The organism is Streptomyces microflavus (assembly GCF_014650075.1).
In the GTDB taxonomy this organism is placed as follows: Bacteria; Actinomycetota; Actinomycetes; order Streptomycetales; family Streptomycetaceae; genus Streptomyces; species Streptomyces microflavus.
In genome coordinates this window covers 1-56,662 of sequence record NZ_BMUG01000002.1, presented here as the reverse complement: position 1 = coordinate 56,662, position 56,662 = coordinate 1, and the positions used below count along the sequence as shown (strand labels likewise).

At 72.4% G+C, this 56,662-nt stretch carries 52 protein-coding genes (1 of these 52 cut by a window edge); 31 read left to right on the top strand and 21 right to left on the bottom strand.

Translation table 11 applies throughout. The features are described from left to right. The 4 genes from folB to IE264_RS05280 form a co-directional block, all read right to left on the bottom strand. Positions 1-55, bottom strand: partial view of a dihydroneopterin aldolase gene (folB, locus tag IE264_RS05295; RefSeq protein WP_003968268.1) — the 5' end (the start) only. Its footprint begins 305 nt before the window's first position; only the first 55 of its 360 coding nucleotides appear in the window; the start codon lies at positions 53-55; the stop codon falls past the left edge of the window. Between the two features lie 212 nt (positions 56-267). Then, positions 268-741, bottom strand: a complete 474-nt coding sequence (locus tag IE264_RS05290) for a nuclear transport factor 2 family protein (RefSeq protein WP_015609357.1) — start codon at positions 739-741, stop codon at positions 268-270. Then, positions 738-1,598, bottom strand: coding sequence for a dihydropteroate synthase (folP, locus tag IE264_RS05285; protein WP_435808383.1), 861 nt, complete (start codon positions 1,596-1,598; stop codon positions 738-740). Before folP ends, IE264_RS05290 begins: the two co-directional genes overlap by 4 nt. Positions 1,599-1,628: 30 nt before the next feature. After that, positions 1,629-3,452: a phosphatidylglycerol lysyltransferase domain-containing protein gene (locus tag IE264_RS05280; protein WP_051821911.1), complete on the bottom strand. Its 1,824-nt coding sequence runs from the start codon at positions 3,450-3,452 to the stop codon at positions 1,629-1,631. A 152-nt stretch (positions 3,453-3,604) separates the two neighbouring features. Here IE264_RS05280 and IE264_RS05275 point away from each other — a divergent pair, with 152 nt between their 5' ends. Then, positions 3,605-4,726 carry an alpha/beta hydrolase gene (locus IE264_RS05275; RefSeq protein ID WP_032758672.1) on the top strand — a complete coding sequence of 374 codons (1,122 nt, stop codon included), beginning with the start codon at positions 3,605-3,607 and terminating at the stop codon, positions 4,724-4,726. Between the two features lie 105 nt (positions 4,727-4,831). On the opposite strand, the gene IE264_RS05270 is transcribed toward IE264_RS05275, so the two are convergent. Then, on the bottom strand, positions 4,832-6,004 hold the full coding sequence (locus IE264_RS05270) for an ABC transporter ATP-binding protein (RefSeq protein WP_032758671.1): 1,173 nt from the start codon (positions 6,002-6,004) through the stop codon (positions 4,832-4,834). A 140-nt stretch (positions 6,005-6,144) separates the two neighbouring features. Here IE264_RS05270 and IE264_RS05265 point away from each other — a divergent pair, with 140 nt between their 5' ends. The 4 genes from IE264_RS05265 to IE264_RS05250 all read left to right on the top strand — a co-directional run bounded on the left by IE264_RS05265 (position 6,145) and on the right by IE264_RS05250 (position 10,013). After that, complete coding sequence (locus IE264_RS05265; protein ID WP_031124009.1) at positions 6,145-6,945, top strand: ABC transporter permease; 801 nt, start codon at positions 6,145-6,147, stop codon at positions 6,943-6,945. 3 nt (positions 6,946-6,948) lie between these two features. Then, on the top strand, positions 6,949-7,623 hold the full coding sequence (locus IE264_RS05260) for an ABC transporter permease (protein WP_015609351.1): 675 nt from the start codon (positions 6,949-6,951) through the stop codon (positions 7,621-7,623). A gap of 61 nt (positions 7,624-7,684) precedes the next feature. Next, the gene (locus tag IE264_RS05255; RefSeq protein WP_032758670.1) at positions 7,685-8,653 is read left to right on the top strand and encodes an ABC transporter substrate-binding protein; all 969 of its coding nucleotides are present in this window, start codon (positions 7,685-7,687) and stop codon (positions 8,651-8,653) included. 100 nt (positions 8,654-8,753) lie between these two features. After that, a complete protein-coding gene (locus IE264_RS05250) occupies positions 8,754-10,013 on the top strand; it encodes a hypothetical protein (protein ID WP_434099275.1) in 1,260 nt (419 codons plus the stop codon). 27 nt (positions 10,014-10,040) lie between these two features. Here IE264_RS05250 and IE264_RS05245 read toward each other — a convergent pair whose 3' ends face one another. Next, entirely contained in the window at positions 10,041-11,183 is a 1,143-nt protein-coding gene (locus IE264_RS05245; RefSeq protein ID WP_031124013.1) for an NADH-quinone oxidoreductase subunit D, read from the bottom strand. A gap of 41 nt (positions 11,184-11,224) precedes the next feature. Continuing rightward, complete coding sequence (locus IE264_RS05240) at positions 11,225-12,211, bottom strand: SAM-dependent methyltransferase (RefSeq protein ID WP_032758668.1); 987 nt, start codon at positions 12,209-12,211, stop codon at positions 11,225-11,227. A 96-nt stretch (positions 12,212-12,307) separates the two neighbouring features. On the opposite strand from IE264_RS05240, the gene IE264_RS05235 reads away from it, so the two are divergent. Beyond that, positions 12,308-13,510, top strand: a complete 1,203-nt coding sequence (locus IE264_RS05235; protein ID WP_032758667.1) for a sensor histidine kinase — start codon at positions 12,308-12,310, stop codon at positions 13,508-13,510. A gap of 54 nt (positions 13,511-13,564) precedes the next feature. Next, on the top strand, positions 13,565-14,239 hold the full coding sequence (locus tag IE264_RS05230) for a response regulator transcription factor (RefSeq protein ID WP_015609345.1): 675 nt from the start codon (positions 13,565-13,567) through the stop codon (positions 14,237-14,239). A 20-nt stretch (positions 14,240-14,259) separates the two neighbouring features. On the opposite strand, the gene IE264_RS05225 is transcribed toward IE264_RS05230, so the two are convergent. Beyond that, a complete protein-coding gene (locus IE264_RS05225) occupies positions 14,260-15,372 on the bottom strand; it encodes a DUF5937 family protein (protein ID WP_015609344.1) in 1,113 nt (370 codons plus the stop codon). 103 nt (positions 15,373-15,475) lie between these two features. Here IE264_RS05225 and IE264_RS05220 point away from each other — a divergent pair, with 103 nt between their 5' ends. Next, on the top strand, positions 15,476-15,658 hold the full coding sequence (locus IE264_RS05220) for a hypothetical protein (RefSeq protein ID WP_031124017.1): 183 nt from the start codon (positions 15,476-15,478) through the stop codon (positions 15,656-15,658). 43 nt (positions 15,659-15,701) lie between these two features. Here IE264_RS05220 and IE264_RS05215 read toward each other — a convergent pair whose 3' ends face one another. Continuing rightward, the gene (locus tag IE264_RS05215) at positions 15,702-16,856 is read right to left on the bottom strand and encodes a threonine aldolase family protein (RefSeq protein WP_032758666.1); all 1,155 of its coding nucleotides are present in this window, start codon (positions 16,854-16,856) and stop codon (positions 15,702-15,704) included. 169 nt (positions 16,857-17,025) lie between these two features. On the opposite strand from IE264_RS05215, the gene IE264_RS05210 reads away from it, so the two are divergent. The 10 genes from IE264_RS05210 to IE264_RS05165 all read left to right on the top strand — a co-directional run bounded on the left by IE264_RS05210 (position 17,026) and on the right by IE264_RS05165 (position 25,322). Next, on the top strand, positions 17,026-17,967 hold the full coding sequence (locus IE264_RS05210; RefSeq protein WP_015609341.1) for a Rossmann-like and DUF2520 domain-containing protein: 942 nt from the start codon (positions 17,026-17,028) through the stop codon (positions 17,965-17,967). Further along, complete coding sequence (panC, locus tag IE264_RS05205; RefSeq protein WP_229887401.1) at positions 17,964-19,046, top strand: pantoate--beta-alanine ligase; 1,083 nt, start codon at positions 17,964-17,966, stop codon at positions 19,044-19,046. Before IE264_RS05210 ends, panC begins: the two co-directional genes overlap by 4 nt. Beyond that, positions 19,043-20,737 (top strand): L-aspartate oxidase, encoded by a 1,695-nt coding sequence (locus IE264_RS05200; RefSeq protein ID WP_032758665.1) that lies wholly within the window; start codon positions 19,043-19,045, stop codon positions 20,735-20,737. Before panC ends, IE264_RS05200 begins: the two co-directional genes overlap by 4 nt. A gap of 105 nt (positions 20,738-20,842) precedes the next feature. Beyond that, positions 20,843-21,865, top strand: coding sequence for a carboxylating nicotinate-nucleotide diphosphorylase (gene nadC, locus IE264_RS05195; protein ID WP_032758664.1), 1,023 nt, complete (start codon positions 20,843-20,845; stop codon positions 21,863-21,865). Continuing rightward, positions 21,865-22,662, top strand: a complete 798-nt coding sequence (locus IE264_RS05190) for a type III pantothenate kinase (RefSeq protein WP_015609337.1) — start codon at positions 21,865-21,867, stop codon at positions 22,660-22,662. Before nadC ends, IE264_RS05190 begins: the two co-directional genes overlap by 1 nt. Before the next feature lie 162 nt (positions 22,663-22,824). Beyond that, entirely contained in the window at positions 22,825-23,424 is a 600-nt protein-coding gene (locus IE264_RS05185; protein ID WP_099127521.1) for a hypothetical protein, read from the top strand. Positions 23,425-23,505: 81 nt separating this feature from the next. Next, entirely contained in the window at positions 23,506-23,685 is a 180-nt protein-coding gene (locus IE264_RS05180; RefSeq protein WP_015609335.1) for a hypothetical protein, read from the top strand. A gap of 132 nt (positions 23,686-23,817) precedes the next feature. Then, positions 23,818-24,252 carry a BlaI/MecI/CopY family transcriptional regulator gene (locus IE264_RS05175; RefSeq protein ID WP_078657678.1) on the top strand — a complete coding sequence of 145 codons (435 nt, stop codon included), beginning with the start codon at positions 23,818-23,820 and terminating at the stop codon, positions 24,250-24,252. Positions 24,253-24,262: 10 nt separating this feature from the next. After that, positions 24,263-24,832: an amino-acid N-acetyltransferase gene (locus IE264_RS05170; RefSeq protein WP_203680862.1), complete on the top strand. Its 570-nt coding sequence runs from the start codon at positions 24,263-24,265 to the stop codon at positions 24,830-24,832. Positions 24,833-24,986: 154 nt separating this feature from the next. After that, positions 24,987-25,322 carry a histone-like nucleoid-structuring protein Lsr2 gene (locus IE264_RS05165; RefSeq protein WP_003968298.1) on the top strand — a complete coding sequence of 112 codons (336 nt, stop codon included), beginning with the start codon at positions 24,987-24,989 and terminating at the stop codon, positions 25,320-25,322. Here IE264_RS05165 and IE264_RS05160 read toward each other — a convergent pair. Beyond that, positions 25,301-25,891 carry an SCO3374 family protein gene (locus tag IE264_RS05160; RefSeq protein WP_015609332.1) on the bottom strand — a complete coding sequence of 197 codons (591 nt, stop codon included), beginning with the start codon at positions 25,889-25,891 and terminating at the stop codon, positions 25,301-25,303. The two genes, IE264_RS05165 and IE264_RS05160, sit on opposite strands and share 22 nt — an antisense overlap. Positions 25,892-26,340: 449 nt before the next feature. Here IE264_RS05160 and IE264_RS05155 point away from each other — a divergent pair, with 449 nt between their 5' ends. Further along, positions 26,341-28,869 carry an ATP-dependent Clp protease ATP-binding subunit gene (locus IE264_RS05155; RefSeq protein WP_015609331.1) on the top strand — a complete coding sequence of 843 codons (2,529 nt, stop codon included), beginning with the start codon at positions 26,341-26,343 and terminating at the stop codon, positions 28,867-28,869. A 92-nt stretch (positions 28,870-28,961) separates the two neighbouring features. On the opposite strand, the gene IE264_RS05150 is transcribed toward IE264_RS05155, so the two are convergent. Both IE264_RS05150 and IE264_RS05145 read right to left on the bottom strand, forming a co-directional pair. Beyond that, positions 28,962-32,240 carry a serine protease gene (locus IE264_RS05150; RefSeq protein ID WP_032760854.1) on the bottom strand — a complete coding sequence of 1,093 codons (3,279 nt, stop codon included), beginning with the start codon at positions 32,238-32,240 and terminating at the stop codon, positions 28,962-28,964. After that, positions 32,237-32,632 carry a trypco2 family protein gene (locus tag IE264_RS05145; RefSeq protein WP_032760853.1) on the bottom strand — a complete coding sequence of 132 codons (396 nt, stop codon included), beginning with the start codon at positions 32,630-32,632 and terminating at the stop codon, positions 32,237-32,239. Before IE264_RS05145 ends, IE264_RS05150 begins: the two co-directional genes overlap by 4 nt. Positions 32,633-33,090: 458 nt before the next feature. Between IE264_RS05145 and IE264_RS05140 the strand changes: the two genes are divergently transcribed. After that, complete coding sequence (locus tag IE264_RS05140; protein ID WP_015609328.1) at positions 33,091-33,804, top strand: M23 family metallopeptidase; 714 nt, start codon at positions 33,091-33,093, stop codon at positions 33,802-33,804. 200 nt (positions 33,805-34,004) lie between these two features. On the opposite strand, the gene cseC is transcribed toward IE264_RS05140, so the two are convergent. From cseC to IE264_RS05115, 5 genes are all read right to left on the bottom strand, one after another. Further along, entirely contained in the window at positions 34,005-35,342 is a 1,338-nt protein-coding gene (gene cseC / locus IE264_RS05135; protein WP_032760852.1) for a two-component system sensor histidine kinase CseC, read from the bottom strand. Then, positions 35,339-36,052, bottom strand: coding sequence for a two-component system response regulator CseB (gene cseB, locus IE264_RS05130; RefSeq protein WP_015609326.1), 714 nt, complete (start codon positions 36,050-36,052; stop codon positions 35,339-35,341). The genes cseC and cseB overlap by 4 nt, the downstream gene beginning before the upstream one ends. A gap of 124 nt (positions 36,053-36,176) precedes the next feature. After that, positions 36,177-36,836, bottom strand: coding sequence for a hypothetical protein (locus IE264_RS05125; protein ID WP_032760856.1), 660 nt, complete (start codon positions 36,834-36,836; stop codon positions 36,177-36,179). Between the two features lie 110 nt (positions 36,837-36,946). Next, the gene (locus IE264_RS05120; RefSeq protein ID WP_032760851.1) at positions 36,947-37,708 is read right to left on the bottom strand and encodes a SigE family RNA polymerase sigma factor; all 762 of its coding nucleotides are present in this window, start codon (positions 37,706-37,708) and stop codon (positions 36,947-36,949) included. A 155-nt stretch (positions 37,709-37,863) separates the two neighbouring features. Then, entirely contained in the window at positions 37,864-38,775 is a 912-nt protein-coding gene (locus tag IE264_RS05115; RefSeq protein WP_032760849.1) for an iron-sulfur binding domain-containing protein, read from the bottom strand. A gap of 326 nt (positions 38,776-39,101) precedes the next feature. Between IE264_RS05115 and IE264_RS05110 the strand changes: the two genes are divergently transcribed. Then, positions 39,102-39,851: a hypothetical protein gene (locus IE264_RS05110; protein WP_032760848.1), complete on the top strand. Its 750-nt coding sequence runs from the start codon at positions 39,102-39,104 to the stop codon at positions 39,849-39,851. Between the two features lie 313 nt (positions 39,852-40,164). Here IE264_RS05110 and disA read toward each other — a convergent pair whose 3' ends face one another. Both disA and radA read right to left on the bottom strand, forming a co-directional pair. Beyond that, positions 40,165-41,289 (bottom strand): DNA integrity scanning diadenylate cyclase DisA, encoded by a 1,125-nt coding sequence (gene disA, locus IE264_RS05105; RefSeq protein ID WP_015609320.1) that lies wholly within the window; start codon positions 41,287-41,289, stop codon positions 40,165-40,167. Positions 41,290-41,370: 81 nt separating this feature from the next. Beyond that, positions 41,371-42,792: a DNA repair protein RadA gene (radA, locus tag IE264_RS05100; RefSeq protein ID WP_015609319.1), complete on the bottom strand. Its 1,422-nt coding sequence runs from the start codon at positions 42,790-42,792 to the stop codon at positions 41,371-41,373. A gap of 208 nt (positions 42,793-43,000) precedes the next feature. Between radA and IE264_RS05095 the strand changes: the two genes are divergently transcribed. After that, positions 43,001-44,827, top strand: coding sequence for an RNA polymerase sigma factor (locus tag IE264_RS05095; RefSeq protein ID WP_078657677.1), 1,827 nt, complete (start codon positions 43,001-43,003; stop codon positions 44,825-44,827). Between the two features lie 105 nt (positions 44,828-44,932). Here the strand turns inward: IE264_RS05095 and IE264_RS05090 are convergent, their stop codons facing one another. Beyond that, positions 44,933-45,775: a DUF3109 family protein gene (locus IE264_RS05090; protein ID WP_032760845.1), complete on the bottom strand. Its 843-nt coding sequence runs from the start codon at positions 45,773-45,775 to the stop codon at positions 44,933-44,935. A gap of 39 nt (positions 45,776-45,814) precedes the next feature. On the opposite strand from IE264_RS05090, the gene IE264_RS05085 reads away from it, so the two are divergent. The 4 genes from IE264_RS05085 (at position 45,815) to ilvD (ending at position 50,319) form a co-directional block, all read left to right on the top strand. Continuing rightward, positions 45,815-46,765 (top strand): Ppx/GppA family phosphatase, encoded by a 951-nt coding sequence (locus IE264_RS05085; protein WP_015609316.1) that lies wholly within the window; start codon positions 45,815-45,817, stop codon positions 46,763-46,765. A gap of 108 nt (positions 46,766-46,873) precedes the next feature. Further along, positions 46,874-47,707 carry a sugar phosphate isomerase/epimerase family protein gene (locus IE264_RS05080; protein ID WP_180288875.1) on the top strand — a complete coding sequence of 278 codons (834 nt, stop codon included), beginning with the start codon at positions 46,874-46,876 and terminating at the stop codon, positions 47,705-47,707. Next, positions 47,704-48,321 (top strand): TetR/AcrR family transcriptional regulator, encoded by a 618-nt coding sequence (locus IE264_RS05075; protein ID WP_015609314.1) that lies wholly within the window; start codon positions 47,704-47,706, stop codon positions 48,319-48,321. The genes IE264_RS05080 and IE264_RS05075 overlap by 4 nt, the downstream gene beginning before the upstream one ends. Before the next feature lie 147 nt (positions 48,322-48,468). Then, the gene (ilvD, locus tag IE264_RS05070; protein ID WP_032760844.1) at positions 48,469-50,319 is read left to right on the top strand and encodes a dihydroxy-acid dehydratase; all 1,851 of its coding nucleotides are present in this window, start codon (positions 48,469-48,471) and stop codon (positions 50,317-50,319) included. 174 nt (positions 50,320-50,493) lie between these two features. Here ilvD and IE264_RS05065 read toward each other — a convergent pair whose 3' ends face one another. Further along, the gene (locus IE264_RS05065) at positions 50,494-52,653 is read right to left on the bottom strand and encodes a serine/threonine-protein kinase (protein ID WP_032760841.1); all 2,160 of its coding nucleotides are present in this window, start codon (positions 52,651-52,653) and stop codon (positions 50,494-50,496) included. A gap of 134 nt (positions 52,654-52,787) precedes the next feature. Here IE264_RS05065 and IE264_RS05060 point away from each other — a divergent pair, with 134 nt between their 5' ends. From IE264_RS05060 to proC, 5 genes are all read left to right on the top strand, one after another. Further along, on the top strand, positions 52,788-53,129 hold the full coding sequence (locus IE264_RS05060; RefSeq protein WP_032760839.1) for an SH3 domain-containing protein: 342 nt from the start codon (positions 52,788-52,790) through the stop codon (positions 53,127-53,129). Positions 53,130-53,185: 56 nt separating this feature from the next. After that, positions 53,186-53,740 carry a hypothetical protein gene (locus tag IE264_RS05055; RefSeq protein ID WP_032760836.1) on the top strand — a complete coding sequence of 185 codons (555 nt, stop codon included), beginning with the start codon at positions 53,186-53,188 and terminating at the stop codon, positions 53,738-53,740. Positions 53,741-53,818: 78 nt separating this feature from the next. Then, positions 53,819-54,616, top strand: coding sequence for an ABC transporter ATP-binding protein (locus IE264_RS05050; protein ID WP_032760834.1), 798 nt, complete (start codon positions 53,819-53,821; stop codon positions 54,614-54,616). Then, positions 54,613-55,392 (top strand): ABC transporter permease, encoded by a 780-nt coding sequence (locus IE264_RS05045; RefSeq protein WP_015609308.1) that lies wholly within the window; start codon positions 54,613-54,615, stop codon positions 55,390-55,392. Before IE264_RS05050 ends, IE264_RS05045 begins: the two co-directional genes overlap by 4 nt. A gap of 103 nt (positions 55,393-55,495) precedes the next feature. Further along, positions 55,496-56,305: a pyrroline-5-carboxylate reductase gene (gene proC, locus IE264_RS05040; protein WP_015609307.1), complete on the top strand. Its 810-nt coding sequence runs from the start codon at positions 55,496-55,498 to the stop codon at positions 56,303-56,305. Positions 56,306-56,662 lie beyond the last annotated feature (357 nt).

Here is a 56,662-nt window from a genome sequence, read left to right as displayed (position 1 = left end):
GGAAGACACCGTGGTGCCCACGGGCCTTGAGGCCGCGCAGCGCGACACGATCCACGCGAATCACTCCTGCTGTTGTTGGTCCAAGAGGCATCCGGCCGCGTGCGGGCGGCAAGGTGCCTTCTTTCGAATCTACCTGCGAGCACCGACAGTGCTCGCCCGTGGGGGCTATGGACAGCGCCTCACGGGGCTGGTAGCCGCCCATACCCCGCGGCCGTGGATTCCAACCCATCCGGAGGGGTCGCCACCCGGGAGAGTGGCTCCGCGTCCTCAGGAAGGGGACTCCTCGTCGTCGTCCTCGTCGGTCTCCGCCAGGACGGGCGAGCCGTGGTGGGACCAGAGCTTCCAGCCCTCGGGCGTGCGCCGGAACACGTTCGTGGCGACGACCAGCTGGCCCACCAGCGGACCCAGCGCGTCGCCGTCCTCGGCCGGGCCGCCGCTGAGGATGTTCTCGGTGCAGGTGACCAGGGCGGTGTCTCCGGTCATCGCCACGTTGACGTCGGTGAGGAAGAACTGGATGTACTCGGTGTTCGCCATGATCAGCGCGTAGCTGCGCAGCACGTCGCCCCGGCCCGTGAGCACCGGCCACCCCGGGTGGACGCAGGAGACGGTGAGGTCCTCGCCCGGCAGCCAGAGGCCGGAGAGGGCTTCGTGGTCGCCGCGTTCCAGTGCTTCGTAGAAGGCGGTGTTGGCCGTCTCGACCTCCGCGATGTCGGCGGCGGCCGACGCGTGGTCCTCGTTCACGCGGCTCCCTCGACGGCACGGGCGACCCGTACCGCGTCGGCGGTGGCCCCCACCTCGTGGACGCGGACCGCCCAGGCCCCGGCCCGGGCGGCGAGGGCGGAGACCGCCGCGGTCGCCGCGTCGCGTTCGCGGGCGGGCGGCAGGGAGGCGCCGGGGCCGGCCAGGACGTGGCCGAGGAAGCGTTTGCGGGAGGCGGCCACCAGCAGCGGGCGGCCCAGCGCGTGCAGCTCGTCCAGGTGTGCGACGAGTGCCAGGTCGTGGGGGGCGTTCTTCGCGAAGCCGAGGCCGGGGTCGATCACGACGCGTTCCGGGTCGAGGCCGCCCGCGATCACGGCGTCCATCCGCTGCCGCAGCTCCGCGAGGACCTCGGCGACCACGTCCTCGTACACCGCGCGGCTGTTCATGGACTCGCTGAAGCCGCGCCAGTGCATCACGACGAACGGGACCTCGGCGGCGGCGACGGCCGGGATCATGTCCGGGTCCGCGAGACCGCCGCTCACGTCGTTGACCAGGACGGCCCCGGCGGTGACGGCCTTCTCGGCGACGCGGGCGCGCATGGTGTCCACGGAGACCGTGACGCCCTCGGAGGCCAGCCCCTTCACCACAGGGATGACCCGCCGCAGCTCCTCCGACTCGTCCACCCGGCTGGCGCCGGGGCGGGTCGACTCACCGCCGACGTCGACCAGGTCGGCACCCTCGGACACCAGGTCGAGGCCGTGCTTCACCGCGGCCGTGGTGTCGAACCAGCGGCCCCCGTCGGAGAAGGAGTCGGGCGTCACGTTGACGACCCCCATGACCGCACAGCGGTCCCACTCCGGCAGCCCTCGTACCGTGCCCCGCGTGCGTGACGTACTCATACCACCAGCCTAGGCCCGCGCCGCCGCCCGTCATGCCGCGCGTACCTCGTGCTCCGGGGCGCTGCGCAGCGTGTGGCCGCAGGGGCGGGGGGAGCGGGAGCGGAACGGGCGGGGCAGCGAGAGGTTCACGAACCCCTCGGCCTGCATCGCCGCGATCCCGATCCGCGGCAGGTCCCGGCTGGTGCGGAAGACCACGAAGCGGGGCTCCCAGCGGGGCCGGAACTTGGCGTTGAACTTGTACAGCGACTCGATCTGGAACCAGCGGGAGAGGAAGATCAGCAGTCCGCGCCAGCAGCGCAGCACCGGCCCGGCGCCCAGCCGCTCGCCGCGGGCCAGGGCGGAGCGGAACATCGCGAAGTTCAGCGAGACCCGGGCGACGCCGAGCTTCCCGGCGGCCTGCAGCGAGGCGACGATCAGGAGCTCGTTCATGCCGGGGTCGGCCGAGCGGTCGCGGCGCATCAGCTCCAGGGACATCCCGTCGCGCCCCCAGGGGACGAAGTGGAGGACGGCCTTCAGGTCGCCGTGCGGTCCGTCCCCGGAGCCGGGCAGATGGGCGGTGGCGATCACGCAGTCCCCGTCGGCGGGGTCGCCGATCCGGCCGAGCGCCATGGAGAAGCCGCGCTCGGTGTCGGTGCCGCGCCAGTCGGCGGCGGCCCGGCGGATGCGCTCCAGCTCGGTGGCGCCGATGTCACGTGCCCGCCGGACCCGGGTCTCGTAGCCGTTGCGTTCGATGCGCCCCACCATCTGGCGTACGTTCCGCATGGCCCGCCCGGCGAGGGAGAAATCCGCGACATCGACCACCGCCTCGTCGCCCAGCTCCAGGGCGGTCAGCCCGGTCTCGCGGGTCCAGACCTCGCCGCCGCGCTCGCTGCACCCCATCACGGCGGGGGTCCAGGAGTGCGCCTTCGCCTCGTCCATGAACCGTTCGATGGCGCCCGGCCAGGCCTCCACGTCACCGATGGGGTCGCCCCCGGCCAGCATCACCCCGGAGACGACCCGGTAGCAGACGGCGGCCTTGCCGCTGGGGGAGAAGACGACGGCCTTGTCGCGGCGGAGCGCGAAGTGGCCGAGCGAGTCGCGGCCGCCGTGCGTCTCCAGCAGCGCCCGCAGCCGGCTCTCGTCGTCCTCGGTGAGGCGGGCTGCCGGGTGTTCGGGGCGGAAGGCGAGGTAGATGGTGGTGACGGCGGTCAGCAGGCCGAGCGCGCCGAGCGAGTAGGCGACGGTCCAGCTGGTCCGCCCGGCGTAGTCGACCGGGCCTTCGACGCCGAAGAGGCCGTACAGCACGTGCTGGAGCCGGTCCGCGATGGACGGGTCACCGACGACCCGGCCGGGGTGGACGGAGACGATGACCAGCCCGAGGGCCAGCGAACCGGCGCCGAGCAGAACGAAGTTGGCCAGCGCCCGCCAGCGGCTGCGCGGGTCGGGCAGGGCGCGGAACTGGTCCCGGTGGCGGACGAGCAGGTAGCAGAGCGTCAGGGAGACCAGGACGCCGACGACCGAGTGACGGTACGCGAACTGCGCCGCGGCCCCCGCCGGCAGCAGCACCACCGCCGCCCGCCAGGCCCGCCGCTTGTGCCGCTTCAGCCCGTGCGCGAGCAGGAGCAGCAGCATGCCCGCGCTCAGCGAGAGCGCGGCGGCGAACGGGCCGAGCGCCCCGGGGAGCACTTCGGCGAGGGTGTGCATCCGGCTGTGCCGGAAGCGGGGGAAGACCCCGGCCGCCACGTCGATCAGCCCGACGACGGTGCAGGCGGTGCCGACGACGACCGGTACGGATTCGGGGCGGGGGCCGCGCAGAAGCCGCCTCATGCGCTGCGGAACCGACACCGATTTATCCCCATCTACCGTGACAGACATCGCTTCCGTGGCTCCAGTCGGGATCGGGATTCCTTCAGTCCGTCGGCCGTGGCCCTGCGGACGATGTGCGCCCTCTAGGACGGGGGTTGCGCTGTGAAGGTTCATTCACATTCCGGAAATTTCGCACGCCGAATCGCAGAGAGAGCTCGCTCATGGGTCTCACCAGCAAGGTAGTTCTGGCGGTCGTGGCGGCCGCCGCCGTGGCGCTGTTCGCCGCCACGGTCCGGCTCTGGCCGCGCCTGGCCCGGCGGAGCGCCGCAGCGGTGACCGGCCGGGTCGGGCTGCTGCTGGCGACCCAGCTGACGCTGTTCGCCTCGGTCGGCCTGGCGGCCAACAACGCGTTCCTCTTCTACGGTTCCTGGGCCGACCTCTTCGGCCAGGAACAGGACCTGGGCGTGGTCACCGACCACACGGACGGGGAGCCCGGCCCGCGGAGCATGACGCGGATCGGCACCCAGCGGCCGGACGTGCCGGGCGGCGCGGTGCCGGCGGCGGGCGGGCGGATCGACAAGGTGGTGATCTCCGGGCGGCGATCGGGCATCGAGTCCCCGGCGTACGTCTATCTGCCGCCGGAGTACTTCCGGAGCGGCCGGGCCGGGCGGACGTTCCCGGCGGTGGTGGTGCTGACCGGCTACCCGGGGACGGCGGAGAACCTTCTCAAGGGCCTGCGTTACCCCCAGACGGCACACGAGCGCGTGAAGGCGGGCAGGGCGCAGCCGATGATCCTGGTGATGCTGCGGCCGACGGTGGCCCCGCCGCGGGACACCGAGTGCGTGGACATCCCGAAGGGGCCGCAGACGGAGACGTTCTTCGCGAAGGACCTCCCGGAGGCGATCGCGCAGTCCTACCGGGTCGGGAAGCAGGCCCGTAACTGGGGCATCATCGGCAACTCCACGGGCGGCTACTGCGCGTTGAAGATCGGGCTGCACCACCCGGACCGGTACGCGGCGAGCGCCGGGCTCTCCGCGTACTACAAGGCCGCCGAGGACCCGACGACCGGGGACCTGTTCCACGGGAACCAGGCACTGCGGAAGCGGGCCGACCTGCTGTGGACGCTGGAGAACCGGCCTCCGTCCGGCGGCTCCTTCCTGGTGACGACGTCACGGCAGGGCGAGGGGAACCGGGACAGCACGATGAAGTTCATCGGGAAGGTGAAGAAGCCCGCCGCGGTGTCGTCGATCGTGCTGGACAGCGGCGGGCACAACTTCACGACCTGGCGGCGGGAGATCCCGCCCGCCCTGGAGTGGCTGAGCGGGCGGCTCAAGGCGGAGTGAGGCGTTCCGAGCGGGCCCAGGGCCGGCCGGGCGGCCCCGGGGGCGGAGGCGTTCCGGGCGGGCCCGGGCCGGGCCGGGCGGCTCAGCGCGCGGTGTGTGCCCCGTTCATGCCGTGGCGACCGTCTCCACGGCGACCTCCGCGCGCGGCAGCGCCTGGGCGTCCGCGTCGATCGAGCGGCGCAGCGCCTCGTGCAGCCGGGCGGGGGTCAGCACACCGAGGAAGTGGCCCTCGCTCTCCTTGTCGATGACCGCGATCCACCCCGCGTCGTGCTGGAGCATGGTGGCGAACGCCTGCTTGAGCGGGGCGCCGAGCGGGAGCCAGGCCTCCATCCGGCGGGCGTGCTCGCGGACGGTTCCCTTCGCCGTCGGGGAGGCCGCGCTGTCGGCGGGGATCCAGCCGTGCAGGTTGTCCCGGCCGTCCAGGACGACGGCCCACCGCGCGCCCTCGGACCGGAGCCGTGCGGTGGCCTCGGCGAGGGAGTCGTCGAGGTGGACGACCGGGGGCTGGTCGAGGTCGCTCTCCTCGATCGGGGTCACCGACAGGCGCTTGAGCCCGCGGTCGGCGCCGACGAAGTCGGCCACGTACGGGGTCGCGGGGGCGCCGAGGACGGTGGCGGGGGAGTCGAACTGCTCGATGCGGCCCTGCCCGTATACGGCGATCCGGTCGCCGAGGCGGACGGCTTCCTCGATGTCGTGGGTGACGAACAGCACGGTCTTACGGACCCGGGCCTGGAGTTTCAGGAATTCGTTCTGGAGCCGTTCGCGGACCACCGGGTCGACCGCTCCGAAAGGCTCGTCCATCAGCAGGACGGGTGGATCGGCGGCCAGGGCGCGGGCGACGCCGACACGTTGGCGCTGACCGCCGGAGAGCTGTTCCGGATAGCGGTCGCCGTAGACGGAAGGGTCGAGTCCGACGAGGTCGAGCAGTTCGGCGGCGCGTTCGCGTCCCTTTCCGCGTTTCCAGCCGAGGAGATGGGGGACGGTCGCGGTGTTCTCCAGCACCGTCTTGTGCGGGAAGAGGCCCACCTGCTGGATCACATAGCCGATGCGGCGGCGGAGTTCGACGGGGTCGATGGCCGATATGTCGTCCCCGTCGAGGAATATCGTGCCCTCGGTCGGTTCGATCAGCCGGTTCACCATCTTCATGGTGGTCGTCTTGCCACAGCCGGAAGGTCCGACGAGCGTGACCAGTTCACCCTCGGCGACCTCGAAGGAAAGGTCGTCGACGGCGGTGGTGCCGTCCGCGTACCGCTTGGTGACGTGCTCGAAACGGATCATGATTCCCCATTGTGGAGGGCGTTCTGTGAAGGGCATGTTGCTGGAATGCGACAGCCTCCGCGATTGTCAGTGGTCGAGGATAGGCTCGCCAGACATCAGTTCGACACGGGCGCGACAGGGAAACGGGAGGTGGGGGCCGGATGGCCGGACAGAACTGCCTGGCGACGAACGACTGGATCTGCGGCGAGTATCTGCGCTCCCGCAGCCAGGAGTTGACGGACGCCACCGTGCAGCACATCGGGATCACGGTGGTCTCGGTCCTCATCGGGCTCGCCGTCGCCTTTCCGCTGGCGCTGCTCGCCCGCCGGGGCCGTGGCTTCGCCGGGCCGGTGCTCGGGCTGACGACGATCCTCTACACCGTGCCCTCGCTGGCGATGTTCTCGCTGCTGCTGCCCCTGTTCGGGCTCTCCGCGGCGCTGGTCGTCACGGGCCTGGTGCTCTATTCGCTCACCATCCTGGTGCGGAACATCCTGGCCGGCCTCGAAGCGGTCCCGCAGGAGGCCAAGGAGGCCGCCCGGGGCATGGGATACGGGCCGTGGCGGCTGCTGTGGGAGGTGGAGCTCCCGCTCGCGCTGCCCGCGCTGATGGCGGGGCTGCGCATAGCCACCGTGTCGACGGTCGCGCTGACCACGGTCGGCTCGCTCGTCGGCAAGGGCGGCCTCGGCAATCTCATCGAGGACGCGCTGCCGAGCTTCTTCAAGGCCCAGGTGCTCGCCGCCTCCGTCCTGTGCGTGCTGCTCGCGGTCACCGCCGACCTGCTGCTCCTCGGCCTCCAGCGGCTGCTGACGCCCTGGACGCGTATACCGGCGGCGACGGGGGATACGCGTACGGGTGCGGGCGGCGCGGACGGTTCCGGCGGCCCGGGCGGTGCCACGGACGGTTCAGGTGGCCCCGGCGGTCCGGCGGGCATACCCGCCCCGGCGAAGGTGGAGGCGGGCTGACCCGTGGGAGTCATCGGCGAAGCCTGGACCTGGCTGGCCACCGGGGCCAACTGGTCGGGGGACGGCGGAGCCGCACACCGGCTCGGCGAGCATCTGTACGTGAGCGGGGTCGCCCTCGCGGTGGCCTGCGCCATCGCCCTGCCGCTCGCCCTGTACCTGGGGCACATCGGCAGGGGCGGCGCGCTCGCGGTCAACATCTCCAACGTCGGGCGGGCCATTCCGGTCTTCGCGGTGCTGGCCCTCTTCATGGTCACGCCCCTGCGCAACTCCGGCTACTGGCCCACGATCATCGCGCTGGTGCTGTTCGCCGTGCCGCCGCTGCTGACCAACGCCTATGTCGGGATGCGGGAGGTGGACCGGTCCGTGGTGGAGGCCGCCCGGGGCATGGGGATGTCCGGCGGGCAGCTCTTCGTCCGGGTCGAGCTGCCGCTCGCCTACCCGATGATCATGACCGGGCTGCGCTCCGCCGCCGTCCAGGTCGTGGCCACCGCCTCGATCGCCGCCATGGTCGGTCTCGGCGGCCTCGGCCGGATCATCACCGCCGGCTTCAACACCTACGACACCGCGCAGGTCTTCGCGGGCGCGATCCTGGTCGCCGCCCTGGCCCTGCTGGTGGAGGGGGTGCTGGTGGCGCTGGACCGGGTGCTCTCACCGCTGCGCCGCCGCCGCACCGCCTGACGGGCCCGGCGGCCCCCAACTTCCTTTTGGTCACCTTTTTCAGTTCGGACGGAGAACAGACATGAGCAGAACCTCGCGGATAGCCGGAGCGGTCATCGGCATGGTGGCGCTGGCAGGGTCGCTGGCGGCCTGCGGCGGCGACAGCCTGGAGAAGGAGAAGGGCTCCGGCTCCTCGGGCGGCGACAGCAAGAAGGGCTCCCTCGTCGTCGGCTCGGCCTCCTTCACCGAGTCCAAGGTGCTGGCCGAGCTGTACGCGCAGATCCTGGGCGACGCCGGGTACGACACCTCGATCACCACGGTGAAGAACCGCGAGCTGTACGAGCCCTCGCTGGAGAAGGGCGAGATCGACGTCGTCCCCGAATACGCCGCGACGATCACCGAATTCCTCAACGCCAAGGTGAACGGGGCGGAGAAGGCGCAGTCCACCCCCCTCGCCTCCGGAGACGCCGACGCCACGGTCGCCGCTCTGGAGAAGCTCGCGGGCCCGCTGGGCCTCAAGGTGCTCCCGGCCGGTAAGGCCGTCGACCAGAACGCTTTCGCGGTCTCGAAGGAATTCGCCGAGAAGAACAAGCTCACGACCCTTTCCGATCTTGGGAAGTCGAAGCTCAAGGTGAAGATCGCGGCGGGCGACGAGTGCGAGGTGCGGCCCTTCTGCGCACCCGGTCTGAAGAAGACGTACGGCATCGACGTCACCGGTATCGACCCCAAGGGCGTCGGCACCCCGCAGTCCAAGCAGGCCGTCCGCGACGGCAAGGTCGAGCTGGTCCTGACGACCACCACGGACGCGGTGATCGACGGGCTGGTCTTCCTGGAGGACGACAAGAAGCTCCAGAACGCCGACAACGTCCTGCCGGTCCTCAATGCCAAGGACGCGGGCGCCCCGGAGGTCGCCGACGCGCTCGGAAAGCTCACCGACACGCTCACCACGGAGGATCTCGCGGAGCTGAACCGCAAGATCGACGCCGAGCGCGCGAAGCCCGCCGACGTGGCCAAGGAGTATCTGGAGTCGAAGGGTCTGATCAAGAAGTAGGGCTCGGGCGGAGGACATTTCGGGGGCCGTGAGGTAACCGGCGGGGAACAGATTGCCGAGCGGCCCCCAAGTGGCGCGTACACACGGTAAATTTCAGGCCATGCCACGTGGACGCCACCGCCATTCGCCACCCCTTCACAGAATCCTGCCGCCCTCCGTGGTGGCGGGAGTGTCGGTCGTCGGTGCTTCCGGCGCCTGGTTCCTCGCCGAACCCCTCGCCCTGCGCGGCCTGGTGGCCGCCGTGGCCGCCGCCGCCCTGACCGGCGCGTATCTGATGCGCAGCTGGGACCGGGCCGCGGGGCTGCAGGTCGCCGAGCTGACGCGGGCCCGCACCCGTGACGAGTGGCGGGCCGAGGAGCGGATAGCCGAGCTGGAGCAGGACCTGGAGGAGTCGCGCGAGCTGCGCACCCGTCTGGAGACCAAGCTCCGCCGCAAGCGCGTGGAGCTCGCCGGGCTGCGCGGGGAGCACGCGGGACTGCTGCGCCGGTACGCCAACGCCGAGACCGAGCGGGCCAGTGCGCTGGAGGGCCGCAGGCAGCTCGCCATCGAGGCGGCCGCCCCGGCCCCCGAGCTGCCCACGGGACGCTCGACGCCGACCCCGGCCGCCTACCGCCGCGCGGACGAGGCCCTGCTGAACCTCACCCGCAACGCCGCACTCCAGGAAGCCCGCCGCACCGCGGAGCAGGGCGCGGAGGAGGAAGGCCCGCAGGGGAAGGGCGCGGCGGCCACCGGGGCGGGCGAGCACCACCAGCACCGCCGCCCGTCCACCACCCCGCCCGCCCCGGCAGCGCAGACTCCGACTCCGAACGCCCCGGCCGCGAAGACCCCGGATGCGAACGCCCCGGCTGCGCAGCCCCCGGCCGTGAACGCCTCAGGTCCCGACGCCCCGAAAGCCGGCCCCGGCGCCCCGGCGGCCGCCCCCGACGCCACCGGCGTACCGCCCATGAAGGCCCCGGCCCCCGCCGCTCCGGCGCCGATCACGCCGGCCTCCCAGGCCAAGCCGCAGGCCCTCGGTGCCCGGCCCCAGCCCCAGGCGCTCGGCGCCAGGACCCCGGCCTCCAACGTGCCCGTGCACGTACCGCGTTCGGTCCCCACCGCCTCGGCCGTCGTGCCGTACGCGGCGGCCCGCCGCCACCTGGTCCCGCAGGGCACCTTCGACTTCTTCGGCACGCAGAAGACGAACGCCGCCATCGAGGCCGTACAGAACGAGGACCTCGCGGACGTCGTCGGCGAGGAGGCGCTCGCCGACCACCGGACCGGAGCCGCGCAGAACCGGGCCGTCGGCAAGGTCATCGACCTCACCGCGCACGACGAGACCGAGCAGATCGACGTGGCGGAGCTGCGCGGCGCGGTCTCCTAGGAGTCCACGCGCGCTCCTGCTTGTCGACTACTTGTCGATGTCCCCGACGACGAAGAAGAGCGAGCCCAGGATCGCCACCATGTCGGCGACCAGCGTCCCCGGCAGCAGTTCGGTGAGCGCCTGGATGTTGTTGAAGGAGGCGGAGCGCAGCTTCAGCCGGTACGGGGTCTTCTCGCCCTTGGAGACCAGGTAGTAGCCGTTGATGCCGAGCGGGTTCTCCGTCCAGGCGTACGTGTGCCCCTCGGGCGCCTTCAGCACCTTGGGCAGCCGCTGGTTGATGGGGCCCGGCTCCAGGCCTGCCATCCGGTCCAGGCAGGCGTCCGCCAGGTCCAGGGAGTTGAGGGTCTGCTCCAGCAGGCACTCGAAGCGGGCCAGGCAGTCGCCCTCGGTCCGGGTGACGACCTTGAGGGTGTCCTGGAGCTCCCCGTACGCGAGGTACGGCTCGTCGCGCCGCAGGTCGAAGTCGACGCCCGAGGCACGCGCGATCGGCCCCGACACCCCGTACGCGTGCACCGCTTCGGCGGAGAACACGCCCACACCGCGCGTACGGCCCCGGAAGATCTCGTTGCCGAGGACCAGGTTCTCGTACACGTCCATGCGGGAGCGGACCGAGGCGACGGCGTCGCGTACCCGCCCCGACCAGCCCGCCGGGACGTCCTCCTTGAGCCCGCCGACCCGGTTGAACATGTAGTGCATCCGGCCGCCGGAGACCTCCTCCATCACCGCCTGGAGCTCCTCGCGCTCCCGGAAGGCGTGGAAGACCGGGGTGATCCCGCCGAGTTCGAGCGGGTAGGAGCCGAGGAACATCAGGTGGTTGAGGACCCGGTTCAGCTCGGCGAGCAGCGTCCGCGTCCAGACCGCGCGCTCGGGGACCTCCATGCCGAGCATCCGCTCGACGGCCATCACGACACCCAGCTCGTTCGAGAACGCGGAGAGCCAGTCGTGGCGGTTGGCGAGCATGATGATCTGCCGGTAGTCGCGGGCCTCGAAGAGCTTCTCCGCGCCCCGGTGCATATAGCCGATGACCGGCTCGGCGTGCTGGATGCGTTCACCGTCCAGGACGATCCGCAGCCGGAGCACCCCGTGAGTCGAGGGGTGTTGCGGGCCGATGTTCAGCACCATGTCGGTGCTCTCCGCCGCGCCGCCGATGCCGATGGTCGTCTCCGTCATGGGCGCCAGTATCCCCCGACCGGGCCCCGCCGCACCGGCGGTCACCTCAGGCCCGCCCCCACGTGGTGCAGCAGCCAGCCGAAGTCGCCGAGCCCGCCGCGCGCGGTCAGCTCCGCCGCCTCGCCCGCCGCCGACAGCGCCCGCAGATACCCCGCCGGATCGGATGCGGCCAGGCCCAGCGGCGGCCGGTCGCCAAAGACCCCCAGCCGGCCGAGCGCCGCCCGCTGGTCGGTGAGTTCGGCGACTCCGCGCGTGACGGCCGCCGCACACGCGTCCAGCGCCACATGCGCGGTCAGGTCGCAGGAGCCGTCCGGCACCGGGTGCACCTCCCGCCCGCCCCGGAACCCGGTCAGCGTCCCGAAGGGCGGCCGCCGGCCCCGTACATGCGCGTAGTCCACCGCCACCGCGAGCCCGGCCTCCAGCGAACCCACCGCCCGCGCCCAGGCGAGGTCCCGGGGCAGCCCGATCTCCGCCCGCTCACCGGGCGCCGACAGCGGCCACCACCGCTCCAGCCACTCCGCGTCCGCCCCGGTCACCGGCGGACCCGGCCGCTCGGCCCCGTCCGGGCTCCGCACCTGTACGTACCGGGCGACGCCGTCCCCGTCCGCCTCCGCCACCTCCACCGGCACGTTGTCCAGCCACTCGTTGGCGAACAGCAGCCCGGTGACGCCCCGGGGCGGCTCGGCGCACCAGACGATCCGGGGGTCCAGCCCCGGGGGACGGGCGGTGACCTCCACCCCGTACGGGATCACCTCCAGCCCCTCCGGGACGGCGGCGAGCACCCCCGTCAGCAGCTCACCGCGCCCGGCCCCGACATCGACCAGGTCCACCGTGCCGACACCCAGCTCCGCCGCCGTCCGGGCCAGCAGCGCGGCCACCGCCCGCGCGAACAGGGGCGACGCGTGGACCGACGTACGGAAGTGGCCCGCCGGCCCGTCCGGGCTCCGGACCGGACTCCGGTAGAAGCCCTCGTCCCCGTACAAAGCGGTCTGTGCCGCCTCCCGCCACCCCTGCCACTCCTCCGTCATGTGGGCAAGTCTCCACCTTGGGGAGTACGGTCCCAGGATCTGGATCGACCCTCCGGTTGACCCGGGCACCTATCCGTTGTCCCTACGCTGGGCTACGTGCAGCGCCTCTACGATTTTCTCCGCAGACACCCGACGGGCGTCGACGTCTTCTGGGCGGTCGTCCTCCTCGGGCTCTCCGGCATGTCGATGGTGTCGGGCATGTACGACGCCGGCCGGGAGGAGATCCTCGCGATTCCGGTTGCGCTCGGCCTCTCCACGGTCGTGGCGCTGCGCCGACGCCTCCCCGAGAAGATGCTGCTGCTCGCCATCGCGGTGGGGGTGCTCCAGCTGGTCGGCGACGTCCGGCCGAACATCGGCAACTTCGCGATGCTGGTGATCACCTTCACGGTGGCCACGATCGGGGAGCGCTGGGCCTCCCGGCTCGCCCTGATCTGCAGCCTGACCGCCGCGGGCCTGTCCCAGCTGCGCTGGGAGGCCGAGCCGGGCGGCTCCTGGCCCCAGCAGATCTTCGTGACGGTCATCATGACGGTGCCGTTCGTGCTGGCCTGGGTGATGGGCGACTCGCTGCGGACCCGGCGGGCCTACTTCAACCAGCTGGAGGAGCGCGCCGCCCGGCTGGAGCGGGAGCGCGAGGCGCAGTCCAAGGTCGCCGTGGCCGCCGAGCGGGCCCGGATCGCCCGCGAACTGCACGACGTCGTCGCGCACAACGTCTCCGTGATGGTGGTTCAGGCCGACGGCGCCGCGTACGTCATGGACGCGGCGCCCGACCAGGCCCGGCAGGCGCTGGAGACCATCTCCTCGACCGGCCGGCAGGCGCTGGCCGAGATGCGCCGACTGCTGGGGGTGCTGCGGACCGGCGACACCCGGGAGGGCGGGGAGTACGTCCCGCAGCCCGACGTGGAGCAGATCGAGGACCTGGTCGACCAGGTCCGCCGGACCGGTCTGGCGGTGGACTTCAAGGTGGAGGGCACCGCCCGCCCGCTGCCGAGCGGCGTGGAGCTGACCGCGTACCGCATCGTGCAGGAAGCCCTCACCAACACCCGCAAGCACGGCGGCCCCGACGCCGGGGCCAGTGTCCGGCTGGTCTACTTCGACGACGGCCTCGGGCTGCTGGTCGAGGACGACGGCCGGGGCGCGGCGCACGAGCTGTACGAGGACGGCGGCGCGGACGGCGCCGGGCACGGGATGATCGGGATGCGGGAGCGGGTCGGCATGGTCGGCGGCACCCTGGACGCGGGGCCACGGCCCGGCGGCGGGTTCCGGATCAGCGCGCTGCTGCCGCTCAAGCCCGCCGACTGACGCCGACGCCCCCAGAGCAACCCCCTACCACCCATACAGGACAGGACAGACCCCATGGCCATCCGCGTGATGCTCGTCGACGACCAGGTGCTGCTGCGTACGGGCTTCCGGATGGTCCTGGCCGCCCAGCCCGACATGGAGGTGGTGGCCGAGGCCGGGGACGGCGCGGAGGCGATCGAGATCCTGCGCGCCACGGCGGTCGACGTGGTCCTGATGGACGTCCGCATGCCCCGCCTGGACGGCGTCGAGGCGACCCGCCGGATCTGCGCGCAGCCGAATCCGCCGAAGGTGCTGATCCTGACGACGTTCGACCTGGACGAGTACGCCTTCTCCGGGCTGAAGGCCGGGGCCAGTGGCTTCATGCTCAAGGACGTGCCGCCGGCCGAGCTGCTCTCCGCGATCCGCTCGGTGCACAGCGGTGACGCCGTGGTCGCCCCCTCCACCACCCGCCGCCTGCTCGACCGCTTCTCGCCGATGCTGCCCAGCAGCGAGAAGGAGCCCAAGAACAAGCACATCGAGAAGCTCACCGAACGCGAACGCGAAGTGATGCTCCTGGTCGCGCAGGGCCTCTCGAACGGGGAGATCGCGGCCCACCTCGTGCTCTCCGAGGCGACGGTCAAGACCCACGTCGGCCGCATCCTCACCAAGCTGAACCTGCGCGACCGGGTCCAGGTCGTCGTCCTCGCCTACGAGACGGGCCTGGTGCGCGCGGGCGGCGGAGCGGGCTGAGGCCCGCCCGACGGCGAGCCCTACCGCAGCACGCCCTCCAGGAAGTCGCTGCCGATGCGGGCGACGACCGTCAGGTCCAGCTGGTGCAGTACGTAGCGCCCGCGGCGCCGGGTCGTGATCAGGCCGGCCTTCTTCAGGACCGACAGGTGCCGGGAGACCTCCGGCGCGGTGATGCTGTGCGAGTCGGCGAGTTCGCCGGTGGTGTACGCCGAGCGGGCCAGGTTGCGGCACAGGCGCATCCGCATCGGGTGGGCCAGGGCCTCCATCCGGAGCTGGAGCAGCTCCACGGACGCGGGGGTCGGCAGGTCGGGCATCCGGACCGGGTAGTGGATCACCGGCCGCCAGCCGGGGGCGTGCAGCACCATCAGGTGCGGCCAGCCGAAGCTGCTGGGCATCAGGGTGAGCCCGGTGCCGACGGCGGGGTCGACGGCGGTGGTCCGGCCCTCGGCCAGCTTGTCGACGGAGAGCCTGCCCGCCTCCTCGTCGAGGGTCATCGCGGCGGAGACCGCCCCCATCGCCTCCCCGACGCCCTTGCGCCGCATCAGCTCCGTCTTGTGCCGGGCGTCGGCGACCAGCTGGACCGAGACCCGGCGCCAGGTGTCCGCGAAGAACGCCTGGTCGAGGTCCTCGAAGAGCCGCCGGATCCAGCGGCGTACGGGGGCGGGGTCGGCCAGCAGCCGATGGGTGAACTCCACCTGCCGGGGGCCGCGTGCCGCCGCCATCTCCAGGGCGCGGGCCCGCATCCCCGGGTCCGACAGCGGTGACGCGGAGCCCGCCCCGTAGAGGCTCGCGCAGGTGAACTCCAGCGCGGCGGTGACGAACCGCTCGTCGTCCAGCCGGTCCAGGATGTCCAGGTCCTCGGCCAGGTTCGCCCCGGTCCTGCCGTCGCCGCCGCGGATTCCGGCGAACGGCATGAAGACGTCGGAGAAGGTGTTCCGCCAGAGGAACTCCGCCTCCAGCAGCCGGTCGGCGAGATCGGGCTCCAGCGCCGCCGCGGTCGCGGTGGCCCAGCCGTGCACACCGGGGTGGTGGCCGGGCTCGGAGAGCGCGTGCAGAGCGACCCCCAGCTCGGCGAGGGGGGAGGTCGCGAATTCGATGCGATCGGAGGGCAGGCCCGCGATGTCTATGTACACGCTCACCCGTCCATAGTGCGGGTACGCGGACGGGCCGTCGTTTCATTTGACGGTGGCCGTCAATCAACGGGCGGCCCCGCCGTGACCTGCGCACGCTGGATACATGGACGCCATGCAGCAGCACATGCTCGACACCTACCGCGCGGCCTGCCTCGGCGAGCCCGCCCCGCCCCCGCCGGGCCGCCACGACCGCAGGACCCTGCGCGACCTCTACCACCACTGGCTGACCCACCCCCCGACGGAGAACCGGCCCGCCCGACACCACTCCAGCCCGTCCGGCGCTTGAGGACGGACCCCCGACGCCCGGGGGCCGGCCCCGCGACAGGCCCCTACGCCAGGAGCCCCACGAACACCGCCACCGCCTCCCGCACATCGTCCGCCGACCACTCCAGCCCGGCCCCGGAAACCGTCACCTCGGTGACCGAAACCCCCGGCGGCAACCCGGCCGCCCCCGCCGCGGAACCCCACCGCCGGAACAACGTCACCCCCGTCTCCTCCGCCTGCCGCAGCGACGCCTCGTCCAGCACCTCGGCCCCGTACGGCAGCCAGACCTGGAACTGGTGCGTGTGCGGCGGCTCCGGATGCACCCGGAACCACGGCACCCCCGCCGCCGCGAACCCCTCCGCCATCGCACCGGCCACCACCTTGGCGTGGTCCACGTACGTCGGCAGCAGAGGCAGCTCCCGGTCCAGCCCGATCAGGGCGGAGAGCGCCGCCGGGTACTGCTGGAAGAGCTGCCCCCCGTACCGGTGGCGCCACACCCGCGCCTCCTCCACCAGCACGTCGGGACCCGCAAGCACGGCCCCCGACAGCCCGTCCAGCGACTTGTAGAAGGAGACGTACACGCTGTCCGCGAGCGCCGCGATCTCCTGGAGGTCCCGCCCGAAGTGCGGACCGCACTCCCAGAGCCGCGCCCCGTCCAGATGGACCACCGCGTCCCGCTCCCGGGCCGCCGCGACGGTCGCCTCCAGCTCGTCCCAGGTGGGCAGGACGAACCCGGCGTCCCGCAGCGGCAGCTCCAGCATCAGCGTGCCGAACGGCTCGGGGAAGTCCCGCACCTCCTCGGCGCTCGGCATCCGGGGCGCGGACGTCAGGTGCACCGTACGCAGCCCGCTCACCGCCCCGAGCGACCCCTCCTCGTGCAGCTCCGGGTGGGCCAGGGGGTGCAGCGCCACCGTCGCGTTGCCCGTGCGCCCCGCCCAGCAGCGCAGCGCGACCTGCTGGGCCATGGTCCCGGTCGGGAAGAACGCGGCCGCCTCCGTCCCCAGCAGCCCGGCCACCCGCCGCTCCAGAGCGGCGACGACCCCGCCCCCGTACACATCCACCGCGTCGTCCGGATCGTGTACGGAACCGGCCCCGGCCGCCAGCGCCGCGAGCCCGTCGCCCACCGTGCGGTCCGTGGACCGGCGCGCCAGCACCAGTCGGGACCCGCGCCAGGCGGCCAGTCGGCGCCGCCGCTGCTCCTGCTCATCCATGGCTGTCATGGGACGATCATCCCCCGGACCACTGACGGCACGCCCGGGTGTTTCCCGTCCGCCCCGCAGAGTTATCCACAGGCTGTGGGCGGTGGGCGGGCTTCGCCGAAACGCTGGCGTAGCATGCAGAGAAATCGTCCGGTACCCCCCGCGGACTGGAACGGAAGGCCATCGCCGCGTGAATACGACAGTTCCGAAGGAACCCCTCGACGCGAGGGACCGCCCCGCCCGCCTCACCGTCGGCGTCGTGGGAGCGGGCCGCGTCGGCCCCGCACTCGCCGCCGCGCTCCAGCTCGCCGGGCACCGCCCGGTGGCCGTCTCGGGCGTCTCCGACGCCTCCAGGCGCCGCGCGGCCACCCTGCTCCCCGACGTTCCCGTGGTGGAGCCCGCAGAGGTCCTGGCCCGCGCCGAGCTGGTGCTGCTGACCGTCCCCGACGACGCGCTGCCCTCCCTGGTCGAGGGGCTCGCCGAGACCGGCGCCGTACGGCCGGGACAGCTCCTCGTCCACACCTCCGGGCGGTACGGGGCCCGGGTCCTGGACCCCGCGCTGCGGGCCGGGGCCCTGCCGCTCGCGCTGCACCCCGCGATGACGTTCACCGGCTCCTCCGTCGACGTCCAGCGGCTGGCGGGCTGCTCCTTCGGGGTCACCGCCCCCGAGGAGCTGCGGCTGGCCGCCGAAGCGCTGGTCATCGAGATGGGCGGCGAGCCGGAGTGGATCGCCGAGGAGTCCCGCCCGCTCTACCACGCGGCCCTCGCCCTCGGCGCGAACCACCTGGTCACCCTGGTCGCCGAGTCGATGGAGCTGCTGGCCAAGGCCGGGGTCACCGCCCCGGACCGGATGCTCGGCCCGCTGCTGGGCGCCGCCCTGGACAACGCCCTGCGCTCCGGCGACGCCGCGCTGACCGGCCCGGTGGCCCGGGGCGACGCGGGCACGGTCGCCGCGCACATCGGCGAGCTGCGCACGCACGCCCCGCAGATGGTCGGGGGCTACCTCGCGATGGCCCGCGCCACGGCCGACCGGGCGCTGGCCCACGGCCTCCTCAAGCCGGAGCTGGCGGAGGACCTGCTCGTCGCCCTGGCCGACCAGGAAAGCCGCCCCGGACCGGGGGAGACCCGATGACCACCAGCAGCCGTACGGGAAACACGGGCCCCACGGCCCTCCAGGGCACCGCCCCCGCGCTCCAGGGCACCACCCCAGCCCTCCTGCGCACCGCAGCCGAGCTCGACGCGCTGCCCCGCCCCGCCGGAGCCGAGCGGGCCGTCGTCATGACGATGGGCGCCCTCCACGAGGGCCACGCCACCCTGATCCGTGCCGCCCGCGAGGCAGCGGGCCCGGACGGCCAGGTCGTGGTCACCGTCTTCGTGAACCCGCTCCAGTTCGGCGAGGCCGCCGACCTGGACCGCTATCCGCGCACCCTGGACGCCGACCTGGAGACCGCCGCCGCAGCGGGCGCGGACGCCGTCTTCGCCCCCGGTGTGGACGAGGTCTACCCCGGCGGCGAGCCCCAGGTCAGGATCACCGCTGGCCCCATGGGCGAGCGCCTCGAAGGAGCATCCCGCCCCGGCCACTTCGACGGCATGCTCACCGTCGTCGCCAAGCTCCTCCACCTCACCCGCCCCGACGAGGCGTTCTACGGGCAGAAGGACGCCCAGCAGCTCGCCCTGATCCGCCGCATGGTCCGCGACCTGAACTTCGGCGTCCGGATCACCGGCGTCCCCACCGTCCGCGACCCCGACGGCCTCGCGCTCTCCAGCCGCAACCGTTTCCTCTCCCCGCAGGAGCGGCACACCGCCCTCGCCCTGCCCCGCGCCCTGTTCGCGGCGCGCGACCGGCTCGCCGCCCAGCAGGCCCTGCACGAGCGCGCCAAGGCCACCGCCCCCGGCGGCGACGGCCGGGCCGCCGGGCTCAACAGGCTCGGCGAGGCCAGGGCCGCCGCCGACGCCCAGGCCGTGGCCCTGGCCCGGCCGAACGGGGCGCCCGCCGCCGTACGGGCCACCGCGCGCGCGATCCTGGAAGAGGCCGCCACTCGGGGCAAGTACCCCCTCGTCCTGGACTACCTGGCCCTGGTCGACCCGGCGGACTTCACCGAGATCCCCGACGACCGCGAGAGCGGCGAGGCGGTCCTCGCCGTCGCCGCCCGGGTCGGGGAGACCCGCCTCATCGACAACATCCCCCTCACCTTCGGAGCCCTCTCGTGACCGGAATACGGCTGACCGCCCCCGCCCCCGGCTGGGCCATCGACGCGGACGTCGTGGTGGTCGGCTCCGGAGTCGCCGGTCTCACCACCGCCCTGCGCTGCGCGGCCGCCGGCCTGGACACCGTGGTGGTCACCAAGGCGCGGCTCGACGACGGTTCGACCCGCTGGGCCCAGGGCGGTATCGCCGCGGCGCTCGGCGAGGGCGACACCCCCGAGCAGCACCTGGACGACACCCTCGTCGCGGGCGCGGGCCTCTGCGACGAGGAGGCCGTACGGGTCCTGGTCACCGAGGGCCCCGACGCCGTCCGCCGCCTGATCACCACCGGCGCCACCTTCGACACCACCGACAGCGGCGACATAGCGCTGACCCGCGAGGGCGGCCACCACCGCCGCCGCATCGCCCACGCGGGCGGTGACGCGACCGGCGCGGAGATCTCCCGCGCCCTGGTCGAGGCGGTCCGCTCGGCCGCCCTGCACACCATCGAGAACGCCCTGGTCCTGGACCTGCTCACCGACGCCGAAGGCCGTACGGCAGGGGTCTCCCTGCACGTCATGGGCGAGGGCCAGCACGACGGCGTCGGCGCGGTCCGCGCCCCCTCGGTCGTCCTCGCCACCGGCGGCATGGGCCAGGTCTTCTCCGCCACCACCAACCCGTCGGTCTCCACCGGCGACGGTGTGGCGCTGGCGCTGCGGGCCGGGGCCGAGGTCTCCGATCTGGAGTTCGTCCAGTTCCACCCGACCGTCCTCTTCCTCGGCGCCGACTCCGAGGGCCAGCAGCCGCTGGTCTCCGAGGCGGTACGCGGCGAGGGCGCCCACCTCGTCGACGCGGCCGGCACCCGCTTCATGCTCGGCCAGCACGAGCTGGCCGAGCTGGCCCCCCGCGACATCGTCGCCAAGGCCATCACCCGGCAGATGCACGAGCACGGCACCGAGCACATGTATCTGGACGCCCGGCACTTCGGCGCCCGGATGTGGGAGCAGCGCTTCCCCACCATCCTGGCCGCCTGCCGCGCCCATGGCATCGACCCGGTCACCGAGCCGATCCCGGTCGCCCCGGCCGCGCACTACGCCTCCGGCGGCATCCGCACCGACCTGCGCGGCCGGACGACCGTCCCCGGCCTGTACGCCTGCGGCGAGGTCGCCTGTACGGGGGTGCACGGGGCGAACCGGCTGGCGTCGAACTCCCTCCTGGAGGGCCTGGTCTTCGCCGAGCGCATCGCCGCGGACATCGCCCAGACCCGCCCGCCCCGCACCGAACCGGCGGAAGCCTCGGGCGAGGGCGCCGACGACCCCGTCGCGCTGCTCGCACCCGAGGCCCGTACGGCGATCCAGCGCACCATGACCCGGGGCGCCGGAGTCCTGCGCTCCGCCGCCAGCCTGGCCACCGCCGCCGAGGAGCTGGAGGCCCTGCACCGCAGCGCCGCCGCCGACGCGGACGCCGCCGACCCGAAGGACGCGGTCCCCGGGGTCGACGCCTGGGAGGTCACCAACCTGCTGCTGGTCTCCCGGGTCCTGGTCGCCGCCGCCCGGGAGCGCGAGGAGACCCGCGGCTGCCACTGGCGCGAGGACCGGCCCGACCGCGACGACGAGCACTGGCGCCGCCACCTGGTCGTCCGCATCGCCCCGGACCGCACCCCGGTCGTCCACCGCACGGAGACCGCCGCATTCCCGCCCGTACGCCCGGCGGATTGAGCAGACTGCTGGAAAGCAGCGGCGCGAGCCGCACCCGCACCACCCGCCACGCCCCGAGGAGCCGCAACCGTGTCCACGCCCGAAGAGAATCCGCGCCCCACACCTGTGGACGTACCGCTGATCCGGGTCGGCGCGCCCGCACCTTCCGCGCCCTCGGGAGGCTGCGGCGACGGCTGCGGCTGTGGCGGGGACGACGGATTCGACCCCGAAGCCCTGGAGTGCGGCCTGGACCCGGCGCTCGCCCTGCTGCTGGCCGAGGCGGGGCTCGACCCCGTCCAGGTCGAGGACGTCGCCCATGTGGCGATCGAGGAGGACCTCGACGGCGGGGTGGACGTCACGACCGTGGCGACCGTCCCCGAGGACGCCGTGATCACCGGTGACTTCACCGCCCGTGAGGCGGGGGTCGTGGCCGGGCTGCGGGTCGCCGAGGCGGTCCTGTCGATCGTCTGCACCGAGGAGTTCGAGGTCGAGCGGCACGTCGAGGACGGCGAGCGCATCGCCCCCGGCCAGAAGCTGCTGACCGTCACCACCCGCACCCGCGACCTGCTGACCGGCGAGCGCAGCGCGCTCAACCTGCTCTGCCGCCTCTCCGGCATCGCGACCGCCACCCGCGCCTGGGCGGACGTGCTGGAGGGTTCCAAAGCCCAGGTCCGCGACACCCGTAAGACGACGGCGGGTCTGCGCGCGCTGGAGAAGTACGCGGTGCGCTGCGGCGGCGGCGTCAACCACCGGATGTCGCTCTCCGACGCGGCCCTGGTCAAGGACAACCACGTCATCGCGGCGGGCGGGGTCGCGGAGGCGTTCAAGCGCGTCCGTGCCGAATTCCCCGACCTGCCCATCGAGGTGGAGGTCGACACGATGGAGCAGGTCCGCGAGGTGCTGGACGCGGGCGTCGACCTGATCCTGCTGGACAACTTCACCCCGGCCGAGACGGCGGAGGCGGTGGCCCTGGTCGCCGGCCGCGCGGTCCTCGAATCCTCCGGCCGCCTCACCCTCGACTCGGCCCGCGCCTACGCGGACGCGGGCGTCGACTACCTGGCCGTCGGGGCGCTCACCCACTCCTCGCCGATCCTCGACATCGGCCTGGACTTCCGCGACGCGTCCACCACCGACGGGGCCGGCGCCTGATGCTGCTCACCATCGACGTCGGCAACACGCACACGGTCCTCGGCCTCTTCGACGGCGAGGAGATCGTCGAGCACTGGCGGATCTCCACCGACGCCCGCCGCACCGCCGACGAGCTGGCGGTCCTGCTCCAGGGCCTGATGGGCATGCACCCGCTGCTCGGCATGGAGCTGGGCGACGGCATCGAGGGCATCGCGATCTGCGCGACCGTCCCCTCGGTCCTGCACGAGCTGCGCGAGGTCACCCGCCGCTATTACGGCGACGTCCCCGCCGTCCTGGTGGAGCCCGGCGTCAAGACCGGTGTGCCGGTCCTGATGGACAACCCCAAGGAGGTCGGCGCGGACCGCATCATCAACGCGGTCGCCGCCGTCGAGCTGTACGGGGGCCCGGCGATCGTCGTCGACTTCGGCACCGCCACCACCTTCGACGCGGTCTCCGCCCGTGGGGAGTACGCGGGCGGGGTCATCGCCCCCGGCATCGAGATCTCCGTCGAGGCGCTCGGCGTCAAGGGCGCCCAGCTCCGCAAGATCGAGCTGGCCCGGCCGCGCAGCGTGATCGGCAAGAACACCGTCGAGGCCATGCAGTCCGGCATCATCTACGGCTTCGCGGGCCAGGTCGACGGCGTCGTGGCCCGGATGAAGAAGGAGCTGACGGCCGACCCGGACGACGTCACGGTCATCGCGACCGGCGGCCTTGCTCCGATGGTGTTGGGGGAGTCCTCCGTGATCGACGAGCACGAGCCGTGGCTGACGCTCATCGGCCTGCGCCTGGTCTACGAGCGGAACGTGTCCCGGTCGTAGGGGGCGGGCCCGCAGGAGCCCGGCGCACCTGCGGGAACGGCCGAGGGCAGGGTCGGGCGGACCGCCCAGGCGCGCCGCGCCACCGACGACCAGTTAAACGGATTTTGTCCATTTAGCACGTATTGTCGCGTTATGCCCACGCCCTACGGTTCACGAGGCGGCATGGCGTTCAGCGCGGACGAGCTGCGGGTGCTCCGACGTGCCCTCGCCATCGCCCTCCACCCCATGCCCCTGTCCGACGAGGATGTCCAGGACTGCCTGCGGCTCGCGGGCTCCGTGGACGAGGCGGTCGGGGAGGCGGGCCGGCTGCGAGCGTTCCTCCTCGCCGACCTCGCCCGCTACCGCGCCGCCCTTCCCGGCTCCGTCACCGGCTATCTGGAGCTCCTCCAGGACGCCCTGGCGGCCGGATACGACCCCCGCCCCGACGATCTGGCGGCCCTGCGCGCCCTGCGCGGGAAACCGCTCGCCGCGGCCCTCCTGGAGCGCTGCCAGATCCTCGCCGAGCGCTCCGTACGGGCCCGGCTCGCCGGCCGCTCCGCCGCCCTGGTGGCCCCCGGCCCCCGCAGCCGGCTGCTCGCCCTGCCCGGCGGCCGGGCGGCCGACCGGGAACCGGAACGCCCCAAGGCCCCGGCCGCCCCCGCCCCCGCCCCCGGCCGCTCGCCGGCCCCCGGCCCGCGCCCGGCGCCCAAGCCCTCCGAGGTCTTCCCGCCCCGCCGCCGCCCCGCCCCGCCGCCCTCGGAGGAGGAGCGCGCCGCGGGCTGACACCCGCACCGCCCACGGACGCGGCGGCCTCCACGGGAGGTCGCCGCGTCCCGTCGTACGGGGCTCGCTACTCTGGACGGCATGGACTACGTATCCGCGCTCGTGCCCCCCGTGGTGATGGCCATCTTCTTCATCGGCCTGGTCGTGACGATCGTCAAGAGCCAGGGCGGTCCGAACAAGGCCAAGGAGGACGACGCCGTGGACGCGGCGATCGCCCGCGCGGAATCCGTAAAGCAGACCGCTCGTCCGGAGAATGCCTGAACGCGGAAGCGGCCCACCGGGACCCGCGGAACCTTCGCACCATCCCTGGAGCGCACGGCTCATGAGAGCCGTGCGCTCTTTTGGCTCTGTAAATAACCAGTCATTCGGGACATCTGGCACTAAAGTGATCCCGTGCCCCGCCAATTGGGAGAGCTGGAAGACGCCGTGATGACACGCGTCTGGCAATGGAACCGTCCGGTCACCGTGCGGGAAGTCCTTGAGGACCTCCAGCAGGAACGGTCCATCGCCTACACGACGGTGATGACGGTAATGGACAATCTCCATCAGAAGGGCTGGGTCCGCAGGGAAGTGGACGGCCGGGCATATCGATATACGGCCGTCTCCACCAGGGCCGCCTACTCGGCCGCACTGATGAACGAAGCCTGGTCGCACAGTGACAACCCGGCCGCCGCCCTTGTCGCCTTCTTCGGCATGATGTCGCCGGAGCAGCGCGAAGCACTTCAGGACGCTGTTCGTATGGTTTCCCCCAATGACGCGGAACCGACCGCCGGAGCCCCCGAAGGCGGAGCCCCAGCCGATGACGCGGAGCCGGAGAGCGGGCGATAGCGTCGGGGGCATGTCCTCAGAGCAGCCGCAAACCGAACCGGATACCGACTTTCATACCGACCCGTCGGTAAATAAGCCCGCCATCACCGTACGCCGGGCCAGGACGACCGATGTGTCATCCGTACGCAGGCTCCTCGACGGGTACGTGTCCGGCGGCATCCTGCTCGACAAAGCCACCGTCACCCTTTACGAGGACATCCAGGAGTTCTGGGTGGCGGAACGCGACGAGGATGCCCGGGTCATCGGCTGCGGCGCTCTCCATGTCATGTGGGAAGACCTCGCGGAAGTCCGTACTCTCGCCGTCGACCCCCGCATCAAGGGCGCCGGGGTGGGGCATCACGTACTGGAGAAGCTCTTGCAGACCGCCCGCTGGCTCGGGGTGCGCAGGGTTTTCTGCCTCACCTTCGAAGTGGACTTCTTCGCGAAGCACGGGTTCGTCGAGATCGGAGAGACGCCGGTCGACACAGATGTCTACAGTGAGCTGCTGCGTTCCTACGACGAGGGCGTCGCAGAGTTCCTCGGTCTCGAACGAGTGAAGCCGAACACCTTGGGCAACAGTCGGATGCTTCTGCACCTGTGATGCGCGGATGATGTGTGGAAGCCCTGCATCCCTATGTCCGAATCGCGCACGTTTCCCGCGTTCTCGATCCCCTGAACCTCTCCCGGGGGTTTGTGTTTTCCCGAGAAAAGCGGTTTCCTTTCCGCGTACTCCATTTTCGATGAAAGGAAATCCCGTGGCACAGAAGGTTCAGGTCCTTCTTGTCGATGACCTCGACGGTGTCGAGGCGGACGAGACCGTGACGTTCGCGCTTGACGGCAAGACGTACGAGATCGACCTCACCACGGCCAATGCGGACAAGCTTCGCGGCCTTCTTGAGCCCTACACCAAGGGTGGCCGCCGCACCGGTGGCCGTGCCGCCACGGGCCGTGGCAAGGGCCGCGCCGTCGCCGGCGGCAACAAGGACACCGCGGAAATCCGCCGGTGGGCGCGGGAGAACGGCCACAACGTGAATGACCGCGGCCGCGTTCCCGCCGAGATCCGCGAGGCTTACGAGAAGGCCAACGGCTGATCTGCCGGACTGCCGTTACGCAGCCCGGCCCGGGCACGCGACAACCGGACCCGATGGCATTCCGTCGCCGCGGCGTCCACCAGGCGTACGAGATCGGGGGCATCCCCACCGCTGCTCCCGAAGCCCGCGAGAGCGGGAAGCGCCGGCCCGGGCGTATGCCTCGGCTCGGGGGGCCGCAGCCACACGGCGGCCCCCGGCGAGCCCGCACCCCGGGGTGACGGAGCCGTGATCCGGCCCCCCGCCCCCACGGCGGTCAGATCGAGCGCGATCGGACCCCACTCCAGCCAGTCGAGCAGCCCCGGCAGCTCATCGGCGCCGCCCGCGGCGACCAGCAGCCCCATCCGCCCGCCGCTCAGCAGCACAGGACCGGTACGCACAGGGCGGCGCAGCAGGGCGTGACCGGCCTCGGCGGGAAGTTCCAGCACGTCGAACCGGAGACCGGTGAGCAGCCGCACCGGAGCGCGCCCCTCGGTCGCCCAGCCGAGCTTCCGCTCGTACCACCGGGCGAGCGCGGCGGGACCCGGACCGGCATCGGGTGACGAGCGGGGCGGCGGGACGGTGAGGACCATGTCCGATGAACCGGTCGGCCGCCCCCGAAGTTACGCAGAGCCCCCGCGCCGTCACGCTGAGTCCGGCTTTGAGGGGCGCGCGGGAGCGTGTTGCAGCGCAAGGTTGTTCGCCCGTAGCGGAGGGAACCGGGGCGCGCCGCATGGACTGTCAGTGATTGCGGGTAAGACTTTCCTAGTGGGAAGGGGCGACACGCAGGCCGAGGCGTCTCACGTTCGCCATCGGCGTACTGGCGAAAGGGGTATCTGCCTGGCCTGCGGGAACATCGTCTCGCACCATCGGGTTGGAGCAGTTGTCAGCTGTTCGGCAGTAAGAATCCCCGCTGGTGCGGGGTGATCCGGACGGATGTCGGCAGTTGGAATGAGCTGTCCCGTCCTGCGGGACTAGCATGCGGAAGGACTGGGAGGGGACCGACCCCTCACTGACCGACCGCTCTGAGGAGCGATTAACGATGTTCGAGAGGTTCACCGACCGCGCGCGGCGGGTTGTCGTCCTGGCTCAGGAAGAAGCCCGGATGCTCAACCACAACTACATCGGCACCGAGCACATCCTCCTGGGCCTGATCCATGAGGGTGAGGGTGTCGCCGCTAAGGCCCTGGAGAGCCTCGGGATTTCGCTCGAGGCGGTCCGCCAGCAGGTGGAGGAGATCATCGGGCAGGGGCAGCAGGCTCCTTCCGGACACATCCCCTTCACCCCGCGAGCCAAGAAGGTCCTGGAGCTGTCGCTCCGCGAGGCCCTTCAGCTGGGCCACAACTACATCGGCACCGAGCACATCCTGCTCGGCCTGATCCGCGAGGGCGAGGGCGTCGCCGCCCAGGTCCTCGTGAAGCTGGGCGCCGACCTGAACCGGGTCCGGCAGCAGGTCATCCAGCTGCTTTCCGGATACTCGGGCGGCAAGGAGACGGCGGCCGCAGGCGGCCCCGCGGAGGGCACGCCCTCCACCTCCCTGGTGCTCGACCAGTTCGGCCGGAACCTCACCCAGGCCGCTCGTGAATCCAAGCTCGACCCGGTCATCGGGCGCGAGAAGGAGATCGAGCGGGTCATGCAGGTGCTGTCCCGCCGGACCAAGAACAACCCGGTCCTCATCGGCGAGCCCGGCGTCGGCAAGACGGCGGTCGTCGAGGGCCTGGCCCAGGCGATCGTCAAGGGCGAGGTGCCCGAGACCCTCAAGGACAAGCACCTCTACACCCTGGACCTCGGCGCACTCGTCGCCGGTTCGCGGTACCGGGGTGACTTCGAGGAGCGCCTGAAGAAGGTCCTCAAGGAGATCCGCACCCGCGGCGACATCATCCTGTTCATCGACGAGCTCCACACGCTGGTCGGTGCGGGTGCCGCGGAAGGCGCCATCGACGCGGCTTCGATCCTGAAGCCCATGCTGGCCCGGGGCGAGCTCCAGACCATCGGTGCCACCACGCTCGACGAGTACCGCAAGCACCTGGAGAAGGACGCGGCCCTTGAGCGCCGCTTCCAGCCGATCCAGGTCGCGGAGCCGTCGCTGCCGCACACCATCGAGATCCTGAAGGGTCTGCGCGACCGTTACGAGGCCCACCACCGGGTCTCCATCACGGACGAGGCCCTCGTCCAGGCCGCGACCCTGGCCGACCGGTACATCTCGGACCGCTTCCTGCCGGACAAGGCGATCGACCTGATCGACGAGGCCGGTTCCCGGATGCGCATCCGCCGGATGACCGCGCCGCCGGACCTCCGCGAGTTCGACGAGAAGATCGCGGGTGTCCGCCGCGACAAGGAGTCGGCCATCGACTCCCAGGACTTCGAGAAGGCGGCTTCCCTCCGCGACAAGGAGAAGCAGCTGCTGGCGGCGAAGGCCAAGCGGGAGAAGGAGTGGAAGGCCGGCGACATGGACGTCGTCGCCGAGGTCGACGGCGAGCTCATCGCCGAAGTCCTGGCCACGGCCACCGGTATCCCGGTCTTCAAGCTGACGGAGGAGGAGTCCTCCCGTCTGCTGCGCATGGAGGACGAGCTCCACAAGCGCGTCATCGGGCAGAAGGACGCCATCAAGGCCCTCTCGCAGGCGATCCGCCGTACGCGAGCCGGTCTGAAGGACCCGAAGCGCCCCGGTGGCTCGTTCATCTTCGCCGGTCCGTCCGGTGTCGGTAAGACGGAGCTCTCCAAGACGCTCGCCGAATTCCTCTTCGGCGACGAGGACGCGCTGATCTCCCTCGACATGTCGGAGTTCAGCGAGAAGCACACGGTTTCCCGCCTCTTCGGCTCGCCCCCCGGTTACGTGGGGTACGAAGAGGGCGGCCAGCTCACCGAGAAGGTGCGCCGCAAGCCGTTCTCCGTCGTCCTCTTCGACGAGGTCGAGAAGGCCCACCCCGATATCTTCAATTCCCTGCTCCAGATTCTGGAGGACGGTCGCCTGACCGACTCCCAGGGCCGGGTCGTGGACTTCAAGAACACGGTCATCATCATGACGACCAACCTCGGGACCCGGGACATCTCCAAGGGCTTCAACCTGGGCTTCGCCGCCCAGGGCGACGTCAAGACGAACTACGAGCGGATGAAGGTCAAGGTCAACGAAGAGCTCAAGCAGCACTTCCGGCCGGAATTCCTCAACCGTGTCGACGACACGGTCGTCTTCCACCAGCTGACCGAGGAAGACATCATCCAGATCGTCGACCTCATGCTCGCCAAGGTGGACGAGCGGCTCAGGGACCGGGACATGGGCATCGAGCTCAGCTCCGAGGCCAAGTCGCTCCTGGCGAAGAAGGGCTACGACCCCGTGATGGGCGCCCGGCCGCTGCGCCGGACGATCCAGCGCGAGATCGAGGACATCCTCTCCGAGAAGATCCTCTTCGGTGAGCTGCGCCCCGGTCACATCGTGGTCGTCGGCGTCGAGGGCGAGGGTGACGAGAAGAAGTTCTCGTTCCGCGGCGAGGAGAAGTCGGCTCTGCCCGACGTCCCCCCGATCGAGCAGGCGGCAGGCGGCGCCGGCCCGAACCTGTCGAAGGAAGCGTGACGCGTTTGTAGGGCGTGAGCCCGAGCGTGTGTGAAGGGGCTGCCCCGGAATCGGCTTAACGGCCGGTCCGGGGCAGCCCCTTTCTCCGTGCGTCAGCCGGGAGGGGCATCGAGCCGGTCGCCCAGCTCCTGCGCCCCGATCAGACGCTGCCCGGGCAACCCGGTGACCAGCACCCGCAGGCCCGGCCAGGAGTGCAGCGGCGTGAGATCCAGTACGCGCAGGGCGGAGGCGTCCAGTCTGAGATGGGTGACCCCGGGGAAGAGCGGTCGCAGCATCCCGAGGTCACCGGCGTGGTCAGGGGCCGGTACGGACAGCTCCTCAACGGTGGGTACGGACACAGCGCGGGTCGGCCGGTGTGCCCAGGGGAAGGCGGTGAGGCGGAGAACGGTGATCCGGGAATGCTCCCGCAGTGCGTCGAGGGCATCGTCGAACGCGGCGAGTTCCGAGACCTCCAGCTCCCTGAGCGACTTCCAGGCACCGAGCCCGTCCAGGACGAGCGGACGCTGGCTGGTGACCGTCAGGTCGGTGACACCGGGGTTGGCCGCGATCTCGCTCAGTCGGTCCGCCTCCAGGTGCCGCAGCCTGAGGTGCGACAGGGCGGGCAGATCCGCCAGCGGCGCCAGGTCGGCCGGGAGCGTCCCCTGCGTGTTCAGAAACAGGTCTCTGAGCTGGTGGAGCCCGGCGAGCGGCGTGAAGTCCCGGAGCGCCGGGCACCATCCGAGGTCCAGTACCGACAGGGAGTCCGCGAAGGTGCTCAGGAACGAGAGCTCGGTGAGCCGTGTGGCCCTCCTCAGGAGCAGGCCGTCGAGCTGGATACCCGTCAGAGCCGCAGCGATCTCCGCATCGGACAGATCCAGGCGCAGGGACAGTGCCGGAACATACGGAAGGTGACGCAGCGCCCTCAACCGCCGCCGGTCGCTCACCGCGAGGACCGTGTGCCGGAGGTCGCAGTGAGTCAGTACCTCGGCGGCGTACTCCTCGGGAGGAAAGCGTTCCCACGCGCCCGCGAAGAATCGGCCCAGCCCCGGGCGCGCCCGCGCCCAGGCGCGGGCATGGGGCATCGCGGAGGCTCCCCCGATTCCGGTGATCAGGGTGGCCACGAACCGGGCTTCCGGCTCGGTCTCGGGCATCGCGCGCGGATCGGGCAGAAAGGCCAGCGCCGCCGGTCCGAGCCGGGCCAGGGCGCCCACCTGGTTGTCGCTGACCGGTGGGAAGAGCGCCGCCGTACTCTCCTGGACCGCCGTCCGCACCGCATCGTCCAGCCAGGTCGCATGCTGAGCACACAGGGCGGCCAGGACGTGGACGGTGGTGCGCGCCGCCGACTGGGCCCAATGCCGCAGACCCGCGTCGAGCAAACCGCGTACGAGCAGGGCGAGTTCCCGCCGCCCGCAGTGTCCCGCCGCCAACAGGATCACGTCCTGCCAGGGCTCCTCGTCCGCGTGCCCCAGCAGTTCATTGAGGTGGTCGTCCTCGATGAACTCTTTTGCGGCCAGGTAGTCCTGGAACGTGCGGTGGATGAACTGGTAGGTGTCGTCGGTGCGTTCCTGGAGCAGGCCGCTGCGGTTGAGCAGGTGCGTGAGGATCTTCGCGGGCGAGCCCTGGGCACTCACCCGCTCCATCCCCGCCAGTGCCCGGCCGAGCTGCCGCAGCGCCTGCCCCCGGGTGAACTCCGACTGGCCCTCGCGCACCAGCCAGACCGCGATGCGCTGGAGGAGCTGGGTGTGCTCCTCGACGCTCAGGTCGATGCCCTCGGGGTCGCCGATCCGGCGGCGTCGGTCGCGGTGGCCGAGGAGCATCTCCAGCGCCGAGCGGTACAGACTCCACCGCGTCTCCGGGAGGAAGCCGTCGCGGCGGCGGTGCAGGGCGCAGATCACCGCGCAGAGCAGGGGCGTACGGGCCAGGTCACGGAGCGTGGGGTTCTGGTCGAACTGGCGGGAGAGGTCCTGTTCCAGCGCGTCCAGGCGGTCGGTGTCGTCCTCCTCGGAGAGCCGGGCCGCCCGGTGCCAGGAGGCCACGAACGCCTGGATGTCCTCGTTCCGCATGGGCAGCAGGCGTAACTCGGCGAAGCCCTCCGAGCGCAGCCAGTCCGGTTCGACGGCCAGCGGTCGTACGGTCGCCACGCACCGGGTCTCCGGGTAGCGGGCCAGGAGCTGCGACAGCCAGTCGTGCGCCTGCTCCCGGTCCTCCGGCGGCACCTCGTCCAGGCCGTCCACCAGCAAGAGCGCCCGCCCGGACTCCAGGACCCGGCTCGCCCACCCCTCCGGTGCCGCGTCGACCACCAGGCCCGCCGCGCCGGACAGCTCCGCCGGGCCCGGGAACGTACCACCACGGGCTCGCAGCGTACGCAGTGGCACGACGAACGGGACCAGGCCGTTCAGCGGGGCCAGGTCGTCGTCCAGGGTGCGGGCCGAGGCGTGGGCGGCCAGCCACCACAGCAAGGTCGTCTTGCCCGCGCCCGCCTCGCCGCGCAGCAGGACCCGGGGGCGGTCGGTGAGGAGGGTGTCGATGCGCTGGGGGAGGGGCGCGGCGGGCTCCGCGGCTCCCCGGTGCCGTACCGTCCGGTCCTGCGCCTGGGCCTCCAGGCTGAGGTAGGCCGTGTCCAGGTCCCACTCGGAGTCGTGCCGGCTCAGCTCGTCGAGGCCGAAGATCTTCGTACGGCGGTACGCGACGCCCAGCGCCTGCGCGTACTCCGCCTCGTACCGCAGGTCTCTCGGGAAGTTGCCGTGGACGCGTTCCTCCCGCAGCAGGGCGCCGGTCCTGCGGTAGGCCTGCACGAAGGGCTCCGCCGCGAGGACCGGGCCGAGGGGGACGCACTCGACCCGGCGGCCCTCCCGCTGTCGCGGGACCTGGCGGGCGATGCCCAGGAGGATGTCCCCGGCGAAGACCGGGCCGCCGGAGAGCCCGGACAGGGCCGGCGGCTCGTCGTCGGGGCCGGCGGCGGGCGGGCCGTCCAGATCGCAGACCAGCAGGTCGCGGACCCGGCCCGCCATGGGCAGGACCGTCGCTGTGTAGTGGTCCGCCTCCAAGCGCTTGTCCGGGCCATAGCGCTGCACGCGCGGGAAGCCGGTGATCTCGCAGCCGGGGATCGCCTCGCGGGTGTCCAGCACGCCGAGCCGCACCGGGGGGATCGCCCGCACCGGCTCGGTGGCCTCCAGCAGGGCCACGTCCAGCCGGTAGTCGATCCAGGCGACCGTGGCCCGTACGCGCTCCCGCCGCGCGGGGTGGGCGATGTGGACGGACCCGGACTTGACCACATGGGCGCAGGTCAGGACCAGCCGGTCGGTGAGCAGGACGCCGCTGCCCTGGCGGATCGCGGAGACGACCACCGTACGGTCGCCGAGGTGGGTGACGGGCGGGGTCGCCGGGCTCACGGGCGGCCCGCCCCGTCACCGAACCCCGCCGTGTCCCCGCCCGGCCCGGGTCCGTCACCGAACCCCGCCGTCGACCCGTCGTCCTCGGTCCCGATCGCCCACGCCTCCCCGGTCACCGCGTTCCGCGGGCTCAGGGTGAACGCCACCTTGTGCGTACGGCCCGTCGCCCGGGACGCGTCCGCGCCCGCCTCGACCACCCAGGCCTTCACCTTGCCGCCCGCCTTGGCCTCCTTGCGCAGTTCGAGGGTGAACTCCATCTGGATGTCCCCGACGGCGAAGGCGAGCGGGCGGCCCGTGGCCCGGGCCGCCGCCTCCACCAGCTGGTTCCGGATGGATTCGACGGCGTCGGCGAGCTCGATGCCGTCCAGGTCGTGGGTGTTCTCGGCCGTCATGGTGGTCCCCCCGGGGTGCGGTTCCGCTTTCCCGTCAGCGTAGTGACGTAGCGGGCCGAAGGTCCCGAATCGGAAGGACTTAGGTCCCACCGGCGGTGACAAGGCGCACAGGCCGAAACAGGCCTACTACCCGCGCTAGGAGATGGTGCCGGGACCGGTGGAGGGACCTTCGGCCCGGCGGGCGGAGGCGGCCCCGGCGGGGCGGTCGATACGGCCCGTTCGCGGTGCCATGTCCGGAAAAGTGCCCCCAGAACAGCGTTTAAACCCCATTCGGGTGAGGGATTTCGTCGCCCGCTCCCGCCTCCCGAAACGGGACAACCGAGGCGAATTCCCAGGGCCCGCTCTACGGCTTTCCTTCGTAGATGGGGTGTTTGAGCACCGGCGGGGGTGCGGGTTACCAAGGTGGAGCAAGCCCGGACAGCACGCCGGGTCCACTCACCTTCGGAGGACTTCACCGTATGAAGCGCGCAACGAACCAGCACACCATCCGCCCGTCCGCCTCCCGCATCCGTGGCGCAGTCCTGGCCGCCGGCCTGGGAGCGTCCGTGGTGCTGGGTGCAGGCTCGGCGTTCGCGGCCGGCAACGCAGACGCCGCCGCTCCCCTCGCCGCGGGCACCACCGCCCAGTCGGTCGCCCAGCAGGCGGCCGCGCAGAGCAAGGCCGCCGACGCGGCCAAGAAGACGGCGGCCAAGAAGGCCTCCGACGCGAAGAAGAAGGCCGAGGACAAGAAGAAGGCGGCCAAGAAGAACGCCGCCTCCTGGAAGGCCCCGGTCAAGAAGTACACGCTGAGCGCCAGCTACGGCACCGGTGGCGCCCGCTGGGCCGCCAAGCACTCCGGCCAGGACTTCGCCGTGCCGATCGGCACCCCGGTCTCCGCCGCCCACACCGGCACCGTCGTGAAGGCCGGCCCGAACGGCGGCGGCGACGGCCCCGCGTACGGCAACGCCGTCGTGATCAAGCACTCCAACGGCAAGTACTCGCAGTACGCGCACCTGTCGAAGATCAACGTGAAGATCGGCGAGAAGGTCAAGACGGGCGAGAAGATCGCCCTGTCCGGCAACACCGGGAACTCCAGCGGCCCGCACCTGCACTTCGAGATCCGCACCACCCCGAACTACGGCTCGGCGCTGAACCCCGCCGCGTTCCTGCGCTCGGTGCACGTCTCCATCTGATCCGGCCGGCGTAACCGCGCGGACCTGCCGGGGAGACCCGGCGGGCGCGCAGCACAACCGAACAGAGTCAGTGGACCCGTTACACCCCGGTACCCGGGGCGTGCGCCCGGGTCACCCGATCGACGGCGACGTCGAGGACAGCCTCACGGCTCACTCCTCGGGGTCGCCGTCGGCGTTGTACCCGGCGGATCCCCAAAACCTCAGCCCTGCGGCTGCCGCTCGTCCGCCCCCCGCAGCATCGGGAAGCTCCCGGTCGCCGTCGGCGCGTGCTCCGGCAGCCACAGCACCGCGATCGCCCCGCCCGTGCCCTCCGCCGCACCCGAGGGCGCCGCGTTCCGGAAGGTCAGCCGGGCCCCCAGCACCCTCGCCTGGCCCGCCGCGATCGTCAGGCCAAGACCGTGCCCGTGCCCGGCGCGGTCCATGGAGCCCGTACGGAACCGGCTCGGCCCGTCCCGCAGCAGTTCCTCCGGGAACCCCGGACCGTGGTCCCGGACCCGTACCACCCGGCCCTCCACCGTGACCTCCACCGGGGTGGAGCCGTGCTTGGCGGCGTTGCCGAGGAGATTGCCCAGGATCCGCTCCAGCCGGCGCGGGTCGGTGGAGACCCACGACTCGTGCACCACCTGCACGGTCACATCCGGGTCCAGCAGCCCGATCCGGCGGCTGACGAACTCCCCGAGCGGCAGCTCCTGAAGCTCCGCCCGCTCCGAGGCACTGTCCAGGCGGGCCACCTCCAGCACGTCCTCGACCAGCGTCCGCATCGCCTGCGCCCGGTCCCGTACCAGCTCGGTGGGGCGGCCCGGCGGCAGCAGCTCGGCCGCCGTGAGCAGCCCGGTGACGGGGGTGCGCAGCTCATGGGCGATGTCGGCGGTGACCCGGCGCTCCGCCTCGATCCGCTCGTTCAGCGCGTCGGTCAGCGCGTCGACCGCCCGCGCCAGCTCGTCCGTCTCGTCCCGGACGACCCCGCCCACGGCCTCCCGGACCCGTACATCGGTGTGGCCCTCGGCGACCCGGCCCGCCGCGGCCGCTGCCTTGCGCAGCCGGCGTGAGAGCTGGCCGCCGATCAGGACGCCGAGCGCGCAGCCGCCGAAGACCACCGAGACCGAGCCGATGATCAGCGCCCGGTCCAGGTCGTCCATGATCGTGGCGGAGCGGTCCGCGAACCGGGTGTGCAGCGAGAGCACGTCCCCGTTGGCCAGCGGCACGGCCGCCCACACGTCCGGCGCCCCGTCGGCGCTCTCCGCCACATGCGTGGCCCGCCGGTTCTTGCGGACCTCGTCGCGCAGGCTCGCCGGGATCGTCGGGTCGTTGAGCTTCGCGCCGAACTTGGGCGCGTTCTTCTGCATGCTCGTCGCCTCGTAGAACCGCTGCGCGCCCAGCAGCCGCTCCAGCTGCACCTCGCGGGCGTTCTCGATCATCGAGACCCGGGCCGCGTTGTGCACCACGAGGCTCAGCGCCACCGCGATGAGCGCGCCGACCGCGGCGATGGCGATGCTGATCTTCCAGCGGACACCGGTCCGCAGGGCCAGTCGCTTCATCCGCGCAGCTTGTAGCCGAAGCCGCGGACCGTCTCGATCCGGTCCTGGCCGATCTTGGTGCGCAGCCGCTGGACGTGGACGTCCACGACCCTGGTGTCGCCGCCCCAGCCGTAGTCCCAGACCCGCTCCAGGAGCTTGTCGCGGGAGAGTACGGTGCCGGGCGCGGAGGAGAACTCCAGCAGCAGCCGCATCTCGGTGGGTGTCAGCGCCACCTGCTCACCGGCCCGCCGCACCTCCATCCCGTCCGTGTCGACCTCCAGGTCGCCGAAGACCAGCACCCCGCCGAGCCCCTCGGCCTCCCCCTCCGTACCGCCCTGGCCCGTGCCCTCCGGTCCGGCCGCGTGGCCGAAGCGGCGCAGCACGGCCCGGATGCGGGCGACCAGGACCGCGCCGTCGAAGGGCTTGGTGACGTAGTCGTCCGCCCCGGCCTCCAGGCCCAGCACCACGTCGATCGAGTCGGCCCGCGCGGAGAGCATGATCACGGGCACGGTCGACTCGTCCCGGATGCGGCGGCACAGGCTCACCCCGTCGAGCCCCGGCACCATCACGTCGAGCAGCGCGATGTCCGGCCGGTCGGCCCGGAAGGCCTCCAGGCCGGAGAGCCCGTCGGGCATCGCGGTGACCGTGAAGCCGACCCGCTCCAGGGCGAGCTGGGTGGCCTCACGGATGACGTCGTCGTCCTCGACGAAGAGGACGTGGGTCTCGGCCATGGACGTTGCGTCTCGCTTTCAGTTCCCGCTCGGTGCCGCCGGCACGGCTTCGGTGGTTCGGTTTCCCGCCGGGTCGGGCCGCTACAGCCGTTCCCGCTCGGTCCGGCCGCCACGGCTTCGTGGTTCAGTTCCCGCTGGGCTCGGCCGGCTCGGCCTGGTCCTCCGGCACCGTCTGCGTGGGCGCCTCGATGTCCGTGCCGTCGATGGCACGGCTGAAGTCGTTGTGCACCCGGTCGTGCTCGGTGAAGCGCTCGTCGGCCCAACGGTAGGTGACCACCTCGGAGCCGGACGGATAGGCCAGCGGATCCTTCGACCCGTAGACCTGGGTCGTCACCACGAGGTCGCCCCGGTCGATGGTTCCGTAGACGGCCGGGACCTCGGCCATGAAGACGTTCTCGTACGAACCGTCCTCGCGGGCCCGGTAGACGTACGTCCCCATGCTCACCGAATCGGCGCAGCTCATCACGTTGACCACGACATCGGCGGACGGGCCGCCGGTCATCGAGCCGTAGGAGGTGTCGACCGGATAGGCCTTGCCCGCGCAGGGCTGGAGCCCCTCCCGGACCCGCTCGCTCACCGCGGGGTCCCCCTTGAGGAGGGCCACGGCGTTGACGCGCTTGGTGACCGGGGTCGTGCCGGAGGGGGTGGGCCGGGGGGAGACCTGGGCGACCGGCTGACTGCCGGCGGGGCCCTCGTCGCGGGTACCGGTCCCGCCGGTGGTGCAGCCGATGCCGAACAGCCCGAAGGCGGCGAGTCCGGCCAGGGCCGTACCACTCGCCGCCATACCTGCCCGGAATCCGCGGTTCCGGCGGGGTCTCCCGGAGGAGCCCCCGTCGTCGGTACCCGTCCCGCTGACGCTCCCGCTGCCGTTCTCGCTGCTGTCGCTGCTGGCTGTCAGGCCGCGCACCGCTCCCGCCCCCGCTCGTCGTGACGCCCGTCGTGCCGCACCGGTGTGTGTCCCCGTGCGGCCGTGACGGAGGTGACCTTCGACCGCTGGGCCGGGACCCGGCCGGTGACGGCGGGCGCCGCACTCCGGTCGTTCCCGGTCTCCCGGCGCCGCTCGGTCTCCCGGCGCCGCTCGGTCTCCCGGCGCCGCTCGGCCTGCCGGTGGTCACCGGTCTCCCGGCGGCTCCCGGTCTCCCGGGCGACCGCCTCGCGGCTCGTCAGCTCACGGCTCTCCAGCTCCTGCCGCAGACGCGCCAGCGCCCGGTGCAGCGTGCTCTTGACCGTACCGGCCGACATGCCGAGCGCCGCGGCCGTCTCCTCCGTACTCATCTGCTCCCAGTGTCGCAGCACGACGACGCTGCGCTGCTTCGGAGCCAGGATCCCGAGGATGTCCATGAGCAGGGCACGGTCCGCGCGCTGCTCGCTGCCGTCGTCGACGCTCGCGTCGGGCAGCTGCTCGGTGGGCACCTCGTCGAGCTTGCGCGCCCGCCACCACTCCGTACGGGTGTTGATCATGACGCGGCGCAGATAGGCGTCGGCGAGGGACTTGTCGGCGATGCCGTCCCACCGGCCGTACGTCCGCACCAGGGCGGTCTGCAGCAGGTCCTGCGCGTCCACGGGGTCAGGGACCAGACGTCGTGCGCTGCGCAGCAGCGCCTCCTGCCGTGTGCGTACGTAGTCCTCGAATGCGAGCACCTCGCCCTGCGCCATGACAACCGCCTCCGTCCCCGTGAATCCCCGTGTACTGCTGTCGGAGACGCTACGGAGGCGTTGTCACGAGGCTGTGCGGAGCAGCCGTACGCCGACGCACGGCTGCCCATCGGTTGTGTAACAGCGCCGGTTCAGGGGCGCGTCACGCCGGCGGCTCAGGTCAGCGGCAGCCGGTACCGGCCGTCGGCCAGCGGTTCGACGAGACCGTCGGCGACCAGCCCGTCCAGCGCCCGGGCCCGCTGCACCGGCTCCTCCCACACCGTGTCCAGAGCGGCCTGGGGCACCGGGTTCAGCGCGTCGCGCAGCACCGCGAGGAGCCGCCCGCGCACCTGACGGTCGGTCCCCGCGTACGTCTGGCCCTTGCGCGGCGGTCCCTCGTACGCGGGCTTCCCGGCCAGCCGCCACGCGCACCGGGAGGCGATCGGGCAGCGGTCGCAGTCCTCGTTGCGCGCGGTGCACACGAGTGCGCCCAGTTCCATCGTGGCCGCCGCCCAGCGCGCCGCCCGCTCGTCCTCCTCGGGCAGCAGCGCCCGCGCGAGCTTGCGCTCGGCGGCCGTGGTGGCGTTCGGCGGGTACTGGATCCCGGTCGCGGCGCGGGCGAACACCCGGCGGACGTTCGTATCGAGCACCGCGTGCCGCTGCCCGTACGCGAACGAGGCCACGGCCGCCGCCGTGTACTCCCCGATCCCGGGCAGCGCCAGCAGCTGGGCGTGCTCGCTCGGTACGTCGCCCCCGTGCCGTTCCGCTATCGCCTGCGCCGCCCCGTGCAGCCGCAGCGCACGGCGCGGGTAGCCGAGCCGGCCCCAGGCGCGGACCGCTTCACCGGGCGCCTCGGCGGCCAGGTCGGCGGGGCGGGGCCAGCGGGCGAGCCACTGTTCGTACACCGGGAGGACCCGGCTCACCGGGGTCTGCTGCAGCATGAACTCGCTGACCATCACCCCCCAGGCGCCCGCTTCGGGGCGGCGCCAGGGGAGATCGCGGGCGTGCTGCTCGAACCACCCGATGACGGGGGTGTGGAGGGAGGCGGCGGGGGGCGTCTGGGGTGAAGTCGAAGTCATGGCAGTCATCGCACCGACGATCCTGGCACGGAAGGCGGGGGCGGTGTCACGGGTGCGGGGGTGTCGGCCCGCGCGGCGGCCTCCGGGGGTGGGAACGCCACCCGTTCTGTCCCCTGTGACCGGGTCCGGCGACCGGCCGCCCGTGGTGATCATCGGGAAAACTTGATGATGATCGGCAAAACTTGTGGCCGGAGCGGCGGGTGGGGCCTGAGACGGCTCCGATCTCTCGTACAGTTTGGCCCGTGGGATCTATGCGCAATCCGGTCGGTCCGCTTCCCTCCAGCATCTACTGGCGCCGAAGGGCGGTAGCGGGACTTCTGGTTGCGCTGCTCGCGGTGCTGGCCGCCTGGGCGTTCACCTCGGTCGGCTCCAAGGGGAGCCAGGACGACGGCAAGCCCGGCGGCTCCGACCCGGTGAAGTCGATCACCCCGGGACCGGGCAGCTCCGGCCCGGCGATCAGCCAACAGCCGGGCGGCCGCGACGAGTCGGGCGACTCGGGCGAGGACGGCGGCTCCGGCGGTTCCGACGGCGGCAACGGCGACACGGGCGCGGGTTCCGGCGGAGCTCCGTCCGACGGTGCGTCAACCGGCGGCGCGGACACGGCCGGTTCGGGTACGGGCGGTTCGGGCACGGACGGCGGCTCCACCGCGGGCCGACAGGTCCCGGCGGGCTCCCCGCTCCCCGAATGCAAGCCCGGGGCCCTGGAGTTGACCCTGCGCACGAAGGTCAGTTACGGCCCCGACGACCGGCCCGCGTTCGACATCATCGCCCGCAACACCTCGTCGGTGACCTGCAAGGCCGACCTCGGACCGAAGAACGTGGTGCTCACGGTCACCGAGGCGAGCGCGGAGAACGACGACGTGATCTGGTCCTCGAGGGACTGCCCCGCGAATCCGGGCCCGCTCTTCCTCCAGGTCCCGGCGGGCGCGACGGTCGTGCACAAGGTGGACTGGAACCGCACCCGCTCGACCCCCGACTGCGCCACCCCGCCCCCCGGCAAGGCTGCCCCCGGCACCTACCTCCTGGAAGCCAAGGCCCCGGACACCCCGGTCCGCCGAGCCTCGTTCGTCCTGAAGAAGGACTAGGGCGTGTCCGGCGGATCTTGACCGGGTCCGCGACGCCTGGCACGGCACCTCGCGGCGTTGCCGCAACGCCCGAATCGCTCCGCGATGAGGACGTTCCAGCGCCTTGCGATGCACCGCACCAGACGCCGCGGCCTATCCGGCCCTGATCCGCCGGACACGCCCTAGCCGCCTTCAGCCCGTCCGGCGTTTGAGGACGGAACCTCCAGCCCCGGCGGACGGCACGCAAAAAGGAGGCCGCCCACAAGGACGACCTCCCAAGGCCCAGGGTTCCGTCCTCAAACGCCGGACGGGCTTGGTGGGCACGGCCCAACACTCAGACGTACCGCTCCAGGATGGAAGACTCCGCCAGCCGCGAGAGCCCCTCCCGCACGCTCCGGGCCCGCGCCTCCCCGACCCCGTCCACGGTCTGGAGGTCGTCCACACTCGCCGCCAGCAGCTTCTGCAGGCCCCCGAAGTGCTCCACCAGCCGCTCGATGATCGCCCCCGGCAGCCTCGGCACCTTCGCCAGCAGCCGGAACCCCCGCGGGGAGACCGCCGAGTCCAGCGTCTCGGGCGAGCCGCTGTACCCCAGCGCCCGCGCCACCACCGGCAGCTCCAGCAGCTCCGTGTGGCTCAGCGCGTCCAGCTCGGTCAGCGCCTCGGCCACCGTGCGTGACCGTTTCGCCGTCGGCTCGGGCACGTAGTCCCGGACCACCAGCTCCCGCTCCGGCTCCACACCCGCGATCAGCTCGTCCAGCTGGAGCGAGAGGAGCCGTCCGTCGGTGCCGAGCTCGACCACGTACTCCGCGATCTCGGTCGCGATCCGCCGCACCATCTCCAGCCGCTGCGCCACCGCCGTCACATCCCGGACGGTGACCAGGTCCTCGATCTCCAGCGCGGAGAGCGTCCCGGCCACCTCGTCCAGGCGCAGTTTGTACCGCTCCAGGGTGGCGAGCGCCTGATTGGCCCGGGACAGGATCGCGGAGGACTCCTCCAGGACCCGCCGCTCCCCGTCCACGTACAGCGCGATCAGCCGCATCGACTGGGAGACCGAGACGACGGGGAAACCGCACGCCTTGGAGACCCGGTCCGCCGTACGGTGACGGGTCCCCGTCTCCTCCGTGTGGATCGAGGCGTCCGGGACCAGCTGCACACCGGCCCGCAGGATCTTGGTCATGTCCTTGTCGAGAATCAGTGCCCCGTCGAGCTTGCACAGCTCGCGCAGGCGGGTCGCGGTGAACTCCACGTCCAGCACGAACCCGCCGGTACACATCGATTCGACGGTCTTGTCCATGCCCAGGACGATCAGCCCGCCGGTATTGCCCCGGAGAATGCGCTCCAGGCCGTCCCGCAGGGCCATTCCGGGCGCGACCGCACTCAACGAGGCGCGCATCAGCGCTTCGTTGCCGGTGCCTTGGCCGGACTTTCCGGGCGCTGCCGCCCGGTCGTTGGCTGCCACTGCACTCCTCCGGTCAACAGGTTTGCGGTGCCCTTGCGTCCCCCATGCCGTGTCCACGGGCGGGCGAGACCAGGGCAAAGTCTACCGGCGCGCGTCGTCCTCCTGACGAGGCTGTGGTGCCTCCTGCCGAGACCGGCGCGGGAGGACCCGCAGAGCATCCCCCATGTCGGCGACTTCTGTGACCTTCATACCCGAAGGAACCCTCCCCGGGTCGGTCGGTACCAAGGCGTGGGTGAAGCCGAGACGGTGTGCCTCGGCCAGTCTCCGCTGCACTCCGGTGACCCTGCGGACCTCGCCCGCGAGCCCCACCTCACCGATCGCGACCAGGTTCTTCGGGAGCGGGGTGTCACTGGCGGCACTGGCCAGCGCGAGCGCGATCGCCAGGTCGGCGGCCGGCTCGGTGAGCTTCACACCGCCGACCGTGGCGCTGTAGATGTCCCGCTTGCCCAGCGCGCTGATCCGGCCGCGCTGCTCCAGCACGGCGAGCATCATCGAGACCCGGGAGGTCTCCAGACCCGAGGTGGTGCGCCGGGGCGAGGGGATCTGGGAGTCGACGGTGAGCGCCTGCACCTCGGCGACCAGGGGCCGCTTGCCCTCCAGCGTCACCGTCAGGCAGGTGCCCGGCACCGCCACGTCGCGCCGGGTCAGGAAGAGGCCCGAGGGGTCGGCGAGCCCGGTGATGCCCTCGTCGTGCAGCTCGAAGCAGCCGACCTCGTCGGTCGCCCCGTAACGGTTCTTGACGCCGCGGACCAGGCGGAGCCGGGCGTGGCGGTCGCCCTCGAAGGAGAGCACCACGTCGACCAGGTGCTCCAGCAGCCGCGGCCCGGCGATCGCGCCGTCCTTCGTCACGTGGCCGACCAGCAGCGTGGCCATCCCGCGCTCCTTGGAGGCCCGGATCAGCGCCCCGGCGACCTCCCGGACCTGGGCCATCCCGCCGGGCGCGCCGTCGATCTCGGGCGAGGCGACGGTCTGCACCGAGTCCAGGACGAGCAGCGAGGGCTTCACCGCGTCCAGGTGGCCGAGCACCGCCGACAGGTCGGTCTCCGCCGCGAGGTAGAGGTGGTCGTTGATCGCCTTGATCCGGTCGGCCCGCATCCGGACCTGGCTCGCGGACTCCTCGGCGGTCACATAGAGCGTGCGGTGGTCCTCGCTCGCCGCCTTGGCCGCCACGTCCAGCAGCAGCGTCGACTTGCCGACGCCCGGCTCGCCCGCCAGCAGCACGACGGCCCCCGGCACCAGCCCGCCGCCGAGCACCCGGTCCAGCTCACCGACGCCGGTCGAGCGCGCGGTGGCCTGACGGCTGTCGACCTGGCCGATCGGCACGGCCGCGGTGGAGACCCGGCCGGCCGCGGTGGTGCGCACGGCGGGGGCGCCGCCGAACTCCTCGACCGTCCCCCACGCCTGGCACTCGGGGCAACGGCCGAGCCATTTGGCGGTGGTCCAGCCGCATTCGGTACAGCGGTAGGACGGCCGGTCCTTCGCGGATTTCGTACGGGCAGCCATGGCGTCACCGTATAGGTGGGCTCTGACAACGCCGTCATGACGGGGGCGCGTTCCCGGAACCGAGCGCCCCGCCGCACAGAGGGCGCACGGAAGCACTACCGGCGGAATCCGTGATCCCCATCCCCTTTCGAGGGATACGTTCACCCGTAAGGATTAAATGTGCTCAAGGGGCACTAAGGGCACGTACTCCTCTGCCTACGGTCGCCGGGTGACGAGCAGCAGGCTGCAGACCCCCATGGACACCACCGGCGCACACCGGGCGCACCGACGGGCACCTCACGCCTCGGCCCAGCGACCGGCCGCACGTTACGAGCCGCACCTCGACGGACTCTTCACCTACTGCCTCTCCGTGCTCTGCGACCACGACGCGGCGGCCGAGGCGCTCGGCGCGGTCCTGGCGATCGCGGACCGGCACGACGCCCGGTGCCCCGAGGCCGAGGAGGAACGTCAATCCTGGCTCTACGCCCTGGCCCGGTGGACGTGCCTGCGCATCCTCACCGAGCGCAGGCGCGGCCGCCAGGCCCACCGCAGGCCCCCCGCGCCGGCCAGGGGTACGGGCCCCGCAGCGCGCCCCCCGGCCGGCCCGGGGGACGCGCCTCCCACGCCGGAGGACGCCACCACCCCCGCCCCCGCCGAGTCCCCGGCCGCCGAGGCGCGCAGACGGGAGCTCTCCACGCTCGCCTGGCCCGAGGCCGCGGGCACCACCCCGGAGCAGCGCGAAGCGCTCGAACTGGCCGTACGCCACCGGCTCACCCCCCGCGCCGTCGCCTCCGTGCTCGGCCTGGAGCCGGTCACCGCCCGGGAGCTCCTGGCCGCCGCGGCCTGCGAGGTCGAGCGGACCCGCGCCGCGCTCGCCGTCGTGGAGACCGCCGACTGTCCCACCGTCGCCCGTCTCACCGGTGACCACCAGGTGCTGCTCTCCGCCGCGCTCCGCCGCGAGCTGGTCCGGCACGTCGACGACTGCCCCCGGTGCCGCCGCGCCGCCGAACGGGTCGACGCCGCCGGCCCCTGGCCCGGGGCCGCCGTCGCCCCGGCCGCCCCCCTGCCGCTCGTCGAGGCCCCCCGCCCCTCCGTTTACGTCGCCCAGGCCCAGGCCCAGCGCTCCCGCTCGGGCGGCCCGCGCTTCGGCCGCACGGGCTACCCGCTGGACCCCAAGGACCACGCCGCCCGCCGGGACCGGCTGCGCGCCCGGGTCGTGACGACGACGGTGGTCGCCACCGTGGTCGCCGCCCCGGTGATCGCCCTGTGGGCCGCGTACCGGGGCGCCCCGCTCACCGGCGAGGGCCACGACGGCTCCAAGGTCACCGCCACGGAGATCGAGGGTGCGGGAGAGCACAGCGACGACCCGGGAACCTCCTACGAGAAGGCGGGCAACGCCCGCCCGGGCGACCGGCGCGGTGTGCACTCCCCGGACGTCACGGCCGAGGTCGTCAGCACCGGCGGCGACCGGGAGGGCGCGGGCCGGCTGGCCGTCACCGCCCGGACCGCCGGCGCGCTCACGACGATCACGCTGACCGCGTCGGCCCGGGGCCCGGTCGACTGGACGGCCGCCACGGACGCGCGGTGGCTGCGCCTCAGCCGTACGGCGGGGACCCTCGCAGCCGGGCAGTCGACCACGGTCACGGTCGCGGTGAACCACGCGGCGGCCCCGCGCGGCCCGTGGCGCGCCCGGATCGCACTGAACCCCTCGGGCTCCGCAGTGATCATCGACGGCGGCACCACCACCGCCCCGCCCACCGGCGGCAACCCCGGCCCGACACGCCCCGCGCCCGGCTCACCCGGCCCCACGAACCCGCGCCCGACCGACCCCGGGCCCACCGATCCGGGCCCGACGGAGCCACACCCGACCGACCCGGGCCCCACGGACCCCGGACCGACGGACCCGGGCCCGACGGATCCCGGCCCCACGGACCCCGGTCCGACGGACCCGGGCCCCACCGATCCGGGCCCGACCGACCCCGGTCCGACCGACCCGGCGCCCACGGACCCGCCCCCGACCGACCCCGGCCCGAGCGACCCGGCCCCCACGGAGTGACGACGACGGCCCCACGGAGTGACGACGGGCCCTGCTCTCAGACCTTCGGAGCTCTCAGACCTGCGGGGCTCCCAGACCTGCGGAGCTCCCAGACCTGCGGGGCTCTCAGGCCTTCGGGTCCGCCGGATGCGGGGCCATCGGCAGCAGCGACGCCAGCCGCTGCTCGCACAGCTCGACCAGCCGGTCGTACGCCTCCTTGCCCATCAGCTCGATCAGCTCCGGCCGATAGGTCACGTACACCGGGTCCCCGGCCCCGTGCGCCGAGGTGGCCGAGGTGCACCACCAGTGCAGGTCATGGCCGCCCGGACCCCAGCCCCGGCGGTCGTACTCGCCGATCGTGACCTGGAGCACCCGCGTGTCGTCGGGCCGGTCGATCCAGTCGTACGTACGCCGCACCGGCAGCTGCCAGCAGACGTCCGGCTTGGTCTCCAGCGGCTCCTTGCCCTCCCGCAGCGCCAGGATGTGCAGCGAGCAGCCCGCCCCGGCAGCGAATCCCGGCCGGTTCTGGAAGATGCAGGACCCCTCCCAGCGGCGCGTCTGGCGTTCGCCGTCCTCGTCGACGCCGACCCAGCCCGTCTCCGTACCGACGTCGTGGAACTGCCACAGGTCGGGGGTGAGCCGGGCCACGTTCTCGGCGACCCGCTTCTCGTCGTCCTCGTCGGAGAAGTGCGCGCCCAGCGTGCAGCAGCCGTCGTCGGCGCGGCCCGCCTGGATGCCCTGGCAGCCGCTGCCGAAGATGCAGGTCCACCGGGAGGTCAGCCAGGTGAGATCGCAGCGGAAGACCTGCTCGTCGTCGCCGGGGTCCGGGAACTCCACCCAGGCCCGCGCGAAGTCGATGCCCTTCTCGTCCGACGGGTCGGGTCCGTTCGCCTCCGGCGGTGACGCCTGCTTGTTCGACTTCGGCTTCTTCGTGGCTTTGTCCTGCTTAGCCTTTTTCGTCTTTGGCACGCGGACAGCGTAAGTCCGATGGCGCAGTAGCGTTCCCGTATGAGACTCGGAGTCCTCGACGTGGGATCGAACACGGTTCATCTACTGGTGGTCGACGCCCACCCCGGCGCCCGCCCGCTGCCCGCGCACTCGCACAAGGCGGAGCTCCGGCTGGCCGAACTCCTCGACGAGGGCGGCGCGATCGGCCCGCTCGGCGTCGACCGGCTCGTGACGACGATCGCCGGTGCGGTCCAGGCGGCCGAGGACAAGGGGTGCGAGGACGTGCTCGCCTTCGCCACCTCCGCGGTGCGCGAGGCGACCAACGCGGACCTGGTCCTGGAGCGCGTACGGGTCGAGACCGGCGTCGACCTCGCCGTCCTCAGCGGTGAGGAGGAGGCCCGGCTCACCTTCCTGGCCGCCCGCCGCTGGTTCGGCTGGTCGGCGGGGAAGCTGCTGGTCCTGGACATCGGGGGCGGCTCGCTGGAGATCGCCTTCGGGATCGACGAGGAGCCGGACACCGCCGTCTCCCTGCCGCTCGGCGCGGGCCGCCTCACCGGCGCCTGGCTGCCGGACGACCCGGCCGGCCCCGAGCAGGTCAGGGCGTTGCGCCGGCATGTCCGGGCCAGCATCGCGCGGACGGTGGGCGAGTTCAGCCGCGCGGGACGCCCGGACCATGTCGTCGCCACCTCCAAGACGTTCAAGCAGCTCGCCAGGATCGCCGGAGCCGCCCGCTCCACCGAGGGGCTCTACGTCCAGCGCTGCCTCAGCCGCAGCGCGCTGGAGGAGTGGGTCCCGAAGCTGGCGGCGATGACGGTCGAGGAGCGCGGCCGGCTGCCCGGCGTCTCCGAGGGCCGGGCCGCCCAGCTGCTCGCCGGTGCGCTGGTCGCCGAAGGGGCGATGGACCTGTTCGGTGTGGAGGAGCTGGAGATCTGCCCCTGGGCGCTGCGCGAGGGCGTCATCCTGCGCCGCCTGGACCACCTCCCGGCCGAGCGGGCCGCGCTGCGGGGGTGACGGCGGGGCCGTACGTACGCCACGTACGCCCATGGCCCTGATCACTTTCCGCCAGGGCCCCTCGGCGCGGCGCACAGGTGCCCGTACGCTGTCCAGGTGGCAGAACCAGTGGTGCGCATCCCCGATGCGAAGGTCGCCCTGTCAACGGCCTCGGTCTACCCCGAGTCCACCGCGACGGCCTTCGAGATCGCCGCGCGTCTGGGGTACGACGGCGTCGAGGTCATGGTCTGGACCGACCCCGTCAGCCAGGACATCGAGGCCCTGCGCCGGCTCTCCGACTACCACCAGGTTCCGATCCTGGCGGTCCACGCGCCCTGCCTCCTGATCACCCAGCGGGTCTGGTCCACCGACCCGTGGGTCAAGCTCCAGCGGGCGAAGTCCGCCGCCGAGAAGCTCGGCGCCTCGACCGTCGTGGTGCACCCGCCGTTCCGGTGGCAGCGCAACTACGCCAAGGACTTCGTGACCGGGATCTGGCGGATGGCGGACGAGACGGACGTCCGGTTCGCCGTCGAGAACATGTACCCGTGGCGCTACCGGGACCGCGAGATGCTCGCGTACGCCCCCGACTGGGACGTCACCAACGACGACTACCGGCACTTCACGGTCGACCTCTCGCACACCGCGACCGCCCGCACCGACAGCCTGGCCATGGTGGACCGGATGGGCGACCGGCTCGCCCATGTCCACCTCGCCGACGGCAAGGGTTCGGCCAAGGACGAGCACCTGGTGCCCGGCCGGGGCGACCAGCCGTGCGCGGAGCTGCTGGAGCGCCTGGCCCGTACGTCGTTCGACGGCCACGTCGTCATCGAGGTCAACACCCGCCGCGCGATGTCCTCCGCCGAACGCGAGGCCGACCTCGCCGAGGCCCTGGCCTTCACCCGCCTCCACCTCGCCTCGGCCGCCACCACCACCGATCCGGCCCCCGGGACCAGCCGCCCGTGACCGAGGACGCACCCGCACCCCGGCGCCGGGGCCGCCCCTCCCGGCAGGACGCGTCCGACGGACCCGACGCCCGTACGCGCATCCTCCGGGCGGCCCGTACCGAGTTCGCCGAGCGCGGCTACGACAAGACCTCGATCCGCCAGGTCGCCAAGGCCGCCGGGGTCGACGCGGCCCTCGTCCACCACTACTTCGGTACCAAGGACGAGGTCTTCGCCGCCGCCGTCGAGCTCTCCTTCGAACCGGCCCTGGTCATCCCCGCGGTCCTCGACGGCCCCCCGGAGGGCCTGGGGGAGCGGCTGGCGCGCTTCTTCCTCTCCGTGTGGGAGAACCCGGCCACCCGCGCCCCGCTCCTGGCCGTCCTGCGCTCGGCGCTCACCCACGAGGCGGCGGCGAAGGTGCTGCGCGGCTTCGTCCTGCGGCGGCTGCTGGACCGGATCGCGGCGGACCTCGACGTCCCCGACGCCACGTTCCGCGCGGAGCTCGCCGCCTCGCACATGATCGGCATCGCGATGCTGCGGTACGTGATCCGCGCCGAGCCGCTCGCCTCGGCCGACCCGGAGGACATCATCGCGATGGTCGCCCCGACGCTGCAGAGATACTTGACGGAGAGCTGAGCCGTACGCCCGCGGGCCATGCCCACCCAGCGACCACCGCGTCCCGCATTCCGGACAGCCTGTCCAGATCTTGGATCCGGGGCGTACGCTCGAAGACGGTCTTTCTTTACGTCGGAGGCAGTCCCCCTGCCGAAGGAGCGAGCGACGATGCCCCAGCTGAGGTCCCGCACGGTCACCCACGGACGCAACATGGCGGGCGCGCGCGCCCTTATGCGCGCGTCGGGCGTAGCGAGCGCGGACATCGGCAAGCCGATCATCGCGGTCGCCAACTCGTTCACCGAGTTCGTCCCCGGCCACACCCACCTCGCCCCGGTCGGCCGGATCGTCTCCGAGGCGATCCTGGCGGCGGGCGCGGTCCCGCGCGAGTTCAACACCATCGCCGTGGACGACGGCATCGCGATGGGCCACGGCGGCATGCTCTACAGCCTGCCCTCGCGCGACCTGATCGCCGACTCCGTCGAGTACATGGTCGAGGCGCACTGCGCGGACGCGCTGATCTGCATCTCCAACTGCGACAAGATCACCCCGGGCATGCTGATGGCCGCCATGCGCCTCAACATCCCGACCGTCTTCGTCTCCGGCGGCCCGATGGAGGCCGGCAAGGCCACCCTCGTCGACGGCACCGTGCGAAAACTCGACCTGGTCAACGCGATCAGCGACGCGGTCGACGAGTCCATCTCCGACGAGGACATCCTCCGTATCGAGGAGAACGCCTGCCCCACCTGCGGCAGCTGTTCCGGCATGTTCACCGCCAACTCGATGAACTGCCTGACCGAGGTCCTCGGCCTCTCCCTCCCCGGCAACGGCTCGGTCCTCGCCACCCACACCGCCCGCAGGGCGCTGTACGAGAACGCCGGCCGCACGGTCGTCGACATCACCAAGCGCTACTACGAGCAGGACGACGAGACGGTCCTGCCGCGCGCCATCGGCAGCCGCGCCGCGTTCGACAACGCCATGGCGCTGGACATCGCGATGGGCGGCTCGACCAACACGATCCTGCACCTGCTGGCCGCCGCCGAGGAAGCGGAGCTGGCGTACAACCTGGACGACATCAACGAGGTCTCGCGCCGCGTCCCGTGCCTGTCCAAGGTCGCCCCGAACGTCGCCCCCGGCGGCACGTACTACATGGAGGACGTCCACCGGGCCGGCGGCATCCCCGCCCTCCTCGGCGAACTCCACCGCGGCGGCCTGCTCAACGAGGACGTCCACTCGGTCCACTCCGACACCCTCGCCGAGTGGCTGAAGAACTGGGACGTCCGCGGCGGCTCCCCGTCGCCCGAGGCCGTCGAGCTGTGGCACGCCGCCCCCGGCTGCGTCCGCTCCGCGACCGCGTTCTCGCAGTCCGAGCGGTGGGACACCCTCGACCTGGACGCGGCGGGCGGCTGCATCCGCGATGTCGAGCACGCCTACTCCAGGGACGGCGGCCTCGCCGTCCTCAAGGGCAACCTCGCCGTGGACGGCTGCGTCGTGAAGACGGCCGGCGTCGACGAGTCGATCTGGACCTTCGAGGGCCCGGCCGTCGTCTGCGAGTCGCAGGAGGAGGCCGTCGACAAGATCCTCCGCAAGGAGATCAAGGCGGGCGACGTCGTCGTCATCCGCTACGAGGGCCCGCGCGGCGGCCCCGGCATGCAGGAGATGCTCTACCCCACGTCCTTCCTCAAGGGCCGGGGCCTCGGCAAGGTCTGCGCCCTGATCACCGACGGGCGTTTCTCCGGCGGTACGTCGGGCCTCTCCATCGGCCACGCCTCCCCCGAGGCGGCCTCCGGCGGCACGATCGCGCTCGTCGAGGACGGCGACCGGATCCGGATCGACATCCCGAACCGGTCCATCGAGCTGCTGGTCGACGACGCGGAACTGGCCACCCGCCGCGAGGCACTGAACGGCGTGTACGCGCCCAAGGCCCGCGAACGCAAGGTCTCGGCAGCGCTGCGCGCATACGCGGCGATGGCAACGAGCGCGGACCGGGGCGCGGTCAGGGACGTCTCAAAGCTGGGCTGAGGACCAGGGGGAGCCCGAACCGGCTCCCCCTTCCGGTGCCTGCATTTCAGCCCCTCCGGCGTTTGAGGAGCGGGGTCCGGGGCGGAGCCCCGGGGGCAACCGGGTGGAGCCTCCGCCCCTCAGCGCACCCGCACCCCCGGGCCGCCCCCCACCCTCGGCGCCAAGGGCGCCCCCTCACCAGCCCCCCGGCTCCAACCCGTCCACAGCGAACACCGACCCGTCCGGAGCCGTCCCCACGACCGCCCGCCCCGCCGCCACCGGCGCGGGCAGGTCGGACGCGTACGTCAGCTTCCCCCCGCTCAGCCGCGCCCGGGTCTGCCCCACCAGCGCCCCCCGCCCGGTGTCGACGGCCAGCAGCCGCCCGTCCGCCGCGGAGAAGTACAGGTGCCCGCCCTCCCCGAGCACGGGCGCGGACCCCCTCCCCGCCCCGGTCTCCAGCCGCCACAGCTCGGCCTTCCCACCGCCCGCCCCGGTGTCCACGGCCAGCAGCGAGCCACTCCGCGCCAGCAGATACGCGGCGTCCCCGCCCATGACCACCTGCGGCTCGTCCAGCCGGAAGGGCAGCGCGATCCGGACGGCCTCCCGCTTCCCGGGCGCGTACCGCACCAGCCCGACGGTCTGCATGTCCCCGTTCATCGCCGTCAGGACGAGTTCCCCGGCCCCGGCGGTGGAGACCGGCGTGAGCACCCCGTCCAGCCGCCGCTGCCACGCGGCCCGCCCGCTCGCCGCGTCCACGGCGGTGACCAGGGTGGAGGTGCCGTTCGCGGAGTGCTCGAAGGCGTACGCGAGGCCGGACGCCTCGTCGTACAGCCCGAAGTCGGGACGGGTGTGCCCGGTCAGCGGGCGCTTCCACCGCTCCACCCCGCTCGCGCCGTCGAGGGCCGTGACCGTACCGCTGTCCGCGACGACCAGCAGGGTGGCGCCGGCCGGGAACGCGGAGCCGGGGCTCGCGGAGACACCGGTCTCCCGGACCGGGACGCCCTTCACCGGGTCGTACGCGCGCAGCTTCCCGTCCGGGCCCGCGGAGAGGACCACCCCGCCCGAGACGATGGGCGCCGAAGCGTTCCGGAGCGAGGTGTTCCGGTCCGACCAGAGCACGCGCCCGTTCGCGGGGTCGATCCGGGCGGTCCCGGTCCCGGCCACCGCGCAGTACAGCGCCGCGCCCGCCCCGGCGGAGGAGCAGACGGGGGTGGCGCGGCCGGTGGTCCGCAGCACGGTGCTCCACGGCGAGAAGGCGGCGCCCTCCGCCCCCTTCCCCTCCGATGCCCGCTCCGGGGCCTCAGCCGGGCCTCCACCGCCGCCCCAGAGCGCGAACCCCCCGGCGCCCGCCCCCGCCACCAGAAGCAGCAGCGCGGCCGCGAGGACCAGCCGCCCGCGCGGCAGCCGCCACCGCCGGGCAGGGACCGCCCCGCGCACATGCGTGGCGTCCTCGGACCCCGCCCGCTCCTCCACCGTCTCCATGAACGCCGTCGGCCGCCGCTGGGCCGGTATGAACGCGGCAGCCTCGTACGACGGCGGCCGCAGTGCCGCCATCACCTCGTCCGGCGTCGGCCGCTGAGCCGGGTCCTTCGCCAGGCACCGGCCGACCAGCTCGGCGAGATCCTCCGGCACCCCGCTGAGGTCCGCCTCGTCGTGCACCACCTGGTACGCCACGATGTACGGGCTGTCCGAGTCGAACGGCCCCCGCCCCGTCGCCGCGTGGACGAGCACCGCCCCCAGCGCGAACACATCGGCGGCCGGCCCCACCTCGCGCGGCCGCTGGAACTGCTCGGGCGCCATGTAGGGCGGCGAGCCGATCAGCTTGCCGGTCTCGGTGCGCAGATCACTGTCGTACGGGCGGGAGATCCCGAAGTCGATGACCTTCGGGCCCGCGTCGGAGAGCAGCACGTTGCTCGGCTTGAGGTCGCGGTGGATGACGCCCGCCCGGTGGATGTCCCGCAGCGCCTCGGCCAGCCCGGCGGTCAGCCTGCGCAGCTCGGCGGGGGCCAGCGGCCCGTTCCGCTTCACCTGCTCGGCGAGGGTCGGACCGGGCACGTACAGGGTGGCCATCCAGGGCCGCTCGGCGTCCGGGTCGGCGTCCACGACGGGCGCGGTGAACGCCCCGCTCACCCGCCGCGCGGCAGCCACCTCCTGCCGGAACCGGGCCCTGAACTCGGGGTCCGCCGCGTACGGCCGGTGCACCACCTTCACCGCGAGCTGGAGCCCGGAGGCGGAGCGGGCCAGATGGACGACGCCCATGCCGCCCGAGCCGAGACATGCCTCAAGGCGGTAGGTACCCGCATATTCCGGAAACTCCGCTTCCGGATGCGCTCCGGCCCCTGGCAGCGGCGGCATCGCCCACCCCCGTGTGTTGATGCGCAAGCGCGACGCACGGAGCCTAGTCGATGGTGCGTGCGAGCGGCGCGGGGCTTGTTAGCCTGCGCGTCGTACGGCTTCGTACACATCGTTTCTCAACGGGGGAGGCCCTCATGGGCGTTGACGAGCAGACCGTGGACCAGGCGGCGAAGGCCGCGCCGGCACCGGAGGAAGCTACCGCCACCACCGCGGCGGAACCGGCCTCGGCGACCCGGTACCCGATCGCCCCCGGCTACCGGGTGAACGTCCGCACCGGCCCCGGCACCAGCTACCGGATCGTGCGGACGCTCCCGCTCGGGTCGAGGGTCCCGGTCTACTGCCAGAAGCCGGGGGAGCGGGTCACCGGCCCGTACGGCACGTCGAACCTCTGGTGCAACATCGCCAACGGCCAGTTCATCTCGGACACCTATGTCCTCACCGGCAGCGACGGCTATATCGCTCCGCGCTGCGACTGACCGGACCGCCGAGCCGCTCGCTCACGGGACGACCCCCGTCCGGGATAATCGACCCCGTGAGCGAGAACAGCGAGAGCAGCGAGAACAACGAACAGCCCGGCACCCCCACACCCCCCGGCACCCCCGCCGGCCCGCAGCCCGAGCCGATCCGTTTCTTCGGGACGACCTGGGTCGACCACGACGGCGGCTACGGGCTCCGGCGCGCCGGTGTCGCCGTCGGCTCGCTCGCCACCGCGGTGGCCGCCTGCTTCGTCCTGCGCTTCGCCTACCAGGGCCTGGAGATCGCGGAGGTCGGCAGCCTCGTCGGGATGCTGGTGATCGTGATGTTCGCGATCTGCAGCGCCATCGCCTTCCGCAAGACCTGGGACGGTTTCGGCGCCCGCCCGAAGGACCCGGCGCGCGAGGACACCCTGCGCGGCCTGAAGTCGATCGGGTTCATCGGCTCGCTGCTCGCCTACTTCTTCCGCTCGCTCATCGAGGCCCCCGGCGAGAAGCTCCGCCGCACGGAGTACGAGAGCGCCCGCACCCAGTTCGAGAAGCGCCGCTCGGCCCGCACCGGCAACCCGGCGGCCCGCAAGGCATCGGGCCGCAAGCGCCCCAAGCGCACCTGACCGCCCGGCTCCCCTTCCCGGCCCCGCCACTCCCCACCCTCTTGACGGCCGGACCTCACCAGGCCTGTAATTCATCACATGGTGAATTATGAACCCGAAGGGACCCGGCCACCCCCGGCCGTCGCCGCCCGCGGCCTCACCGTCCAACGAGGCGACCGCACGGTCCTGCGCGGCCTCGACTTCACCCTCGAACCCGGCACGATCACCGGCCTCCTCGGCCCCTCGGGCTGCGGGAAGACCACGCTGATGCGCGCGGTTGCCGGCACCCAGGCCGAGGTGACGGGCACCCTCGACGTCCTCGGCCTCCCCGCCGGATCCCCGGCCCTGCGCCCCCGCATCGGCTACGTCACCCAGGCACCCTCCGTCTACACGGACCTCACCGTCCGCCAGAACCTGGACTACTTCGCCGCCGTCCTGCACCCCGGCCGCGCCCACCGGGACACCCGCCTCACCGCCGTGGCACGCGCCATAGAGGAGGTGGACCTCTCCACCCACGCCGACGTACTCGCCGCCGCACTCTCCGGCGGCCAGCGCAGCCGCGTCTCCCTGGCCGTCGCCCTGCTCTCCACACCCGACCTGCTGGTCCTGGACGAACCGACGGTCGGCCTGGACCCCGTCCTCCGCCGCGACCTCTGGGACCTCTTCCACCGCCTGGCCGCCGACCGGGGCGCCACCCTCCTCATCTCGTCCCACGTCATGGACGAGGCCGAACGCTGCCACCGCCTGCTCCTGATGCGCGAGGGCCGCATCCTCGCCGAGGACACCCCCGGAGCACTCCGCACCCGCACGGGCACCGGAACGGTCGAGGAGGCCTTCCTCCACCTGGTCGCCGAGGCGGCTTCACGAGGCACCCACCCCGAGGAGCCCACGCCATGACCACACGAACAGCGCCCCCCGCCCCCACCGGCCGAGCCCTGAACCCTTCCCGTACGGCAGCCACGGCGGCCAGGGTCCTGCGCCAGCTCCACCACGACCCGCGCACGATCGCACTCCTCCTGATCGTCCCGGTCGCGATGATCACGCTGCTCCGTTACGTCTTCGACGGCGCCCCCGGGACGTTCGACGCGATCGGAGCCTCGCTCCTCGGCGTCTTCCCGCTGATCACGATGTTCCTGGTGACCTCGATCGCCACCCTGCGCGAACGCACCTCGGGCACCCTCGAACGCCTCCTCGCCCTCCCGCTCGGCAAGGGCGACCTGATCGCGGGGTACGCCCTCGCGTTCGGCGCGATCGCCGTCGTCCAGTCCGCCCTGGCCACCGCCGTCTCCGTATGGCTGCTCGGCCTCGACGTCACCGGCTCGCCGTGGCTGCTGCTCCTGGTCGCCCTGCTCGACGCCCTGCTCGGCACGGCGCTCGGCCTGTTCGTCTCCGCGTTCGCCGCGTCCGAGTTCCAGGCCGTCCAGTTCATGCCGGCGGTGATCTTCCCCCAGCTCCTGCTCTGCGGCCTGTTCATCCCGCGCGACCGGATGCATCCCGTCCTGGAGGCGATCTCGAACGTCCTGCCCATGTCGTACGCCGTCGACGGCATGAACGAGGTCCTCCACCACTCCGACCTCACCGGGGCCTTCCTCCGGGACATCGCGGTCGTGGCGGGAAGCGCGCTCCTGGTCCTCTGCCTGGGCGCGATCACCCTGCGCCGCCGCACGCCCTGAGACGCCACCGCAGGCCCGGGGATCCCGGTGCGAGGATGACGGACAAGACGACGGCTACGCATCCGACGCATTCCGACCCCAGCACCGCCCGGAGGGTGAACGCATGACCCAGACAGTCGCAGTCCTCGGCACCGGCAAGATCGGCGAGGCCCTCCTCAGCGGCATGATCCGGGCCGGCTGGCGACCGGCCGACCTCCTGGTGACCACCCGCCGCAGCGAGCGGGCCCAGGAACTGCACACGCGGTACGGAGTCGAGTCGGTCAGCAACGCCGAAGCGGCAAAGGCGGCGGACATCCTCATCCTGGCCGTCAAGCCGCAGGACATGGGCAAGCTCCTCGACGAGCTGGCCCCGCACGTCGCCGCCGACCGCCTGGTGATCAGCGCGGCCGCCGGCATCACCACCACCTTCATCGAGGAGCGGCTGACGGAGGGCACCCCGGTCGTCCGGGTCATGCCCAACACCCCGGTCCTGGTGGACGAGGGCATGTCCGTCATCTCGGCCGGCAGCCACGCCACCGGTGCGCACCTCACCACCACCGAGGAGATCTTCGGCGGAGTCGGCAAGACCCTGCGCGTCCCGGAGTCCCAGCAGGACGCGGCCACCGCCCTCTCCGGCTCCGGCCCCGCCTACTTCTACTTCCTGGTCGAGGCCATGACCGACGCCGGCATCCTGCTCGGCCTGCCCCGCGCCCAGGCCCACGACCTCATCGTCCAGGCCGCCATCGGCGCCGCCGTGATGCTCCGGGACAGCGGCGAACACCCGGTCAAGCTCCGTGAGGCCGTCACCAGCCCCGCCGGCACCACGATCAGCGCCATCCGCGAACTGGAGAACCACGGCGTACGGGCCGCCCTCATCGCCGCCCTCGAAGCCGCCCGCGACCGCAGCCGCGAACTGGCCTCCGGCAACGGCTGACCCGCCCCCGCGCCGCACAGCCGACCCCCGGCCGCCGCACCACAGGCCGGGGGTTGACACCCTCCGACCGGAACCGTAATGTGCTCCGAGTTGTCCGACGTGAGCGCCGACCCCGGTCGGTCCCCGGACAGCCATTCCGCAGTAACCACGACCAGCGAGCGACCTCGTGTCGCCTGCTTTTTCGTGCGCATTCGCGAAATGAGGAATCCGCGTTCGAAGGGACGCACCCCGATTAGCGTCGGGGGGCGGGATTCCGCTAAAGTCTCACTCGTCGGAACGGCCCAACGGCCGGGAAGACAGCCCCGCTGACTGGGAGTCAGGCCCGAAAGGATCTGATAGAGTCGGACTCGCCGGAAA

What these genes read in the sequence shown, in the direction of transcription:
- proC (WP_015609307.1), top strand. Translation starts at nt 55,496, where the DNA reads ATGACCCAGACAGTCGCAGTCCTCGGCACCGGCAAGATCGGCGAGGCC.
- IE264_RS05180 (WP_015609335.1), top strand. Translation starts at nt 23,506, where the DNA reads ATGGACTACGTATCCGCGCTCGTGCCCCCCGTGGTGATGGCCATCTTC.
- folP (WP_435808383.1), bottom strand. Translation starts at nt 1,598, where the DNA reads ATGAGTACGTCACGCACGCGGGGCACGGTACGAGGGCTGCCGGAGTGG.
- IE264_RS05045 (WP_015609308.1), top strand. Translation starts at nt 54,613, where the DNA reads ATGACCACACGAACAGCGCCCCCCGCCCCCACCGGCCGAGCCCTGAAC.
- IE264_RS05190 (WP_015609337.1), top strand. Translation starts at nt 21,865, where the DNA reads ATGCTGCTCACCATCGACGTCGGCAACACGCACACGGTCCTCGGCCTC.
- IE264_RS05115 (WP_032760849.1), bottom strand. Translation starts at nt 38,775, where the DNA reads ATGACTGCCATGACTTCGACTTCACCCCAGACGCCCCCCGCCGCCTCC.
- IE264_RS05145 (WP_032760853.1), bottom strand. Translation starts at nt 32,632, where the DNA reads ATGACGGCCGAGAACACCCACGACCTGGACGGCATCGAGCTCGCCGAC.
- IE264_RS05280 (WP_051821911.1), bottom strand. Translation starts at nt 3,452, where the DNA reads ATGTCTGTCACGGTAGATGGGGATAAATCGGTGTCGGTTCCGCAGCGC.
- IE264_RS05125 (WP_032760856.1), bottom strand. Translation starts at nt 36,836, where the DNA reads ATGGCGGCGAGTGGTACGGCCCTGGCCGGACTCGCCGCCTTCGGGCTG.
- IE264_RS05240 (WP_032758668.1), bottom strand. Translation starts at nt 12,211, where the DNA reads ATGACGGAGGAGTGGCAGGGGTGGCGGGAGGCGGCACAGACCGCTTTG.
- IE264_RS05220 (WP_031124017.1), top strand. Translation starts at nt 15,476, where the DNA reads ATGGACGCCATGCAGCAGCACATGCTCGACACCTACCGCGCGGCCTGC.
- IE264_RS05085 (WP_015609316.1), top strand. Translation starts at nt 45,815, where the DNA reads ATGAGACTCGGAGTCCTCGACGTGGGATCGAACACGGTTCATCTACTG.
- cseC (WP_032760852.1), bottom strand. Translation starts at nt 35,342, where the DNA reads ATGAAGCGACTGGCCCTGCGGACCGGTGTCCGCTGGAAGATCAGCATC.
- IE264_RS05140 (WP_015609328.1), top strand. Translation starts at nt 33,091, where the DNA reads ATGAAGCGCGCAACGAACCAGCACACCATCCGCCCGTCCGCCTCCCGC.
- IE264_RS05185 (WP_099127521.1), top strand. Translation starts at nt 22,825, where the DNA reads ATGGCGTTCAGCGCGGACGAGCTGCGGGTGCTCCGACGTGCCCTCGCC.
- IE264_RS05215 (WP_032758666.1), bottom strand. Translation starts at nt 16,856, where the DNA reads ATGACAGCCATGGATGAGCAGGAGCAGCGGCGGCGCCGACTGGCCGCC.
- IE264_RS05265 (WP_031124009.1), top strand. Translation starts at nt 6,145, where the DNA reads ATGGCCGGACAGAACTGCCTGGCGACGAACGACTGGATCTGCGGCGAG.
- radA (WP_015609319.1), bottom strand. Translation starts at nt 42,792, where the DNA reads ATGGCTGCCCGTACGAAATCCGCGAAGGACCGGCCGTCCTACCGCTGT.
- cseB (WP_015609326.1), bottom strand. Translation starts at nt 36,052, where the DNA reads ATGGCCGAGACCCACGTCCTCTTCGTCGAGGACGACGACGTCATCCGT.
- IE264_RS05170 (WP_203680862.1), top strand. Translation starts at nt 24,263, where the DNA reads ATGTCCTCAGAGCAGCCGCAAACCGAACCGGATACCGACTTTCATACC.
- IE264_RS05060 (WP_032760839.1), top strand. Translation starts at nt 52,788, where the DNA reads ATGGGCGTTGACGAGCAGACCGTGGACCAGGCGGCGAAGGCCGCGCCG.
- IE264_RS05270 (WP_032758671.1), bottom strand. Translation starts at nt 6,004, where the DNA reads ATGATCCGTTTCGAGCACGTCACCAAGCGGTACGCGGACGGCACCACC.
- IE264_RS05245 (WP_031124013.1), bottom strand. Translation starts at nt 11,183, where the DNA reads ATGACGGAGACGACCATCGGCATCGGCGGCGCGGCGGAGAGCACCGAC.
- IE264_RS05155 (WP_015609331.1), top strand. Translation starts at nt 26,341, where the DNA reads ATGTTCGAGAGGTTCACCGACCGCGCGCGGCGGGTTGTCGTCCTGGCT.
- IE264_RS05275 (WP_032758672.1), top strand. Translation starts at nt 3,605, where the DNA reads ATGGGTCTCACCAGCAAGGTAGTTCTGGCGGTCGTGGCGGCCGCCGCC.
- IE264_RS05230 (WP_015609345.1), top strand. Translation starts at nt 13,565, where the DNA reads ATGGCCATCCGCGTGATGCTCGTCGACGACCAGGTGCTGCTGCGTACG.
- IE264_RS05050 (WP_032760834.1), top strand. Translation starts at nt 53,819, where the DNA reads ATGGTGAATTATGAACCCGAAGGGACCCGGCCACCCCCGGCCGTCGCC.
- ilvD (WP_032760844.1), top strand. Translation starts at nt 48,469, where the DNA reads ATGCCCCAGCTGAGGTCCCGCACGGTCACCCACGGACGCAACATGGCG.
- IE264_RS05255 (WP_032758670.1), top strand. Translation starts at nt 7,685, where the DNA reads ATGAGCAGAACCTCGCGGATAGCCGGAGCGGTCATCGGCATGGTGGCG.
- IE264_RS05065 (WP_032760841.1), bottom strand. Translation starts at nt 52,653, where the DNA reads ATGCCGCCGCTGCCAGGGGCCGGAGCGCATCCGGAAGCGGAGTTTCCG.
- IE264_RS05160 (WP_015609332.1), bottom strand. Translation starts at nt 25,891, where the DNA reads ATGGTCCTCACCGTCCCGCCGCCCCGCTCGTCACCCGATGCCGGTCCG.
- IE264_RS05120 (WP_032760851.1), bottom strand. Translation starts at nt 37,708, where the DNA reads ATGGCGCAGGGCGAGGTGCTCGCATTCGAGGACTACGTACGCACACGG.
- IE264_RS05250 (WP_434099275.1), top strand. Translation starts at nt 8,754, where the DNA reads ATGCCACGTGGACGCCACCGCCATTCGCCACCCCTTCACAGAATCCTG.
- panC (WP_229887401.1), top strand. Translation starts at nt 17,964, where the DNA reads ATGACCACCAGCAGCCGTACGGGAAACACGGGCCCCACGGCCCTCCAG.